This is a genomic window from Vibrio sp. PID23_8, from assembly GCF_003584965.1.
Classification (GTDB): domain Bacteria; phylum Pseudomonadota; class Gammaproteobacteria; order Enterobacterales; family Vibrionaceae; genus Vibrio.
The window spans coordinates 115343-173013 of record NZ_LIXE01000003.1 but is presented as its reverse complement, the minus strand read 5'-3'; the positions used below and the strand labels follow the sequence as shown (position 1 = coordinate 173013).

The 57671-nt window shown below is 45.1% G+C and carries 48 protein-coding genes and 2 pseudogenes (2 of these 50 running past the window's edge); 14 read left to right on the top strand and 36 right to left on the bottom strand.

The features are described 5' to 3' along the window. The 3 genes in view from AK966_RS07295 to AK966_RS07285 are tightly spaced (at most 56 nt apart) and all read right to left on the bottom strand, a layout consistent with a single transcriptional unit that may run on beyond the window. A protein-coding gene (locus AK966_RS07295) for a lipocalin family protein (RefSeq protein ID WP_119463838.1) crosses the window boundary here: on the bottom strand, positions 1 to 67 show its 5' portion. 470 nt of this gene lie to the left of the window's left edge; the window shows 67 of its 537 coding nt (coding positions 1–67); it begins with the start codon at positions 65 to 67; the stop codon falls past the left edge of the window. Positions 68 to 123: 56 nt separating this feature from the next. Further along, positions 124 to 651, bottom strand: coding sequence for a histidine phosphatase family protein (locus AK966_RS07290; RefSeq protein ID WP_119463837.1), 528 nt, complete (start codon positions 649 to 651; stop codon positions 124 to 126). Positions 652 to 678: 27 nt separating this feature from the next. Next, on the bottom strand, positions 679 to 873 hold the full coding sequence (locus tag AK966_RS07285) for a hypothetical protein (RefSeq protein WP_119463836.1): 195 nt from the start codon (positions 871 to 873) through the stop codon (positions 679 to 681). A gap of 608 nt (positions 874 to 1481) precedes the next feature. Here AK966_RS07285 and AK966_RS07280 point away from each other — a divergent pair. Next, positions 1482 to 1857: pseudogene (locus AK966_RS07280) on the top strand (cystatin domain-containing protein). Positions 1858 to 1937: 80 nt separating this feature from the next. On the opposite strand, the gene AK966_RS07275 reads toward AK966_RS07280, so the two are convergent. Both AK966_RS07275 and AK966_RS07270 read right to left on the bottom strand, forming a co-directional pair. Further along, positions 1938 to 4994, bottom strand: a complete 3057-nt coding sequence (locus tag AK966_RS07275; RefSeq protein WP_119463835.1) for an AAA family ATPase — start codon at positions 4992 to 4994, stop codon at positions 1938 to 1940. Between the two features lie 9 nt (positions 4995 to 5003). Then, a complete protein-coding gene (locus AK966_RS07270) occupies positions 5004 to 6143 on the bottom strand; it encodes an exonuclease SbcCD subunit D (RefSeq protein WP_119463834.1) in 1140 nt (379 codons plus the stop codon). A gap of 936 nt (positions 6144 to 7079) precedes the next feature. On the opposite strand from AK966_RS07270, the gene AK966_RS07260 reads away from it, so the two are divergent. Continuing rightward, entirely contained in the window at positions 7080 to 7799 is a 720-nt protein-coding gene (locus AK966_RS07260; protein WP_119463833.1) for an isoprenylcysteine carboxylmethyltransferase family protein, read from the top strand. A 38-nt stretch (positions 7800 to 7837) separates the two neighbouring features. On the opposite strand, the gene AK966_RS07255 is transcribed toward AK966_RS07260, so the two are convergent. Together AK966_RS07255 and AK966_RS07250 are read right to left on the bottom strand one after the other, a co-directional pair. Then, the gene (locus AK966_RS07255) at positions 7838 to 8113 is read right to left on the bottom strand and encodes a nitrogenase-stabilizing/protective protein NifW (protein WP_099077830.1); all 276 of its coding nucleotides are present in this window, start codon (positions 8111 to 8113) and stop codon (positions 7838 to 7840) included. Positions 8114 to 8272: 159 nt separating this feature from the next. After that, complete coding sequence (locus tag AK966_RS07250; RefSeq protein WP_119463832.1) at positions 8273 to 9811, bottom strand: glutamate synthase-related protein; 1539 nt, start codon at positions 9809 to 9811, stop codon at positions 8273 to 8275. Positions 9812 to 9940: 129 nt separating this feature from the next. Here AK966_RS07250 and AK966_RS07245 point away from each other — a divergent pair, with 129 nt between their 5' ends. Together AK966_RS07245 and AK966_RS07240 are read left to right on the top strand one after the other, a co-directional pair. Beyond that, positions 9941 to 10420: an aminoacyl-tRNA deacylase gene (locus AK966_RS07245; protein ID WP_099077832.1), complete on the top strand. Its 480-nt coding sequence runs from the start codon at positions 9941 to 9943 to the stop codon at positions 10418 to 10420. 633 nt (positions 10421 to 11053) lie between these two features. Next, positions 11054 to 11596, top strand: a complete 543-nt coding sequence (locus AK966_RS07240; RefSeq protein WP_259343745.1) for an outer membrane protein transport protein — start codon at positions 11054 to 11056, stop codon at positions 11594 to 11596. 164 nt (positions 11597 to 11760) lie between these two features. On the opposite strand, the gene AK966_RS07235 is transcribed toward AK966_RS07240, so the two are convergent. Further along, the gene (locus AK966_RS07235; RefSeq protein ID WP_119463831.1) at positions 11761 to 13173 is read right to left on the bottom strand and encodes a coniferyl aldehyde dehydrogenase; all 1413 of its coding nucleotides are present in this window, start codon (positions 13171 to 13173) and stop codon (positions 11761 to 11763) included. A 158-nt stretch (positions 13174 to 13331) separates the two neighbouring features. Continuing rightward, the gene (locus AK966_RS07230) at positions 13332 to 13784 is read right to left on the bottom strand and encodes an NUDIX pyrophosphatase (protein ID WP_119463830.1); all 453 of its coding nucleotides are present in this window, start codon (positions 13782 to 13784) and stop codon (positions 13332 to 13334) included. Between the two features lie 147 nt (positions 13785 to 13931). On the opposite strand from AK966_RS07230, the gene AK966_RS07225 reads away from it, so the two are divergent. After that, positions 13932 to 14831 (top strand): DMT family transporter, encoded by a 900-nt coding sequence (locus AK966_RS07225; RefSeq protein ID WP_119463829.1) that lies wholly within the window; start codon positions 13932 to 13934, stop codon positions 14829 to 14831. A 74-nt stretch (positions 14832 to 14905) separates the two neighbouring features. On the opposite strand, the gene AK966_RS07220 is transcribed toward AK966_RS07225, so the two are convergent. Next, entirely contained in the window at positions 14906 to 15220 is a 315-nt protein-coding gene (locus AK966_RS07220; protein ID WP_119463828.1) for a multidrug efflux SMR transporter, read from the bottom strand. 367 nt (positions 15221 to 15587) lie between these two features. Between AK966_RS07220 and AK966_RS07215 the strand changes: the two genes are divergently transcribed. Next, positions 15588 to 16952 carry an endonuclease/exonuclease/phosphatase family protein gene (locus AK966_RS07215; protein WP_119463827.1) on the top strand — a complete coding sequence of 455 codons (1365 nt, stop codon included), beginning with the start codon at positions 15588 to 15590 and terminating at the stop codon, positions 16950 to 16952. A 78-nt stretch (positions 16953 to 17030) separates the two neighbouring features. Here the strand turns inward: AK966_RS07215 and AK966_RS07210 are convergent, their stop codons facing one another. From AK966_RS07210 to AK966_RS07200, 3 genes are all read right to left on the bottom strand, one after another. Next, positions 17031 to 17570: a phosphatase PAP2 family protein gene (locus AK966_RS07210; RefSeq protein ID WP_182852616.1), complete on the bottom strand. Its 540-nt coding sequence runs from the start codon at positions 17568 to 17570 to the stop codon at positions 17031 to 17033. A gap of 275 nt (positions 17571 to 17845) precedes the next feature. Beyond that, positions 17846 to 18751, bottom strand: a complete 906-nt coding sequence (gene rarD, locus AK966_RS07205) for an EamA family transporter RarD (RefSeq protein ID WP_099077838.1) — start codon at positions 18749 to 18751, stop codon at positions 17846 to 17848. A gap of 82 nt (positions 18752 to 18833) precedes the next feature. Continuing rightward, a complete protein-coding gene (locus tag AK966_RS07200) occupies positions 18834 to 19556 on the bottom strand; it encodes a sulfite exporter TauE/SafE family protein (protein WP_099077839.1) in 723 nt (240 codons plus the stop codon). Positions 19557 to 19895: 339 nt separating this feature from the next. Between AK966_RS07200 and AK966_RS07195 the strand changes: the two genes are divergently transcribed. Beyond that, on the top strand, positions 19896 to 20426 hold the full coding sequence (locus AK966_RS07195; RefSeq protein ID WP_099077840.1) for a type II secretion system protein: 531 nt from the start codon (positions 19896 to 19898) through the stop codon (positions 20424 to 20426). 47 nt (positions 20427 to 20473) lie between these two features. Here AK966_RS07195 and AK966_RS07190 read toward each other — a convergent pair whose 3' ends face one another. Further along, entirely contained in the window at positions 20474 to 21454 is a 981-nt protein-coding gene (locus tag AK966_RS07190; RefSeq protein ID WP_099077841.1) for a chemotaxis protein, read from the bottom strand. 259 nt (positions 21455 to 21713) lie between these two features. Continuing rightward, positions 21714 to 22436: a nitroreductase family protein gene (locus AK966_RS07180; protein ID WP_099077842.1), complete on the bottom strand. Its 723-nt coding sequence runs from the start codon at positions 22434 to 22436 to the stop codon at positions 21714 to 21716. A gap of 223 nt (positions 22437 to 22659) precedes the next feature. Between AK966_RS07180 and acsA the strand changes: the two genes are divergently transcribed. Genes acsA through ppsA form a run of 5 tightly spaced genes read left to right on the top strand, consistent with a single transcriptional unit; the run spans position 22660 to position 30539 of the window. Next, entirely contained in the window at positions 22660 to 24390 is a 1731-nt protein-coding gene (gene acsA / locus AK966_RS07175) for an acetate--CoA ligase (protein ID WP_119463825.1), read from the top strand. Then, positions 24387 to 26414 (top strand): pyruvate dehydrogenase (acetyl-transferring) E1 component subunit alpha, encoded by a 2028-nt coding sequence (pdhA, locus tag AK966_RS07170; RefSeq protein ID WP_119463824.1) that lies wholly within the window; start codon positions 24387 to 24389, stop codon positions 26412 to 26414. Before acsA ends, pdhA begins: the two co-directional genes overlap by 4 nt. Next, the gene (locus AK966_RS07165; RefSeq protein ID WP_119463823.1) at positions 26407 to 27822 is read left to right on the top strand and encodes a dihydrolipoamide acetyltransferase family protein; all 1416 of its coding nucleotides are present in this window, start codon (positions 26407 to 26409) and stop codon (positions 27820 to 27822) included. The genes pdhA and AK966_RS07165 overlap by 8 nt, the downstream gene beginning before the upstream one ends. Continuing rightward, positions 27819 to 28064 carry an acyl carrier protein gene (locus AK966_RS07160; RefSeq protein WP_099077846.1) on the top strand — a complete coding sequence of 82 codons (246 nt, stop codon included), beginning with the start codon at positions 27819 to 27821 and terminating at the stop codon, positions 28062 to 28064. The genes AK966_RS07165 and AK966_RS07160 overlap by 4 nt, the downstream gene beginning before the upstream one ends. Positions 28065 to 28124: 60 nt before the next feature. Beyond that, on the top strand, positions 28125 to 30539 hold the full coding sequence (gene ppsA, locus AK966_RS07155; protein WP_119463822.1) for a phosphoenolpyruvate synthase: 2415 nt from the start codon (positions 28125 to 28127) through the stop codon (positions 30537 to 30539). 37 nt (positions 30540 to 30576) lie between these two features. Here the strand turns inward: ppsA and AK966_RS07150 are convergent, their stop codons facing one another. The 4 genes from AK966_RS07150 to AK966_RS07135 form a co-directional block, all read right to left on the bottom strand. Beyond that, on the bottom strand, positions 30577 to 31407 hold the full coding sequence (locus AK966_RS07150; RefSeq protein ID WP_253252639.1) for an FAD-binding oxidoreductase: 831 nt from the start codon (positions 31405 to 31407) through the stop codon (positions 30577 to 30579). Next, the gene (locus tag AK966_RS07145; RefSeq protein ID WP_119463821.1) at positions 31397 to 32431 is read right to left on the bottom strand and encodes a 4Fe-4S dicluster domain-containing protein; all 1035 of its coding nucleotides are present in this window, start codon (positions 32429 to 32431) and stop codon (positions 31397 to 31399) included. Before AK966_RS07145 ends, AK966_RS07150 begins: the two co-directional genes overlap by 11 nt. Next, entirely contained in the window at positions 32428 to 34548 is a 2121-nt protein-coding gene (gene fdhF, locus AK966_RS07140) for a formate dehydrogenase subunit alpha (protein WP_119463820.1), read from the bottom strand. Before fdhF ends, AK966_RS07145 begins: the two co-directional genes overlap by 4 nt. A 106-nt stretch (positions 34549 to 34654) precedes the next feature. Then, complete coding sequence (locus tag AK966_RS07135; protein ID WP_099077927.1) at positions 34655 to 35482, bottom strand: formate/nitrite transporter family protein; 828 nt, start codon at positions 35480 to 35482, stop codon at positions 34655 to 34657. Between the two features lie 106 nt (positions 35483 to 35588). On the opposite strand from AK966_RS07135, the gene AK966_RS07130 reads away from it, so the two are divergent. Further along, positions 35589 to 38306, top strand: coding sequence for a cation-transporting P-type ATPase (locus AK966_RS07130; protein WP_119463819.1), 2718 nt, complete (start codon positions 35589 to 35591; stop codon positions 38304 to 38306). 410 nt (positions 38307 to 38716) lie between these two features. On the opposite strand, the pseudogene AK966_RS07125 reads toward AK966_RS07130, so the two are convergent. Continuing rightward, positions 38717 to 38923, bottom strand: a pseudogene (locus AK966_RS07125) (IS5 family transposase); the annotation flags it as partial. On the opposite strand from AK966_RS07125, the gene AK966_RS07120 reads away from it, so the two are divergent. Then, complete coding sequence (locus tag AK966_RS07120; protein ID WP_259343744.1) at positions 38907 to 39917, top strand: tyrosine-type recombinase/integrase; 1011 nt, start codon at positions 38907 to 38909, stop codon at positions 39915 to 39917. The pseudogene AK966_RS07125 and the gene AK966_RS07120 sit on opposite strands and share 17 nt — an antisense overlap. Here AK966_RS07120 and rfaH read toward each other — a convergent pair. The 16 genes from rfaH to AK966_RS07035 all read right to left on the bottom strand — a co-directional run. Then, positions 39914 to 40399 carry a transcription/translation regulatory transformer protein RfaH gene (gene rfaH, locus AK966_RS07115; protein ID WP_119463818.1) on the bottom strand — a complete coding sequence of 162 codons (486 nt, stop codon included), beginning with the start codon at positions 40397 to 40399 and terminating at the stop codon, positions 39914 to 39916. The genes AK966_RS07120 and rfaH overlap by 4 nt on opposite strands. A 33-nt stretch (positions 40400 to 40432) precedes the next feature. Further along, positions 40433 to 41500, bottom strand: coding sequence for a UDP-N-acetylglucosamine--undecaprenyl-phosphate N-acetylglucosaminephosphotransferase (gene wecA, locus AK966_RS07110; RefSeq protein WP_119463817.1), 1068 nt, complete (start codon positions 41498 to 41500; stop codon positions 40433 to 40435). Between the two features lie 108 nt (positions 41501 to 41608). Next, complete coding sequence (cysN, locus tag AK966_RS07105) at positions 41609 to 43018, bottom strand: sulfate adenylyltransferase subunit CysN (protein WP_119463816.1); 1410 nt, start codon at positions 43016 to 43018, stop codon at positions 41609 to 41611. Positions 43019 to 43107: 89 nt separating this feature from the next. Continuing rightward, on the bottom strand, positions 43108 to 44070 hold the full coding sequence (locus tag AK966_RS07100) for a DHH family phosphoesterase (RefSeq protein WP_119463815.1): 963 nt from the start codon (positions 44068 to 44070) through the stop codon (positions 43108 to 43110). Between the two features lie 241 nt (positions 44071 to 44311). After that, complete coding sequence (gene cysC, locus AK966_RS07095) at positions 44312 to 44941, bottom strand: adenylyl-sulfate kinase (RefSeq protein WP_119463814.1); 630 nt, start codon at positions 44939 to 44941, stop codon at positions 44312 to 44314. 51 nt (positions 44942 to 44992) lie between these two features. Further along, complete coding sequence (locus AK966_RS07090; protein ID WP_119463813.1) at positions 44993 to 45346, bottom strand: four helix bundle protein; 354 nt, start codon at positions 45344 to 45346, stop codon at positions 44993 to 44995. Positions 45347 to 45534: 188 nt separating this feature from the next. Next, positions 45535 to 46449 carry a sulfate adenylyltransferase subunit CysD gene (gene cysD / locus AK966_RS07085; protein ID WP_119463812.1) on the bottom strand — a complete coding sequence of 305 codons (915 nt, stop codon included), beginning with the start codon at positions 46447 to 46449 and terminating at the stop codon, positions 45535 to 45537. A 308-nt stretch (positions 46450 to 46757) separates the two neighbouring features. Then, a complete protein-coding gene (locus tag AK966_RS07080; RefSeq protein WP_119463811.1) occupies positions 46758 to 48488 on the bottom strand; it encodes an SLC13 family permease in 1731 nt (576 codons plus the stop codon). Positions 48489 to 48541: 53 nt separating this feature from the next. Continuing rightward, positions 48542 to 49198, bottom strand: coding sequence for an ABC transporter ATP-binding protein (locus tag AK966_RS07075; RefSeq protein ID WP_119463810.1), 657 nt, complete (start codon positions 49196 to 49198; stop codon positions 48542 to 48544). A 26-nt stretch (positions 49199 to 49224) separates the two neighbouring features. Then, positions 49225 to 50241, bottom strand: coding sequence for a sulfotransferase family 2 domain-containing protein (locus tag AK966_RS07070; RefSeq protein ID WP_119463809.1), 1017 nt, complete (start codon positions 50239 to 50241; stop codon positions 49225 to 49227). Then, positions 50238 to 52013, bottom strand: a complete 1776-nt coding sequence (locus AK966_RS07065; RefSeq protein ID WP_119463808.1) for a glycosyltransferase — start codon at positions 52011 to 52013, stop codon at positions 50238 to 50240. The genes AK966_RS07070 and AK966_RS07065 overlap by 4 nt, the downstream gene beginning before the upstream one ends. Further along, positions 52010 to 52834: a UTP--glucose-1-phosphate uridylyltransferase GalU gene (gene galU, locus AK966_RS07060; RefSeq protein WP_119463807.1), complete on the bottom strand. Its 825-nt coding sequence runs from the start codon at positions 52832 to 52834 to the stop codon at positions 52010 to 52012. Before galU ends, AK966_RS07065 begins: the two co-directional genes overlap by 4 nt. Positions 52835 to 52842: 8 nt before the next feature. Beyond that, positions 52843 to 53559, bottom strand: a complete 717-nt coding sequence (locus tag AK966_RS20110) for a transposase (protein ID WP_119463806.1) — start codon at positions 53557 to 53559, stop codon at positions 52843 to 52845. A gap of 213 nt (positions 53560 to 53772) precedes the next feature. Beyond that, on the bottom strand, positions 53773 to 53928 hold the full coding sequence (locus tag AK966_RS20425; RefSeq protein ID WP_119463979.1) for a rhamnan synthesis F family protein: 156 nt from the start codon (positions 53926 to 53928) through the stop codon (positions 53773 to 53775). Positions 53929 to 54326: 398 nt separating this feature from the next. Continuing rightward, complete coding sequence (locus tag AK966_RS07040) at positions 54327 to 55418, bottom strand: polysaccharide pyruvyl transferase family protein (RefSeq protein ID WP_119463804.1); 1092 nt, start codon at positions 55416 to 55418, stop codon at positions 54327 to 54329. A 4-nt stretch (positions 55419 to 55422) separates the two neighbouring features. Beyond that, a protein-coding gene (locus tag AK966_RS07035; RefSeq protein WP_119463803.1) for a glycoside hydrolase family 99-like domain-containing protein crosses the window boundary here: on the bottom strand, positions 55423 to 57671 show its 3' portion. It continues 1564 nt past the right edge of the window; 2249 of the gene's 3813 nt are visible here — the last part of the coding sequence; its start codon lies beyond the right edge, outside the window; the stop codon is at positions 55423 to 55425.

Sequence of the window (57671 nt, the reverse complement as noted above, 5' to 3'; positions counted from 1 at the left end):
CCGGCTTTGAAGTACAGCCAAACAGCGTCGCAAGAGATAAAAGCAGAAGTAGTTTGAGAGATTTCATTTAGCAACCTGAAAGTGAATTAGTGACTGATTTTACTATAGAAGAGAAGAAATCGATCAAACACTAATGAGTCTAAATTCTCCGCAAGACAGTCCCACCTCTTGGAAACCTTGTAGTGCTTCAAACACATTAAAGTGGCTCACGACAACAACCTTTCGATATTGGAGGTAACGCTCCAGCACCGACTCCGCTCGTGCTTTTAGCTCGTCAACATGTTCGTAGCGGGTATCAGTCATTGGAATACAAGCTTTTAACAGCTCTCGGTATTCGTACCAGCGTCGGTCTCTTTCATTCAACGTAATGTAGCCGCCCTCTTTGTCAGCGCGCCACTCTCTCAAGTCATGCTCAACAAACAATGACAAACCGCGATGACGATTGAGAATTTCTGCAGTTTGAAGAGTACGCGTATAAGGTGAGCTTATGATGATTTCAGCTTCATCGAAGATTGGATGATTGAGTTTCTCTTGCAGCACCGGCAAATAATCTCGAGAGAGTGGCGCATAGTCCTTCTCCAGTTGGGTCATTTGCCTCTCATCCGCTAACGAAAAATCTGGCACACCATGTCTTACAAATACAATGTCCATATTGTGGTGCCCGTCCTTGTTAAATTGCTATTGATAAATTGGGGTAAGTTTTAGATAAGAGTGCACTTCACCGTTTTTGTATTCGATCGCAGAATGGATAGAGGGCTCCCGATTACCAACGACTGAAAGCTCATACGCATTTTCGCCCTTGTATATCGTGATATTGAGTTCACCGCCATCAAGCTCGCGTAAGCAAAGTTGAATCCAATGAGTTGATTGCATGGTATTACCTTATTATTTTTACCATATTATCTACACCCAACAGCAGGCGATTGAAAACTGAAAGCCGATTTTCGTTAGTTTGACCGTACATATTCACGTGACTACCAACTATTCTCCAAAATCCACTTTTGTCTTTTTATAAAATCCATTGAAGCGAAAAACTCATTTGCCATATTAGGGGATGCAATGACGTAGTATATGAATCCGCGCACATATATATTATAGTAAAAGTCCACGAACTCCCTTATCGTCAGTCGCGATCTCGAATCTATAGGCCTGCGTATTATCTTTCATTTTTTGTACCCAAAAATTGAGAGGCCAGACCGTAGAATTCAACATTTCAACTTTACTTGATTTAACCACGATCCGTATCCTTTACACTGTAAACTAAAACGTAAGTACAAGTATTACGCTACCATCTCTTTATTCAAAGTACTTGCCCTCCTGTCGCATAAGAACCGAATTCACGACACTCGTACTGCTTTAAGTACAGATTTTCGACTAAACCTCAGAATTTAACTTGATTCATATAAAAAGTTGGCACAACGTAGACATTAAGCAGGAATGCCACCCTATATAATGGGCGCTTGCAGAATAGAGGTTCTTGAATGAAATTAAAAACAGTGTCAGCTTTCGCAATCTTGGTTTTGCTCGTCGGATGCCAACAAAACACTCAGGATGAAACTACACAGCCAACAACCTCGTCAGATGTATGTGATAGACAAGGAAATATGCCAGGTGGGTGGAACGAGTTCGATGCTACCCCAGACGCTCAAAAGGCTATGGCCTTTGTCCTAAAAAAAAACTCTCGCTTCGTTTAAACAGATCTTGTCCGTTCATGCACAAATTGTCAGTGGTGTGAACTACGCGATAGAGTTTGAATTGAATGACGGCTCAGTTTGGAACACGGTTATCTACCGAAACCTAGATGGTGAATATGCAATTACGCAATCACCGAATGAAGGTCGCTTCTGCGAACAGTAAGAGCTTCCGAAACTGAGCACCCAAAATCCCCGCCATTTTATACGATAATTTAGCGGGATTTTTGGTATCTGCGACACCGATTAAGAATCAAACTCCATCTGAGACTTTACAGAAACCTTGGATCCTAGTCGTGATGGTTCAACGTCAATGCGCTGCGCCATTTGCTCTTTCAGTTCAGATACGTGAGAAATCACACCAATCATACGACCCGTTTGTTGCAAGTCAACCAACGTTTGAATCGCAAGATCCAAAGACTCCGGATCTAAGCTGCCAAAACCTTCATCAATAAATAGCGTATCTAAACGAATACCGCCACTGTATGACTGAACAACGTCAGACAGACCGAGTGCTAACGCTAACGCTGCCATGAAAGATTCGCCACCTGATAACGTCGCGACATCACGTGTTTTACCTGTGTAGCTATCTTCAACCACCAAATCCAATCCTCGTCCAGCGGCACCTTTAAAACCTTCCGTTTTACGAGCCAAGATATAACGGCCTTTACTCATCAGGTTTAAACGCTGTGACGCTTGTATCAACACATCGTCTAATAACACACCAAGGACAAATCGGTGCAGACTGATACGACTGCCCGTTTTACCGCTAGCAACGTCATACAGGGTACCAAACACTTTGTATTCATCTTCTAATTTAGTGTTCTTGTCATGTAACATCACGATGTCATTGCGGACTTTCTCTAGACGTTCAAACAAAGATCGCGTGCTATCAAGCTGATTGCGCGCTTCAACGTAACCTTGCTGAACACTGTTTAACTTAACGTTAAGCCCTTCTAGATCAGGCAACGCCAAGTCTTTCAACTCTGAACTCAAGTCTGCCAAAGTTTGTTCTAGCTTGATTTGAGTCTGTTTGAACGCATCAATTTCTTGCTGCCAAACCTGCATCTCGGCTTCATCAACTTTACTTACTAGGAATTGCGCTTCATCCTCGAATGCGCTCGCCTGCAACGCTTGCTCCCAATCAGCTTTGGCTGTGTTCAAACGCTCTAGTGCCTCATTCAACCACTGTTGATGGGTTGTCAGTTGGCTTTCAATATTGGTCTTTGTCAGCACCGCTTGTTGCAAATGATTTTGTGCAGTCTCTAAGGCTGAATTTAACGCCGCAATCTGTTTTTGAATCGCAACAATATCTTGTTCAAGCACTTCAAGTGACGAGTACTTAGCATCTAACGAAGCTGAGAGTTTAGCCAGTTGCTCTTGATTCACTTTTATCGTCGATTCATTCGCTGCCATCTGGTTTTGCAGATCATTGATCTTACTTTCACCAGTGATGCAACGCTGGTTTAACTCATTGACGCTTTGTTCCAAATGAACCAAGTTAATCGAAGACAGTTGCTGTAAACGTTCGTTGAACTGCTGCATGGACGCTTGTAACATGCCTAAATCCAATGCTGCGTTTTGACCGAGTTCATCAGATAGTTGCTCAATTTGCTGCTTGTATTGTCCGATTGCGATATTGTGCTGCTCCAACTGATTGTTCAATTGGTTCAGAGCAACTTGCCCTTCTCGCTCTGTGTTCCGAGCGTTTTGAACTTGCTCTTTTGTTACCTCTTCGCCAACAAATTGAGCGGGGTGAGGATGTTCTACACTACCGCACACCGGACACATTTCACCGGCTTGTAAGCGCTGAGCCAAAACCGCAGCTTGAGCATTGTGCCAGCTTAGCTCAAGGGTATCTGCTGAGCGTTGAAGTTCTATGTATCTTGCTTTTGCTTGGTCAACCGAAGCTTGTTTGCTCGGCGTCAGCGCATCCAGTTTCGCCAGGTCTTGGTTTAAGCCATTAAGCTTCTGTAGGTCTTGCATCAAACGTTGTTGCTGTTTTATCTCCGCCTCTACGCTGCCAATACTTGCAACATCGACTCGAGCTTGATCCAGTGACTTCTGACCTTGTTGCGCCTCTAGCGTTAACTGCTCTTTCAAAGTGATATATTTCTTCAGCGTTGCTTCAAACTCAGACTTTTGCGTCAAACCCGCATTTATGGCTTTTTCTAGCTCTGATTTTTCAACCAACTTCCCTTTCATGCTTTCAAGTTGGTATTGATGCTCAGTCAGGTTTGGCAATTGCGCCGCTTGTTCTTTCGCGGTTTGCAATGCGCCTTCTTTGGCTTTTACCGCTTCATCTGCGACAGTGAGATCTTGAGAAAGCTTAGCCACCTTTTGCTCAAGCTCATGCGTTTGTTTTGAGGCGTTTTGTAACGTGACATAAGGCAACTCAATCTTGCTTGCCTTCTTCGCATTGTCTAACTGCAATTGACGAAAGGAAATAGCATCACTCTGCTGCAAATGTTGCTTCAATGCAATTTCGGCTTGCTCGCGCTTTTTAAACTCATTGCTCAATGCTTCTGCTTTTTGCAGGTCAGTTTTTACCGTGTTTAATTGCGCCAGAGATTCTTGCTCTTGCTTTTGCACGGTTTCAAATTGAACAGATAACGCTTCACGCTGCTCTGTTAACTCCGCTTCAGAAGAAACACCAGCTACCTGCAGTGCGCCTCGAATTTGGTTATCAAACTCGTCTTTGGCTTTACTAATGGCACTCGCTTTGTCTTTCAGCGCATATTCAATCTTCTTGTAAATGTCCGTTTGGAATAGCTGTCCAAAGATCTCTTCACGTTCTTTGGACGTCGCAAGTAACAACTCTCGAAACTTACCTTGTGGCAGCACCATCACTTGGCGGAACTGAGTTTCGTTTAAGCCAATAATATTGGTCACTTCCGTCTTTACTTGCGTTGTTTTGCTAGTGATGAGCTTTTCTTCGTCCGTAATCTCATACAAAGCTGCGGTATGCTTACGTACTGTCATGCCCTCACCGCGTGCCTTTGGTGCTTCTTGTTCTGGTGAGCGAATCACTCGATAAGATTTACCGTGCAAAGAGAATTCTAGTGTCACTTCGGTCAGTAACGTAGGCGCTGCCATATCACAACGCATTTGAATGCCTTGCCGCTCATTACCCGTCGTTTCACCATAAAGAGCAAAACAAATGGCATCGAGAATCGAGGTTTTACCGGAACCAGTAGGACCATTGATCAGAAACAGAGGGTTAGTACCAAGCTTGTCGAACTCGATGGTCTCTGCTTGAGCAAACGGACCAAAAGCCTGCATTGTCAGTTTAATCGGTTTCATGTTTGGTCCTTACTGAGCTTGCTGAGAAAGTTGTTTGATGATGTCGCTGATCGCTTGATCTTGTTCTTGCGATAATTGGCTGTCTTGCGCTTCCGTAAAAAAGTCTCGGAACATATCTATCTCACTTCTCGCCAATTTCGCTTGCGCCATCTCTTGTTCAACACCAATCAACATCCCAGGCTTTTCTAGGTGCAAAACATTTGGGTAAACAGCACGTAGCTTTTCCATGGGATTTAAAATCGCATGCTTATCCATTAAGCGCACCAGCAAGTAGTCTTCGTTTTTCGGATCCGTTTTACCTTGCTCTATCACTTGTTCAAGTTCACCTTCAATGATTCGCATTTCATGAGGCGCAGTGAGTTCGACATGTTCTGCCGAGACAAAACCGTTTTGGTCGATTTCCACCAGCGTGAAACCTTTCTTTTGGTTCTGCTCACCAAAGCTGTATTTCATCAATGAACCAGAATAACGAATGTACTCTTCGCCTTTTTTCTGTGGCTGATGCAAGTGCCCCAACGCCACATAATCGAAGTTAAGGAAGTGCTCGTGACTGACGCGGTCGGAACCACCAATCGACAGTGGACGCTCAGAGTCTGACTCCATTGCGCCATCCACAAAACAGTGGCTTACTAACACGTTGCGTTGCTCTGGGTTGAATTGTTCTGTGATTTTCTCGGCGAGAAGTTTATGTGCTTGGTCGTGCGTCGAAATTGGTTCTTGGTAAGCAAAACGAACTTGCTCAGGATCGTTATAAGGCATGCCGTAAAAAGCTACCTTTCCAGCCGATTTCGTTTCGATAACGACTGGCGTCAGCATATCTTCAAAGTTACTAATGATATGCAACCCCGCTGTTTTCATTTGCTCTGAACCAAAGCCCAATCGCTCAGCACCATCATGGTTACCGGAGATCAAAATCATGGGCGTGTTTAACTCACCGCAGATTCGCTTCACCACGCGGTTTAGTAGCTCAATGGCAATAGTCGGTGGAACTGAGCGATCGTAGATATCGCCGGCAACCACCACCGTATCTACAGGATTGCTTTCGATATATTGGATTAACTGTTCAAGAGCCGCTTGCTGATCGTCAAGCAAAGAGACGTTATGAAACTGTCGGCCAAGGTGCCAATCTGAGGTATGGATAAACTTCATTCGAATTCACTTTCTGCCATCTACATGGCGCTGTCTTATTATCCCCCTAGGATATCGTGAGTTCGTAAGCTTTTCATGTGGTTTATGTTACTAATCGCACAAGTAAGGACGAGCAATGAAAAAGGTCAATGAACTGTTTAAGCGAGCAGAACAGGTGTCTAAACAAATTTAGCGACGGTTAACAAAGACGGTTAACAAATAAGGGGCATCTCGCCCCTATACTCAATATATGCAACGACAGACTTGCAATTATGCAATTTGATTACTATTTTTAATCTAAATTGTCCGAGCCTGCGTAGTTTGGATACTATTTCAGTTAAGGCTAATATCACAAACAATCCAAAACTTAGCCTTATTAATCAATAAAATAAATTAGCAACCAACACCTTTGCTTTCGCTTGTATAGGGATTTTACGATGAAGCCCAGTAGATTTAAAAACTTGCTCAGCACTCTGCAAGATTTAACGCCAACACAAAAGAGATACCTAATTAACCAAACGAAATTGGCGCTTGAGGATGAGCCTAACAACATGAGTCCTAATGAGATACTGACCAGAGAAGAGTTAGATGCATTGCTACAACCTCCCCCTGAGATCCATACAAAATAAGTTGTCCATCGCTACCTCATCTGACTAGGCAGAACATGATAGGCCGATCATTCAAATCGGCTATCTCCACTCCTCACTGACGACATCATCTTATACGTTGTATCAACACCGTCCTGCCTGCCGCAAATGTCTAGTCCCCCCTTACACTGACACTGTCTATGAAGTGCCTTAAGTCATCTAATGCTTCACTGTGTGTTTCGGTAATGAACGATCTAACCTGTTAGAAGGAGGAGGCTAGGATCAGATAAGCACCACTTCTTTCAGCCCCCCTGAACTGATAGTTAAGCGCGCACGCAAATCGATTTTATTTTAAGGAAGGGAATGTGGAATGTCATCAAAGACGGTTAATGAACAAGCAACCCAAACCGTTTCCCTGCGCCAGTGGCTCAGGTTAATTACGGTGTATCTCTTGATCCCACTGATCCTATTTATCTGTGGTGGCGACATCGGCTGGTTGCAGGCATGGTTATTTTTAATGCTGTTCTTAGCTGAGGGAGTTGCTAGTCGTATGTGGGCAGAGCAACGACATCCCGGATTAACAGCTGAAAGACAGAATATTGAAAACATCCAAAATGCAAAAGCTTGGGACAAAGTACTTGCACCGCTGATGGCGGTGAGTATCACATTTCCTATGACCATTGTGGCAGGGCTAGACCACCGTTATAACTGGTCTTCTGAATTTCCACTATGGCTCATCGCGACTGGCTTCACTCTGATCTCGCTCGGTTATACTTTCTCCGCATGGGCATTGGCAGAGAATCGCTTTTTCTCCAGCGTGGTACGTATCCAGACTGATCGAGGGCATACGGTGTGTGACAGCGGCCCATACCGCTTTGTGCGGCATCCGGGTTATGCAGGGAATCTCGTTGCACTGTTCGGTATTGTTCTTGCCCTAAGTTCTGTATGGACTCTGATTCCAGCAATAGTGGCATCCATCATCACTGTGATCAGAACCACACTTGAAGATCAAACTCTACAAGAAGAGTTGCCGGGGTATCGTGACTATGTACAACGTGTGCGCTATCGGTTAGTCCCATGGGTATACTAAGAAGCTTCACTACGTTAAACGGTGTTCTGCATCTTAGGTTAGCGTCTCTGACACGAGGTACAGCCCCGGCAGGCAGAGCGAGTAATTTTATCTAATTGATTTCGCTGCACTTTACAGTAGGCATTTTTCAACGCACGCCGCGCTGAAAACCAATCATCCGGCTTAGTCAAAATCAAATAGCCATTAAAGCGCTTAACAAGTTCAACACGATGCGTGTTAATAAAGCGGCTATCAAAACTCATGTCGAAATAATCTAAAGCTTCCTCTATGCAAGAAAAACTCGCAATTTTGGCTTGGATATCATTGGTGGTCATATAAAAACAACAGCGACAAATTTTCAGTCATTTTAATATCAATGCGCCCTACCTTCTTTGACATCGCACCTATCAAAGCGAGTTACTTGTATACCAGTTACTGGGTGAGCAATTCGAACACAAATGTCATATCGATCTCGTAAAGGGTCTGCGCGCGCATCACTCGTTTACCCCCGAATATTTAACGCCCGATAGCTTCGCCATATCCCGATTCCAGGTAGATAAATCATTCAGGTTAAATTGACTCAATGAGTGATGACCACACGCTCTTGCCATCACTTGCATCATCTCAACGGATGCAGCAAAGAAGTTGTTTAGCTGATGAGAAGCTTTATCGACGTTTAAACGCTGCCTTAAATCGGCTTTCTGCGTGGCAATACCGGCAGGACAATTGTTGGTATTACAAATCCTAGCAGCGACACACCCTATGGATTGCATCGCGCTGTTAGAAATCGCCACACCGTCAGCTCCTAATGCCATGGCTTTGACAAAATCCATCGGCACACGTAAGCCCCCAGTGACAATTAACGTGACACTGTCACCTACACCTTGTGCATCGAGATACCGTCTCGCTCTTGCAAGTGCCGGTATCGTTGGAACACTAATATGATCACGGAACATTGCAGGAGCCGCTCCCGTACCACCGCCTCTGCCATCAAGAATGATGTAATCCGCACTCGCGTCAAGCGCAAACTGAATGTCTTCTTCAATATGGTTCGCACTCAATTTAAAACCGATGGGAATACCGCCCGTGATTTCACGTACTCGGTCAGCAAACTTTTTGAAATCTTGCGCGGTGTGGAGATCTTTAAATGTCGGGGGAGAGATGGCGGACTGCCCTTCAGGTATACCCCGTACCTGAGAAATTCTCCCTACGTTTTTGTTGCCTGGAAGATGGCCACCTGTCCCTGTTTTCGCCCCTTGCCCACCTTTGAAGTGGAACGCTTGCACATTGACGAGCTTGGATTCATCGTAGCCAAACTGAGCACTCGCAAGTTCATAGAAATAACGCGAATTGGCTTGTTGCTCTTCAGGTAACATCCCTCCTTCACCGGAACAAATACCCGTTCCGGCTAATTCCGCGCCTTTTGCGAGTGACACTTTCGCTTCTTCGGAGAGTGAGCCAAAGCTCATATCAGACACAAATAAAGGAATGTTCAGTACCAATGGCTTTTTCGCTTTTGGGCCAATAACAAGCTCCGTCGCTACAGGTACCTCTTCCATCAAGGGTTTTGTCGCCATTTGAGCGACCATGACTTGTAAGTCATCCCAATGTGGTAATAAATGTCTTGGAACGCCCATTGACGTCATTGGGCCATGATGCCCCAATTTAGACAACCCTTCTCTTGCTAATTGGTGGATAAACTCAACAGTGGGTTCTTCTTGAGTCGCGATTGCAATTGGGCTCGAATGGTCACCTGATTTTATTTCAGGCCCTTCCTGACCAACTTGATCCGTCGAAAATTGCTTGTGGCTACCATCACAAAATGGAGCGTCGGCCGTATATTTACACTGACACAGCCACGCTTCTTCGTCTTTTTCGGCAATAAAGTCCATGGGTTTAAATCCGGTTCCAACATGAGACCCGTCACAGAAAGGCTGTGTTTTTGATTTTCCACATCGGCAGTAGGAATACTCCTCACCTTGTTTTAACTCAACTTTTATCGGTTTGTTATCCGCAATCACTGGTTTACGCATATTGGTTTCCTCTTATCACATCCTGTTCTTCACGAGCTTTCAGTAATCGTAGAACAGTATCTTTGTTACGCCAGTATTCCTTAGAGTCACCTATACTATGTTATGGGGCTCAAACCGATGGAGGCGACTATGCCTATTTCTAACCGACTCGACCACTATTTGACTGAACACCATATTCATTTTCAGACCGTTAATCACAGCCACAGTCACAGTTCACTGCAAAGTGGCGTTGCTGCAGGTGTCCCACTTAACAATTTGGCCAAAGGGGTGATTTTAGAAGATCATCAAGGTCGTCATGTAATGGCAGTATTGCCTGCCAACAATAAAATCAGTTTATCTCGACTCAATGATGAATTTAATGCGACATTTCATCTCGTGAAGGAGCGCGAGGTTTACCGTATGTTCACTGATTGCGAAAACGGAGCCATTCCGCCTGTGGGTAGCGCTTATCATATATTAACGGTTTGTGATGAGGTATTAGGCAACTTAGATTATGTTTACCTCGAAGCGGGTGACCACGAAACCTTAATCAAACTCGATAAAGAGGCCTTTAAAGAGTTGATGGGGGAAAGCCGTTATTTACGCTTTAGTAGTGAAGTGTTCCATTAATCAAGCTTAGGCTCTTGTTTATCCACTCAAGTCACCTTGAGATGCTTGGGTATGACAACAAAACAAGAGCCTTTATCCTTCCTCAAGTTCAAGCCTCGTCATTCAGCCCACACCGCATATTGCGCAGTTGTAACATCATTGTTGGACAACCATTCAATATATCGCCGTAGATACAATTAATCTTAAGTAAAAACTCTAATTGAAAAATTATTTTAGCGCGGTTTCACCTAGGGTAAGCACATTTCAACACACTAGCGAACGATCAACGCGAAAAATTATTAAACATCCGTTTTAAACATACGTACTAACTTCTAGCTTCCTCAAAGTCACGTTCTATTAACATGCAGCCACCAACCCAACCTTCTCCCTCAAACAGCCACTAAGGTTCCTCGACCTATTCCGAACACAAGAAAACATCATATTCATAATCATTACATATACTTAGCAGCATTAATATTAGTCATGCTGTATATGAGACTGGTGTGACAATTTCAAAAAATCAACATTACACAATTGTTAAATGGATTTATGTTTTAGGTGGTGCCCTTTCCTAAATCATTTGAGTTCGATCTAGTTTTGTGAGCACTTTAATAAAGAACGCATCCTAAAAAAACACATGGAGTTTAGAGTGATATGAAGACAAGGAATGCAAAAATCGTTCTTGCGATATCTATAGTACTAAGCTCACCTAACTTATATGCCGCAGGATTTCAGTTATCTGAACACTCCGCAGCTGGTTTAGGTCGAGCCAACGCAGGTGAAGCCGCTATTGCCGATGGAGCGTCAGTGGTTGCTCATAACGCTGCTGCCATCACGATGTTTCAATCTTATGAGTTATCTGTTGGCGCATCCTATATCATGCCGGAAGTACGAGTGACGGGTAATGGTGAGTCAGATTCGTTTAATAACCTACTCACTAACAACGACGTAGTCGATAACGTCATCGTCCCTTCGTTTTATATTGCTGCACCAATTAATGATTCTTGGTCATGGGGCTTAGGCATATTTACCGATTTTGGATTAGCGACCGAATACCCGGATGATTACCTTGCAGGGCCGATTGGTGGGGAAACCAGTTTAGAGAACGTCATTTTTAATCCTGCCATTGCCTACCGTATCAATGACAACTTCAGCGTAGGTGGTGGTGGCAGAGCTTGGACGCCACGTGGTGCATGATGAAGGGGTTCAGCTCATCGCTGACTGGATTAACTCCATCGATACCACTGGCTGGAGCTGTGTAGAATAAGTCAATCGACGGTCACTCGCGTAGATGGTGACCGTTCGCTCGACTAAAAAAACCGCCTGATTAGGCGGTTTCCTTTTTTGAAATAGTGCGTTATCTAACGAATGAAAAACTTTTGTAACGCTTTAATCGCTATACCGCGACGTTCCATAAGCAAGCTAACACGTGGTAGCCAAGTTGGCGTATGAAACACCGTCTTTGCATGACTAAAGGTTCTAAAGCCCTCTTCACCATGATAATGCCCCAGTCCCGATTCACCAATACCACCAAATGGTGCATCTTCGGCACCAACATGCAAAATCGTGTCATTAATACCAACGCCCCCACTGTGGGTGTTATGTACAATATGCTCAATCGTACCTTTGTCCTCTGTCATAATGTAGAGCGCCAGAGGGCGTTGATTCCGATTGATGTATTCAAGCACCTCAGCCATGTCGTTATAAGGCTTAATTGGCATCAGTGGACCAAAAATCTCCTCTTGCATCACGACCATGTCTGACGACACATTGGTTAACAAATGAGGATACAGACAACGGCCTTGCACCGTTGGCTCCGCCACGGAATGAACATCGGCCCCTTTTGCTTTCGCATCTTCTAATACCGCTTTCAGGCGATCGTATTGACGCTGATTAATGATATGAGAGAAGCCCTGCTCTTGCTCACCATTGATGTACAACGCTTCAAAACGCTTAAGAAACAACGACACAAACTCATCCACTTTGTGTTGTGGCACAAAGGCGTAATCTGGCGCGACACATATTTGCCCTGCGTTAATGCACTTACCAAATAAAATTGCATCGACGGCTTTATTCAAGTTTGCATCATCCGCCACAATAACTGGGGACTTGCCGCCAAGTTCTAACGTCACAGGGGTTAAGTTTTCAGCGGCGGCTTTGGCGACCGCTCGACCCACGTTCGTCGAACCAGTAAACAATAAATGATCAAACGGCAATTTACTGAACGCTTGAGCCACGTCGGCTTCACCTTCCACCACCTCGACATCTTCAGGCAATGCACGGCAAATCTCTGCGATAACCTTATTGGTCTCTGGCGTGAACTCACTTAACTTCATCATCACACGGTTACCCGCAGCAAGTGCCGTGACTAATGGCGATAAGCTCAAAATAACCGGGAAGTTCCACGGTGAAATAATACCAACTACCCCCACTGGCTGATACTCAACCGAGACTTTGGACGGCGCCATGAGTAAACCGGCATGGCGACGGCTTGGCTTACACCATCTGTTTAGGCGTTTTAAGGTGTAGTTGATTTGAGAAATCGTTGGTAGAACATCGGTCATTGCCGTATCAAATTCTGAGCGATAACCAAAATCAGCGCTCAATGCATCGACGAGCACTTGCTGATTATCCAGGATAGTTTGCTTGAGGAGAGCAAGCTTTTGCTTTCTCACGTCAATACTTGGGTAAGGCTCAACATTGTAGGCTGCCTTAAGCTTATCCAGTGTCTTACGTAATGAGTAGCCAACTTCGATGTCTACTATCGCATTCATGATCATTCTCCTCATGCACCTGAATACCGTTAATGCCGTGCTTTCGCCTTAACGTTAACATAAATGCAACACGCTTACTATTATCGTATCGATGAAGTTAGAGTTGCAGCTCGGATCTTATTCCATTAATGCATGAACCTAACAGCAACCGAGTAAAATTATATCTGACTGATAAGCGTAAATTGTGTCGGAACGCTTTCAACATAATATTTCCATACATGTTCATAGAGATGATGTTGGTTTGCAAAAGGCGTAAGCTGTTTGGCTTCTGCTAGCGTACACCATCGGTAATCAGTGTGTTCGTGATTAAGCGTAACATGTTGTTCTGGTTTACAAAAAATGACAAAGCAAGGAATAACCATGATTCGATTTTTGTGCGCCTCATAAAACTGCTCCAAAAAATCAGCACTATGAAGCTCTACCCCTTCGATTTTCGTTTCCTCTTTCAATTCTCGAATGAGTGTTTGCCAACCCGTTTCCCCTTTTTCAATACCACCAGCAACATGACACCAATACCCTCCTTTGACACGCTTAAGTAACAGCATCTTTTTTACACCATCAAATTCGGAAATTACGACGCCAGACACGTGCGTGGCTTGTATAGGTATCATACACTTCTCCTTATGCAATTCTTTATCCCTAGGACGTTGTCAGTGTATCTTGTATAAATTAGAGAAATAACCATATTTACAACATGCTGATCTATTTGACCATTTTGTATGCTAAAGTCCGATCTTCCGCAATAAACGAACTGTACGATGCCTAATTCACTGAACTCTATGATTCCCATTGGCGTACGCTTTATGGTGCTATCAGCCTTTGGCTTTGCGCTTATGTCTGCGACTGTCAAACACGTTAGTTTACACGGTATCCCCGTTTTTGAAATTGTTGCAGCTAGGGCGCTGGTTTCATTAGTCATCAGCTACCTAGATGTAAAGAGAAAACGCATTTCAGTGTGGGGGAACAACAAAGCACTATTGTTTGCTCGTGGTGCGGTTGGCACTATGGCCCTGATGTGTGTCTATTACTCTGTAACGACCTTACCTTTGGCAGAAGCAACCATTTTTCAATATATCCACCCTGTTTTTACCGCTGTGCTTGCGATGTTCTTTCTTAAAGAGCGCATCCAGTTTTCTACACTAGTATGCATCGTCCTTTGTGTGTTAGGGGTATATGTGATCGTGAAACCTGAAACAAGTGCCGGCACTGAACATGTGCTCCCTATGTTTAGCGTAATGATCGCGCTATTAGGTGCGTTTGGTAGCTCAATCGCGTACGTTATTGTCCGAAAGTTGAGTCAAACTGAAGACAGTTCGGTGATTATTTTCTATTTCCCGCTGGTAGCATTGCCTGCGTCCATTGTTTTAATGGGTGGTCAATTTGTCATTCCGAATCTGTATCTTACTATGATGCTTGTGCTCGTTGGCGTGTTCACTCAAATTGGTCAACTTGGGTTAACCAAAGCAATGCAGACTCAAGAAGCCGGCAAAGCATCTGCTTACTCGTATGTCCAAATCATATTCTCTGTACTGCTAGGGATCCTATTCTTTGGTGAGTTACCGTCCGCTTGGACTTACTTAGGGGGAGCACTGATTGTTACAGGCGCGCTTGTCAACGTATTTGGACAGCACTTAAAGTTGCCATTTATCAAACGCTAACAAGGCAAGCTCCTACATTGAAATGCGAAAAGCCAGAGTCAGACTCTGGCTTTTATTTATCGGTGATTGAGACCTTAAGCCGCATACTTTAAGCCCGCAATACCGGCAACAATCAGCAACAAACTGATAAGCTTGATTAACGTTGCTGGCTCATTAAATAAATAGATACTGGCAATAGCAGTTCCTATCGCACCAATACCAACCCAAACTCCATAAGCAACACCTAGCGGTAACGTTCTAAGCGCTATACCCAGTAACCAGAAGCTTAAACACATAAATCCAATAGTGAATGCTGATGGTGCTAGCTTAGTAAAACCTTCCGTGTATTTGAGCCCAACTGCCCATGCGACTTCACATAGTCCAGCAAGAAAAAGAATTGCCCAAGCCATTGAGAGATTCCAAATGATTGGGGTCGTCCCCAATTGTGATAAGAGCGGTGAGGTCGTCCTCACTTCTATTGGTGTTTTAGTATAAAGAAAATCTCCGACTACTAAAACTCGGATTGATAATGAACAAAATCCGTCCACATCGGACCATACAAAATATAAATCTAAAACAATTAAATAAAATAGACATCATTATTTAACAGTTTAATTATAACCTTCTGGTGTTGAAAATGATGCGTTTATTGCACAAATCACACAAAATCTGTGCATTTGTGTAAGCAGGCAATCGTTTGTGTGATAGGGATCACTTACAAAAATTACTGATAACTTTAGTATTTTCGCGAACCCAATTATAAGGTATTGCATACTAATGAAATACATCAAAACCCCTCTTGCTCTTCTAATCGGCGCTGCGCTACTGACTGGCTGTAACGACGACACTGAATACGTAGATGTTCAACCTAAAGAAGTAAAGATCGCCACTTATAACCTCTCTTTTGATCGCAGTACTTTTGAAGATCTTGTTGCAGAAATGCAAGTTGAACCAGCCAAACAAACTGAACTTGTCACCGCTTACCTTGACGGCACAATCGCGGACGCAGACAAAACAATGGCTGAAAAAGTCATTCAAATTCGTAACGTTGCAGCCATCATTCAAAAAAACCGTCCAGATGTTCTTATGATGGCGGAATTCAACAATGATGGTACTGGAGAAGATAAAGTCGCACTGGAAGGTTTCCAGAAAAACTACCTATCTATAGCACAAAGCCTTGAAGGTGCAGGTGGCGAAGCGAATCTAGACCCAATCGAATATCCTTACACCGAGTCTTACTCAACAAACACGGGCTTAAACAGCGGTCTTGATCTAGACAACAACGGTACTGCAGGTCAGCTACCGGGTGATGCTTGGGGCTTTGGTTTCTACCACGGTCAATACGCGTTCGCATTGATGTCTAAGTACAAAATTGACACAGAAAACACACGTACTTTCCAAGAATTCAAATGGAAAGACATGGAAGGCGCAAAAATCCCAACCATTACGATCTGTGACGGTTCACAAACCATTCCTAAGGACATGCAGTGTGGTGATGAATGGTACACCGCTGAAGAGTGGGATCTTGTTCGTCTGTCTTCTAAAAACCACGTAGATGCCCCAATTATCATCCCTACTGAGAAAGGTGATGAAGTAGTTCATCTGTTGATGTCTCACCCTACTCCACCAGTATTCGATCCAGGCAAAAACAAAGCACAAAATGGTGCTGAAGTTGCGTTTTGGCATCACTACGTTCAAGGTAAAGAGTACTTCTACGATGACGCAGGCAACAAAGGTGGCTTAGCTGAAGGTGCGAAGTTTGTGATGATGGGTGACCAGAACCTTGATCCACTGGATGGCGATGGCTTCAGTGAAATCATGCAAGACTTCCACAATGACCCCTTGGTAAACCAAGATGTGATGAATGGTGAGCTTTATCCAACGAGCTATGGTGCAGCCGAGCATGCTGTGGACAAAAACTCAACACATCCAATTCCAAACCGCATTACGTCTACATTCGGCCTTGGTGTTGACTATGCGATGCCATCAGCAAACCTAAACGTGGCTGATTCTGGTGTTTACTGGGCAGCGTCATATGAAGAAGGTCGTAAGCTGTTTAACGACGATCGCATCGGTAAGTACGGCAATGGCAAAGATGTCTCTTCAGACCACCGTATGATTTGGATTAAAGCTCAGTTCTAAAGACTGCGCATAGAAAAGAAAATGATAAAACAGGAGCCTCGGGTATGCCGAGGCTCTTTTGATCGTGGTCGCAGAAGTTTACCAATGATAAGTCAGCAATACACCCACATCTTCACTGCTTACCCACGGTAAAAGCTGAACATTTTCATCATAAGCATCGGTGAGGACATAGGCGCTCAGCGTACCTAAAGCTGCACCAGCAAGAACGTCACGCCAATAGTGTTTTTTCGCTTCCACACGCCCTACACCCACCAGTGCTGCAACGCCATAAGCTGGCAAGCCCGCCTCCCAACCATAGCGTAAGTATAAATTTGTTGCCGAAGCGAAAGCATTGGCTGTATGGTTAGAAGGAAAACTGTCGTTACCACTTTTGTCAGGTCGCTCCGCATCAATTGACACCTTACCGATTAAGCCTATTCCCGATGCAGTACCGATACTAAATCCCGCTTGCCAAAAGCCTTCCCAATCACCTTTATATGCAGGTACCGCGGCCGCCGTTGCAACCAAGCCATAAGCTCCGATATCGGTAAGTACGTCCCAATCTTTTTCACTCATCGCATGCACGGAATGAGAACCAAACAAAGATATCACACCAACCAAACGTACAATTTTCTTCATTAATACAACCAACTAGATGACAAATGCGCATGAAAGCTATCACAGCTATCGCGTTTGTTCGAATGAGAACTGTAACAATTTAAGTGTGAAGCGACTGTGAATAGACGTGAGTTAATGCAGAAATACATATAAACAGCAGTGAGTGATGAAGAGTTGAGATGACTGGTTAAGCACAACGATTTACTATGGTTTGCTCGCTAAATCACGCGCTAGGTTCAGCGAGAATGACTTGGTTTGAAGGCGAGGCAACAATTTGAAGATCTAGTGGTTCTAAATCAAATTGGCTGAGAAGTGAGTTTTTTACGCTTGGCTCGTATCGCAACACCTTCGACAACGGTGAATAGCAGACCAACCCAGATGAAAGCAAAGGTCACAGCTTTCACACCATCAAACAGCTCACCAAAGAAAACAACCGCCAATACAAACTGCAGGCTTGGTTCAATGTATTGCATTAAACCTACCGTCGATAAGCTGGTGATACGAATTGCAATGGAGTAAAAAATCAGCGGCAAAATGGTCACCGGAGCACTACCCAAATACAACATAAAGGTAGCAGCATCGACCGTTGAAGCGAGCTCTCCAACCGTCCATTGCTTAACAAATAGATAACCACAAGCGAATGGCATTAATACGAACGCCTCAATAAACAGCGTCGTGCTCCAGCTATAGTTAATCTTCTTTTTAAAAAGCCCATATAGAGAAAAAAACAAACCCATGGTCAACGCAACCATTGGTAGCTCACCATAGTGGATCACTTGGTACAAGACGCCGATGGCTGCCAATAGAATCCCAAGAAACTTGCCTTTCGATAGCTTATCACCAAGAACGAAAACACCTAACGCAACAGAAATCAAAGGGCCAATGAAAAAACCTAAGCTTGCATCGATCACTCTGTGATTTGTCAGCGCCCATGTAAATGCGACCCAAGAGATACACATCAAGCTACTTGCCACGAAAGCATACCCAAGTGACTTTTTGTCTTGCCAAATTTCAGCCCAGTTTGGCCAATGTCGAGTCATCATCAACACTAGAAGAAGGCCTACAGGCACAGAGCCAATAATTCTTAACGCTAACAGCTCATCCATTGCCGCATTCGGTAAATAACGATAATAAATCGGCAGTAATCCCCAAATAACGAAAGATAGCGCCGCCATAAAATTGCCGTAACGACTGTTGTTCATAACTAACTCAGCACATAAAAAGTGACGCGATTCTATAGGGCGCATTTGTTTTGTAAAGTGCTTTTACAACGCAACCTTACAACTACACAGCAAACCCCTGAATGACCGCCGTCAAGCCACTAACAAAACACAGAGTAAGCGCGCCAAAACGAATTTTCTCCTTCGGTAAAGACTGTGTCGTTTTTATCGCCAGCCAATACCCGAACGCTGCACTTGGCAACAACGGAAGAGTGATAAGCAAATGGTGCAGATTGAAAAAACCTGCCGGTATTTGAATCACCAAGGAGATGATAGAGCTGAATACAAAAAACGCCGAAAGGTTACCACGTAACTGATTGGCTTCTTGATGCTGAAGAAGCAGCGCCATCGGAGGCCCGCCTATCGCAGAGCTCGTACCGAACAATCCTGAAAAAAAGCCCGCAACCGTCATCCGTCCGGGTGTCGGCTCAATACGAAACGGCAGCACACTTACCGTAACTGCGAACAATACAAGAAAACCGATCCATAACGTCAACGCTTCTGTAGAAACAAAAAACAGCAGTACCCCACCCGCAATTGAGCCTGGAACCCGGCCTATCAATGCCATTTTCAAACCGCCAATCTCGACACTGCTTCGATGTTTCATCGCATTCATTAAAGAGATAAACAGCGCCACCAAACAGATCGGAGCTGGGACGTACTCAGGCGCCCAAAGTATCAGTAAAGGAGCAGCAACGATCGCTAGCCCAAAGCCAATGGCCGTTTGTACATAAGACCCAAGAAATATCAGCCCCATCGCGAGCAATTGTGTCGAATCGAATTCCATCAATATGATTCTTATCGTTAGTGTAGAAGTAAGAAAATTATATAGGTAGGACGCATCATTTATGGCCCCGCGTAGGATTGACCAATGCGGTGAAAAACACAATCAAAATATGCCAAGAATTAAGCTTCTCGGGTTCATTCTCTGCTACTTTTAAATTTATACAGAACTGAAACCATGCATTAACAATCTTTACACTATCTCAATGAGATATGCTGCAGTATAAATCCATGTATGTATCGCAAGGTATCATTCCTCGCCCTTTTGTAAGCTAGATCAATCTGTCGAACCAAAAATCGCAACGATGACAGACTAATATAGCAACCACCGTGTAGGAAATATATGAACAGAAAATCAGGTTTCACCTTAATAGAGCTTGTTGTGGTTATTGTCATACTCGGCATTTTGGCTATCGTGGCTGCACCACGTTTTCTAAATATTCAAGATGATGTTCGTGAAGCGCGTTTGGAAGGAATGAAGGGAGCAATTGAGTCTGGCTTAGCAATGGGGTATGGGAAAATGGCAATTGCTAGGTTAGAAGATAGAAGTTATGTAGCAAATTTTAAGACGGATTACCCTGAAGCTGACCTACCATTTGATGGTTGTCAGATCGACGGCCCAAAAAAGTGTGTTTTTCTGTATGGCTACCCAGATTCAGATAGCGAATCAATGAAACTTGTTGTGCAAGGACTGAATGAAAATGGTTCAGATTGGAAAACAATCTACCACCCTGAGGGTTCTACAACCCGAGAAATGGTCATCGCCGCTGCGGACGAAACAAGAGCAAGTCTAACGCAATGCGGTATCCTTTATGGACCACCTCAAAACGCGAATGAGAGTTACACGTTAGAAATCCTTCCTTGCCCAGAATAAACAAGAAGGCTGCCGATCGGCAGCCTTCTTCAATGCTATGAAATCTATTACGCAAATTTAAACACGTACTTATCCATCATGTTCACCATACGGCCAATCTCCGGCTTGGTGATGGTATCATTCGCGCCAAGCGACAGTGCTTTTTCTCGGTTGTCTTCACTCATCAGTGAGGAGAACATCACAATCGGTGTCTGTTTGTATGCTTCTGTATCGCGGAGTCTTTTCACTAGGTGCATACCATCCATACGCGGCATTTCCACATCCGTTACGACCGCATCAAGCAACTCATGAACAGGCAAGTTTTCGTCTTTCGCCACTTCAATCAGATTCATCAGTTTCTCGTAAGCTTCACCACCATCTTTACAGGTGATCACGTTATAACCTGCCGAAGCCAGAGTATCCTGAATCAAAGAGCGAATGAAAGCAGAGTCATCCACGACCATTATCGTCTTCGCATTACGCTTTCCAACCATACGTTGGTTCAAATCAACCGACTTATCACCTGTGACGTCGTATTTTTCCATACTCAGTTCAGGGTTAATGTCAGCAATGATTTTTTCAAAGTCGAGAATCATGATCAAATTGCCATCTTTACGAACCACGGCAACCACACAGTCTTGCTCACCTGCCTCTAGGAATTGGCTTGGTGATTCAACATCATTCCACGAGATACGGTGAATACGCGAAATACTGTCAATTAAGAAACCATTAGTCATCTTATTAAAGTCAGTAACGATAACAAATTTCCGCTCTAAATCGCGGCGTGTCGGCACACCTAACCAACCCGCAAGATCCACTAACGGCGTCAGTACTTCACGAGAAGAAAAAACACCAACCATATGAGGCTGTGCATTCGGATAATCAGTGGTTTCTGGTACACGAATCACTTCGCGCACTTTCGCGACGTTAATCCCGTAATAACATGTTTTAGTGCTGCCATCTGGCAAGTGTTTTTCTAGGTGAAACTCAATGATTTCAAGCTCATTGGTGCCACTTTCAGTCAAAATACTGCTGGTTACGTTACTCATAAACCCAATTATCCAAAATACGCATCAAGATTTAACTCAATGCAATGCCACAGAGAATCACTTCACAGGCAAAAAATCCAAGAGTCCTTTTGTAGTCACTGAGACATAATTTGTAAATAATCAAAAGGATACTAACCACACATTTCTATATCAAATGCTGAAACTCAGTCTAACATTTGAACAAAATATGCTCGAACACTCAGCGTGTAAGCTAGCTCAGTACTTTTAACGGCAACAAAGGCAAATAGTTTAGCCGCAATTAGTGTTTTTTTATTATGGTTTCATTATCGACACGGTTACGCTTACCATAGACCCCTTCTTCACCTCTTATACCACAACTGATCACCATGGTAATCTGGTCACTATCACGCAATCCTAATAACGTTTTAACGCGTTTTGAGTCAAAACCTTCCATTGGACACGTGTCATAACCTTTATCACGCATGGCATACATGAAAGTCATGGCTGCCAAAGAGACGCTTTTATGTAAACAGACTCGAACATCCGTTTTACTGACTTCTCTCACCATGGGTTTGGCCCGGCCCAACCACCAGCTGTAGATCTTACGCACCACGCCACGTAAACCCAACCTGTCGTTGTTATAAACCATTGGGATCAATTTTTCGTAGTATTTAAGAGCGCGCTTAGCCGCAGCGTCGTTACGGCCAGTGAAAGCCTGACGTACAATCTCTGCGTTGCGCTGGGCTCGCTCTTCCCAGTTATGAGTCGTCACAACAAATACAACCAGTTCATTTGCTGTTGTTGCGGCATTCTGTCCCATACAGTACTTCGCAAGTTTGGTTCGCTTTTCAGGTGAAATAACACGATGAAATTCCCACATCTGCATGTTACTGCTGTTTGGGCTCAACGTTGCAAGCTCAAGCGCAGCGGCAACGTCGTCGTGATTAAACTCAGCATTCGCATCGTACTTTCTTACTGAACGACGAGTATGCACAATGGACTCAAAAGAAGAAAAACTCATGATAGGCCTAATACAATAAAAAAGGTGATCTTCACTTATTGGCCACCTCCCTGCAAGAAATTCCCACCTTAGAACAAGCAAAGCGTGAGTAACTCGCCGATACCAAGGGCTAAATATGCTCACTAACTTAATTCCACTATGGAAAAGTCACGCCTATAAACCATACTTTGACCAAGGGTATGCCCCTTTCTGGGTATTCATTACTTTGGGCAGGACGCCACATATGGTCAAGACAATCTTTCATCAAGAGCTCGCCGACAATGCGAACTTCCACATTGATTCGCCAGTGCTCCCTCCCCCTTCGCCAAAAGGGTTGATAGAAGGGGGGTTGAACATGGGTTATGAATCATTAGATAGCCACCTTGGGCACTCAATACAAAACAAATTGGCGCTTCGCTGGATCAGCAAAGATGATCGTATCATTGATTTCAGTTATCTCGAACTGTGCCAACAAACCAATTGCTTTTCAGACGTGCTTGCGCAATTGGGTTTACCTCGCGGAAGCCGAGTGTTCACTCTCGCGGGTCGCCGGCCAGAGCTTTACATTGCCGCACTCGGTACGCTCAAAGCCGGTTGTATTTTTACGCCGCTCTTTTCTGCTTTTGGCCCTGAGCCTATCCGTTCTCGTATGGAAATTGGTAGCGCAAATCTGATCGTCACCACCTGCAGTTTATACCGAAAAAAACTCAAAAGTTGGTGGCGTGACCTACCCCATCTCAAAGCAGTATTACTCATTGATGGAAATCCTGACGATGAGCCCGGTTGCTACGATTACCAAACATTGATGGCAAGTGCTAGCGTTGAGAAACACTGTGAATCCACCCAAGCGGAAGAGATGGCACTGCTGCATTTCACCAGCGGCACAACAGGCAAACCTAAAGGCGTCATTCATGTTCATGAAGCGGTAAAACATCACATTTCCTCAGCGTATTACGCATTAGATCTTAAACCTAATGACATCTATTGGTGTACAGCCGATCCGGGATGGGTAACTGGCACAACTTACGGCATTATCGCCCCATTGTGCCTTGGTGTGACAATGATCGTTGATGAAGCCGAATTTGATGCACAGCGCTGGTATCAGATCTTACAAGACCAGCACGTAACGGTATGGTACACCGCCCCAACCGCTATCCGCATGCTGATGAAGGTTGGTGATAAATTGCCCAAGCAATTCGATCTTTCTCGCTTACGCTTTATGGCAAGTGTCGGTGAGCCATTGAATCCTGAAGCGGTCGAATGGGGAGAAAACGTTTTTGGCATGCCGTTTCATGACAATTGGTGGCAAACCGAAACTGGCGGCATCATGATCGCGAACCTTCCAAGTCAACCAATCAAACCCGGTTCAATGGGCAAACCGCTCCCCGGCATTGAGGCGGCAATCATTAACTCAAGCAGCAGTGGAGAGTTCCAAATCGAAACACAGCCGATGCAGGTGGGTGAACTGGCACTAAAAACGGGATGGCCTTCAATGTTTCGAGGCTACCTCAATCAAGAAGAAAAATATCAATCTTGCTTTACCGGACAATGGTATCTCAGCGGTGATTTAGCCATGCAAGATGAAGATGGTTATGTGTGGTTCGTCGGCCGCAAAGATGACCTGATCAAATCCTCCGGTCATTTGATCGGTCCTTTCGAAGTAGAAAGCGTGTTAATGGAGCACCCTTGTGTGGCTGAGGCTGGCGTCATCGGAGTACCTGACCCAGTAGCCGGACAAATCGTCAAAGCGTTTGTTGCTCTCAAACCCGATATCACTGCAGATGAAGCACTACAACAGTCATTGCTTGGTTTGGCAAGAAAACGACTTGGCGCAGCCGTCGCACCAAAAGAAATCGAATTTCGTCGCAACTTACCCAAAACCCGCAGTGGAAAAATCATGCGCCGGTTATTAAAAGCCCGCGAGCTTGGTCTTCCCGAAGGAGATATTTCGACCTTGGAGAGCGATGAACAATGAATAAGAGACTGCATATCAATCGTCAGCATTTGCTCGAACAGCTTGAGAAAATGCTTCGTATTCGCCGCTTTGAAGAAAAATGTGCCGAGCTCTACGCGCAAGAGAAAATTCGCGGCTTTCTTCATCTTTACATCGGTGAAGAAGCCATCGCCGTCGGCGTTATGTCTGCTCTGACTCAAAACGATCAAATTGTCGCAACCTATCGCGAGCATGGTCATGCGCTCGCACGAGGCATGGATATGGGGAGCATATTGGCAGAGATGTATGGCCGAAGTAACGGTTGCAGTCGTGGTCGTGGTGGCTCAATGCATTTATTTGATAAGAATCTGCACTTCTACGGTGGGAATGCCATTGTGGGAGGCGGACTACCGTTGGCGACAGGGCTCGCAATGGCCAATAAAAAAATGCAACGGGATGCTATCGCGGTTTGCTTTTTTGGTGAGGGTGCCGTTGCCGAAGGTGAATTCCATGAAAGCCTTAATTTAGCTGCGCTGTGGCAACTTCCTGTACTATTTATCTGTGAAAATAATCGCTATGCGATGGGCACTGCACTCGCCTTATCAGAGTCGGAAACCAACATCGCTCAGAAAGCCAGTGGTTATGGTATAGAGGCTTGTCAGGTCGATGGCATGAATGTGGTTGATGTAGAAGCGGCCGCCTCTACCGCCGTTGATTTTATCCGTCAGCAACAGCGCCCATATTTCATCGAATGCCAGACCTACCGCTTTCGTGGCCATTCCAGTTTTGATAACCAGTTGTATCGAGATAAAAGTGAAATTTTACTTTGGGAAGAAAAAGGCCCAGTCAAACAATTGATCCAATGGTTACAAGAAAACAGTCACTTCCAGAACCAAGAGCTCTCAGATATTGAAGCGAAAATTGCTCAAGAGATCAGCGATGCTATCGCCTTCGCCGAAGACGGAGAGTTGGAACCAATAGCGCAGCTTACTCGTTTTGTACATAGCCCGCTAAGCCAACCGCCACCGACACCCATACCGTCGAGCCAAACACCGACTACGCTCACCTATCGAGAGGCCTTACGCGAAGGCATGAAAGATGCGCTAATGCATGATTCACGCACCTTCCTAATGGGGGAAGATGTCGGGCGTTATGGCGGTTGCTACGCGGTCAGCAAAGGCTTACTTGAGCAATTTGGCTCTGAACGGATCATTGATACGCCCCTTTGCGAATCGGGCTTTGTTGGTGTAGGGATTGGCGCGGCTCTTGGAGGAATGCGCCCTATCGTCGAAGTTATGACGGTCAATTTTAGTCTACTCGCGATGGATCAAATTATTAATACCGCCGCCACCTTATTACATATGTCCGGTGGTCAATTCAATGTTCCTATTGTGATTCGTATGGCTTGTGGCGCGGGCAAGCAACTGGCGGCCCAGCACTCACACAGTTGGGAAAACTTCTACGCTCATGTTCCGGGGCTAAAGGTACTCAGCCCAGCCACACAGAATGATGCTCGCTACATGCTCAGTCAGGCCATGATTGACCCGGATCCGGTGTTAATTTTCGAGCATGTCATGCTGCTAAATGAAGAAGGGATGGTCAGTGACAAACCCGATGCACCGATGAACCAAGCGCTTGTTCGCCGAGCCGGTAACGATGTCACTCTTATTACCTATGGGGGTAGCTTAGGTAAAACGTTACAGGCCGCGAAACAGCTTGAGGCAGAAAGCATTGATGCCGAGGTGGTGGATCTTCGCACACTGAGACCACTCGATATCGACACCATAATTGCCAGCGTAAATAAAACTCACCGAGCGGTCATCATTGATGAAGGTTGGTTTACCGGGAGCCATGCCGGAGAAATCAGCGCAATCATTATGGAAAAAGCGTTTTGGCAACTTGATGCTCCCGTCGAGCGAGTGTGTACCGAAGAAGTGCCGATTCCTTATCCTCACCATCTAGAACAAGCCGCAATTCCGCAAAGCGACAACATCATCGCCGCGGCCAAGGCTACGTTGATAGCGCCGGACTGGCAAACCGATGGAGGGAAATCCGACAATGGATAACCATGCCCCGAGCCCTTCTTTGATTGACATCACCATGCCTGCATTAGGTGCCGATATGCGGGACGGCACTCTGCTTGAATGGCTCATCAAGCCCGGTGACAATGTAGAAAAGGGCGATATTATTGCGGTCATCGAAACCAGCAAAGGCGCGATTGATATGGAGACCTACCACAATGGTACGATCTCTGAATTATTGGTAGAGCCAGAAATCAAGCTGCCCGTCGGTAGTGTCATGGCACGTATGGAAAGCGACAGTCCCACAAGTGAAGCATTAAACGAACACGCACTGAGAACACCCACTCAAGAAGACAAGGTATCCGATTCCTCATTTACCTATGAAGAGCCAGCACATGAGGCGCTGCCAATACAAGAGCGCGTATCGAACACTACCAACAACACTCTAAATTCTCCAGAAATAGAACCCGATGAGACACCATTCCCCCCTTACATTCCCCCGAGAAAACTTCGCGCGACTCACAGCAATTTAGATAGTCTAGTTCCCACAACGAACGAACAAGAGCGAAGTAGACCTGAACCTCAACCTCACCAAAAGCAAAAGCAAAAGCAAAGAGTGTTCGCTTCCCCCATTGTTCGAAAAACGGCTTTTCGCTTAGGGATCGCTCTCTCTTCCTTAACGGGAAGTGGACCAAAAGGCGCTATTGTGCTTCGAGACCTACTCTCTCATTTAGACTCAAGTGATGCAAAAACTCTGCGTAAATCCGAAACGAAAAACGCAGCGTCAGCCGCTTCAACCATGCGCCAAGCGATCAGCGACGCAATGACACGTTCGAAACAAGAGATCCCTCACTATTACCTTGCGCAGGAAATCAACCTCACTCACGCACAGAAATGGCTCACGCAACAGAATCAACAACGCGAACCTGAACAACGTTTATTGCTCCCTGCCTTATTGCTCACCGCGATAGCGCGTCAACTGGTCCGTTTTCCTCAACTCAACGGGTTTTATCATGACGGGTGCTTTACTCCCTCCACCAATATCAACATCGCAAACACCATCAGCCTTCGTGAAGGTGGTCTTGTCACTCCTGCCATTCTTAAAGCCGATCAACTCAGCATCCAGCAAGTCATGGATTCACTACGGGATATCACTGAGCGCGGTAGGCATGGCCGATTACGCAGTTCCGAAATCAGCCAAGGCAGCATTACCGTCACCAGTATTGGTGAGCGCGGTGCCGATATGCTAACTGGTGTGATTTACCCACCTCAAGTCGCAATCATCGGTTTAGGCCGGCTAAGAAAAGCCCCAATTATAAACAACGATAAACTTGAAATTGGTGAAGTGATGACCGTTACTCTTGCAGCGGATCATCGTGTAAGTGATGGGATCAGTGGAGCTCGTTTTCTGCACGCACTCGCCAAACAACTCCAACATCCAGAGGCATTATGAATAACGACACTATCACAGCCAGCATTGCACAAGCGCTTTCCCGCATCGCGCCAGAAATAGAAATTGATGACATCGACATTAATGAAGATCTGCGTGAGGAGTGTGATCTCGACTCCATGGACTTTCTAAACCTGCTTACTTCAATTAAGCAAAGCACGGGGGTGAGCATCCCGGAAAGCGATTACGCCAAGGTACGCAGTTACAACCAATTACAACAATATTTGCAGATGCATATTCAGTAAAACAGAACTCACTCTTAAATACCCATCCTAATTTAGTCAGCCAAGATAAGGAGATTCGCCATGCAAGCAGACACCACACAACCGTTGATTTATCACTATTGCCAGCTCCGTGCTAGTGATGTTGCTCTTGTTGGTGGCAAGAATGCGAGCCTAGGTGAAATGTTCAATCAGCTCGGTCAGTCAGGTATCCGTGTGCCAGACGGGTTTGCCACTAGCGCACAACTCTACCGTGACTTTCTTCATCAAAATGAACTCGATTTACCAATAGCGACCCTCTTAAATGCAATGGATAGCGGAGAGTTAAGCCTTGCTGATGCAGGACAAGAAATCCGCACCCTAATTTTCCAAGGTAGCTTTACCCAAGCACAAGAACAACGCATTCTCGAGGCTTACCATCTGTTAAGTGAGCACATCGGTGTACCCTTGGCTTCCGTAGCGGTACGCAGTTCGGCCACCGCCGAGGACTTACCTGAGGCCAGTTTCGCAGGCCAACAAGAAAGCTACCTCAACATTTGTGGTGATGAGGCCGTACTCACCGCCTGCAAACAGTGTTTTGCTTCACTGTATACTGATCGTGCAATTGTTTATCGCCAGGAGCAAGGGTTTGAACATCAGCAAGTCGCGTTGTCCGTGGGTATACAGCAAATGGTCGAATCGCAATGCGCCGGTGTTATGTTCAGCCTTGATACGGAAAGCGGCTTCCCAGATGTGGTGTTGATTAATGGCAGTTGGGGGTTGGGCGAAACGATAGTCAAAGGCTCCGTCACGCCAGATCGATTCATGGTCTTCAAACCTCTACTCAAACAGGAAAACAAACGACCGATTATTGAAAAACAGCTCGGTAATAAACGAGAAAAAATGGTGTTCAGTGAACCAGGAAACACCGAACAACCCACGATGACTCTACCGACCGATGAAGTGGAACGTAACCAGTTAGTGCTCAATGATGATGAGGTTTTAAAGCTTAGCCATTGGGCGATGATTATCGAACAACATTATGGCTGCGCCATGGATATGGAGTGGGCCAAAGACAGCCATAGCCAACAATTGTTTATGCTTCAAGCTCGGCCAGAAACCGTGGAAACCCATAAAAACCGAGCCGTGATCGTCAATTATCAACTGGAGAAAACCACCGCACCTATTCTTCTTGAAGGAGCCAGTGTGGGTGGCGCTGTTGCCGTAGGAGAAACGTATACCATCATGTCACCAGACGATATTGACGCCTTCCCTGAGGGCGCGATTCTTGTGACCGAGCGAACCGACCCTGATTGGGTTCCTCTTATGCGAAAAGCGGCGGGGATCATTACCGACTCTGGGGGACCAACAAGCCATGCCGCCATTGTCAGCCGTGAGCTTAAAGTTCCGGCGATCGTGGGGACGGAACACGCGACACAAAAGCTCACCACAGGGCAGACCGTAACATTAAGCTGTGCCAAGGGGGCCACTGGTCAAGTTTATGACGGTGTCGTCAACTACCATACTCAACAAATTGACCTGACTTCTTTACCGTCGACCCAAACTCAAATCATGATTAACGCAGCAATGCCGGATGGCATTTTTCATTGGTGGCAACTGCCCACGGCTGGGATCGGGTTAACTCGCATTGAGTTCATAATCTCAAGCCAAATTGGATTGCACCCTATGGCGCTGCTTTATCCAGAGCAGGTTACCGACCCAGAAGTGAATAACGACATTAAACAACGATGCCAAGGGTTTACCACTCTGGCGGATTATTTCACTGACAACCTCGCGCTCGGAGTCAGTAAAATTGCCGCCAGCCAATATCCAAAACCTGTCATCGTCCGCATGTCCGATTTCAAATCAAACGAATATCGAGGTCTGTTAGGTGGCCAATATTTTGAGCTTAATGAAGAAAACCCAATGCTCGGGCTAAGAGGGGCATCACGCTATTACCACCCTCGCTATCGTGAAGCATTCCAACTTGAATGTAAGGCAATCAAGAAAGCCAGAGAAGAAATGGGCTTTGATAATATCATCGTCATGATCCCATTTTGTCGAACCGTCAGTGAAGCGGATAAAGTCCTGGATGTTATGGCGCAAGCCGGACTCAAACGAGGAGAAAACGGGCTTGAAGTCTACGTCATGTGTGAGATCCCTTCCAATGTCATTCTCGCCGACCGTTTTTCCGAAAGGTTTGACGGTTTTTCAATTGGGAGTAACGATTTAACTCAGTTAGTGTTAGGCATTGACCGTGACTCTGCGGAGCTAAAACCGATGTTTGATGCCCGAGACGATGCAGTTAAAAGTCTCATTGAACAGGTCATTCAGGTCGCTCACCGCAAAGGCAGAAAGGTCGGAATTTGTGGCCAAGCACCATCGGATCATCCTGAATTTGCTGAGTTTCTCGTTTCATGTGGTATCGACTCAATCTCACTCAATCCGGACTCATTTGCCAAAGGGTGTGAGGTGATTGCGAAAGCAGAAGGATCGCTAACAAATGATACCAAGCCATAACCTCCCACTGAGTAGTTCTTGAGTTAACTCTGTTTCTTTATTCTAACGGGGATAGGAGCGCTCTTGCATCGGTCCAGCTGAACGTTGGGCCGCGAGTGCACACATATTGGTTTTTCACATAACAATGCCCGCACAAACCCACCGCACAATGCATCCGACGCTCCAATGACAAATAAATCGAGTGGGTATCAATGCCACAAGCGACTAAATACTCGATGACCGCACACATCATCAATTCTGGCCCAGAAATCAACACGCGTTCCGGCAATTCAGCAAAGGTCTCTAATACCTTGGGCAAAATGCTCACCGCAGTCCCTGGGTAATAGTCAAGCGGTTCTAAATCAGAAGCATCTTCAACCACATTAAAGATAGGTATAAGGTGCTGCCAGCGATCCCGTTCAGGCGTTAGCATCAAGGTGTTTTTACTGCGAGTCGCATACACCACCGCTAACTGATCAAAATTACCCTGCTCAATAAGCTGCTCTGTGATGCTCACCAAAGGAGCCATTCCGCAGCCTCCTCCAATGATAAGAACCTTTTTATCTGCCAGTTCATTAACAGGCCACCCCTGACCAAACGGGCCTCGTGCGCCTAACACATCACCGATTTTTTGCTCAAACAGTGCTTGTGTCACACCCCCCATCATACGGACAAGTGCGCGAAAGTTTCCCTTTTCATCGGGTAACGCCGTGAAGGTAAATGGCGCTTCACCAACGCCGGGCACACACAGCATAAAAAACTGCCCGCTTTGCGCTTTCAGCCACGTAGATGTCACCTCAAGTAATCGAAAATGATAATGGCGGGTATTTTCCCCATCGTCATAAAAATCAATAATTTCAATACGAACTGGTGTTAGGCTATACATCATCAGCCATCCTTTTCATTAATGAATGTACTCCAATGACGCCTGGGCACGTCTGTTCACACCGACCGCAACCCACGCAGCCATAACGACCAAATTCAGGCACAAAGTCCAGACTAAACTTGTGATACCAAAATCGCTCAACCCTTGTCCCTGCTTCTTTAGACGGATTGTGGAAACTTGCTTCACGTTGAAAGCCTTCATACAAACAGGAATCCCAGAACCTCACTTGAGAAGTGCTAACCTGAGCCGCAGTATCCGAGGTCGTTATTGAGCGAGTACCAAAGCAAGAACAGGTCGGGCAAAGCGTTGTACACCCAGAGCAGCCAAGGCACTGTATGCCAATCTGCTGCCAAAACTCCGGTGATATTCTGCCCTCCGTCACTTTGCTGATGCCATCCAGTAAGTACTGATCATCAGGAAAAGCCTGCTCGCAGTGTGCTATATTTTCCCAGCGCAGACTCATATCGTGGGGCGTAGCGAGCTCCAGCTCTAGTCCCTGCAATGACAGTTCCCCTCGCTCAGACAGCACCACTAATAACCAACGATCACCATCAAGTGGATGCAGTACTAAGTCTGCGGTCTCATCTCGCACGCTTGGGCCAGCATTTACCGTTGGGCAAAAACCATGTTCACACGGCTGAATACAATCAACACCAATCAATAATGCTTGTTGACGGCGAGCCTGGTAATAAGGATCGTTTTCAAAAAACAGATCTTGGTAGTGAATCGCCATCAAATCACAACTTTGCACACCAAACAAAACAAAGGGCTCTACGTCGGGTAGCGTTTCCTTAAAAAACTGCCCATCAAACACATACAGAGGTTCTTGCTCTGCGAAGAAAAATGCTTTGGCAGAATGCGTCGGTTTACTGTCCACCAGCGGGGGTAAATCACTGCTGTCTACTTGTTGCCAGTAGCTATCCCCTTGCTTTTTTTCACTGTGCTCGACAACCTGATACAATGCTCGCTGACGCAATAGGTGTGTTCTCATCGCGTCTAATGAATCTAACAGATACGTCTTATTCATTTTGTCCCCTCCTGTCGTTGCCAAACCGCACTAGGCTGATGATCTACAGCTAGAGGTTCGACCGCCACTGCACACGCTTTCAGCTCCGGCATTTTAGTAATTGGATCTTGCGCGGTATTGGTTAACTGATTTGAAGGTGCTTCTTTAAAATGATAAGGCATACTCACCAAACCAGGTGGTACATCGTCCGTAATCATTGCACGAGTTTCTATGTATCCGCGACGAGAGCGAACACCAACAGGACTATATAGTGAAATACCTAACCCACTGGCGTCCTGGGGATTAATAAATAATATTCCGGGCGGAATTTCTCGTTCAAGCAGCGGGGATTTACGGGTCATGGAGCCACAACCATAATGGAAATGAAGACGATTGGTGGTCAATAACAGTGGATACTGTTCATCTGCGGGTTCTGCAATAGGTACATAGTGCACCGGCGTTAAGCGTGCTCGCCCAATAGGAAATGTATTTTGATGAAGCACCGTCGTTCCCTCAGGCGCGTCATCATTGCAAGGCCATTGTAAGCCATGGTTCTCCGCTAGCTTTGCGTAACTCATGCCTTGATAAGATGGTGTCACAGAGGCCATTTCATCAAAGACCTCTTCACTATCACGCCAATTGAGTGCCTGACTGCCCATCCTTTGTGCGAGGGCTTGTAACCACTGCCAGTCCCCCATCGATTCTCCAATCGGTGACATCGCAGGGTTAATACGTTGAACGCGGCGCTCACAATTGGTAAATGTGCCCGCTTTTTCGGCAAAAGAAGCCGCAGGAAGAATATAGTCAGCCAATTTAGCCGTTTCTGTCATGGTCAATTCCGCTACCACCAGCAGCTCTAACGACTTATACGCTTCACGAACGTGGTTTTGATCTGGGTCCGTAACAACAGGATCTTCACCAAATAAGATTTGCGCGCGAAACTCTCCTTCCAACGCCGCTTTTGTCATCCCTAATGAAGTCAGCCCTGGCGTTGCTGCCACTTCACAGCCCCAATACTCAGTAAATCGCTGTTGGGTATCTGCATCATCAACGGATTGATAGCCGGGATAGACATTCGGCAGACAACCCATGTCGCAGGCACCCTGGACATTATTTTGCCCACGTAACGGATTGATTCCCGTTCCGGGCCTACCAATGTGCCCGCAAACCAATGCCAGATCCGCTAAAGCAATCACATTTGAAGTACCACTAACAAATTGTGTGATTCCCATTCCGTATAAAATCATCGCACGATCAGCTTGGCTATAATACTCCGCCGCTTCACGGATCGAATGGGCATTAAGGCCTGTGATTTGCTCTACCGACTCCGGCGTGACCTCTTCGACCTGTTTCGCCAACGCATCAAACCCTTCACAGCGATCGTTAATAAACGTCTTATCATGCCATTGGTTACTTAAAATTACCTGAATCATGGCGTTAATTAACGCGATGTTCGTGCCCGGATTTAACTGTAAATGTAGATCGGCCAACTTAGCTAAACGCGTTGTCCTTGGATCAATGACAATCAACTTCGCCCCTGACTGTTGGGCGCGTATCACCTGCCCACCAAGCACGCTATGGTTCTCGGTTGGGTCAGCGCCGATAACCACAATGACCTCCGCTTCAAACAAATCTTTGGTGCTGTTGGTCATCGCGCCAGATCCGAGTACCTGTTTCAGCCCGGCTACCGTCGGGCTGTGGCAAATACGCGCGCAATGATCAATATTATTCGTGCCTAATACGGCTCGGGCAAATTTCTGCGCCGCGTAATTGTCTTCATTGGTTGCACGGGCGCTACTGATCACCCCTGTCGCGTTAGGCCCAAACTCGTTAATGATATCGTTCAGCGTGGTGCTGATACCATCGAGCGCTTCCTCCCAACTCACTGGGATAAACTGATCACGGATGCGTTTTAAAGGCTGAGTAATTCGATTGTCAGGAGAAATAGCATAAACACTACTCCAACCCTTATCACACAACTGGCCTTGGCTAATAGGATGGTGACGCAAGGGGCTTGCACTGCGTACTTGCCCACCGTCGTCACAAGAAAGAAGCATTCCGCACCCAACACCACAAAATGGGCAGACGGTCTGAGTGGGTCGTGGGGTTTTAGACGGCCTATGTTTGTTTTTTCGCATCGCTATAACCTTGCCACTTGAAACTAGCTAGATTATAGCAGTCGCCTACCCCCTTCGCCCGAAGGCCTATTAGCCTTTCTTTTGGGCGTGATGGCCGATGAATAAACTATTCGCGATGATGTGTTGGCCCGCGTAAGTAGATAACGTGATAAACCAACCCGACGAACACGCTGCCACCAACTAAGTTACCTAGAATCACAGGTAACAGATTACCAAGAAACCCCAAAGTGCTGACCGAATCAGCGACTTCAACGGTACCTGAGCTTTGCAGCATCATCGCCAGTGGAATAAAGTACATATTGGCGATACTGTGTTCAAAGCCTGCCGCCACAAAAGCGGAGATAGGAAAAACGATCGCGGCCACTTTATCTACCACACTGCGTCCCGCAAGTGCCATCCATACCGCCATACACACCAGTACATTACACAACACACCACGAAAGAAAGCCGTCCAGAACGGCATCTCACATTTCGCTGCGGCTATCTTGGCGTAGGTTAGCGCAATCGCCCCCTGATTCATCTCTGGGTGCCCAGAAAGAAAGACCAAGAGCGCGACCCCAACCGCGCCGACAAAGTTCGCCAAACAGACGACCAACCAGTTTCGCAAAAGTTCAGCGGTGGTGATTTTTCTGTCGGCCCATGCCATAGCCAATAAGTTATTGCCAGTAAATAATTCTGCGCCCGCAACAATCACCAGAATCAATCCCAAGGAGAATGTGAACCCTCCCAACACTTGCTGCGTGGCAAAACCCAATGAGGCATCCGACTTAACGATGGTGAAATACAATCCCCCAAGACCAATAAAAGCACCCGCCAAAATCCCGAGCATCACCATCGACAACAATGGTAAGCGAGCTTTCGTCACACCAATCGAATCGACTTTCTCGGCAATTTGCTTGGGTGAAAACGCATCAAAACCATAAATGTCAGCCATGCGAACCTCCAGTTTCGCCCACGCCATACCCATAACCTAGTTCATATCGTATAATTATCAATCAATAAAGATGTTCTCCAGCGTGCAAAAAGCAGGAGGCTTTCGTATGGAAGAAATCACTAACGGCTGGCACCACAAGTCAACCGAAGATACCTTTTCTGAGCTCTCTACCCAGCCACAAGGGCTGAGTTCACGCGAAGCTGGACTACGTCTTGCTAAATTCGGTGCCAATAAACTACCAACCTCTCAACGTCGTTCCGTAATCAAGCGTTTGCTTGCCCAGTTTCACAATGTGCTCATTCATGTACTGCTGATCGTCATCCTGATCACGGCACTTATTGGTCATTGGATCGATGCCGGCGTGATTGCTGGCGTTGTCTTTATCAATGCCATCATTGGTTTTGTACAAGAAGGTCGAGCCGAAAGCGCACTAAATGCGATTCAAGCAATGCTCGCGCCAACAGCATTAGTATTACGAGGCGGTCATCAAGAAACTATCAAAGCCGAACAATTAGTGATTGGTGATGTGGTTATCCTACAATCAGGGGATCGCGTACCCGCCGATCTTCGTTTGTTTCGTACCAAAGGCTTCCAGATTGCCGAAGCGGTATTAACGGGCGAATCCGTGACGATTGAAAAGGCCACGACTCCCGTCAGCGCTGACAGTGAACTGGCAGAGCGGCGCTGCATGGCGTATTCAGGGACCATCGTTACCCACGGTCAAGGGTCAGGAGTGGTTGTGGCCACAGGGATAAATACTGAGCTAGGAAAAATAAGCGCATTGGTTTCTCAGGTTGAACCTGCTACGACACCATTACTAAAACAAATCGCTCAATTTAGTCGATGGCTGACCGCATTCATCTTGATCATTGCCATCGCCACTTTTGCCTTTGGTTTACTGGTTCGCGGTTACCCAATCACTGATATGCTGCTAGCGGCCATCAGCTTGGCCGTTGCTGCGATTCCAGAAGGTTTACCTGCCATTATGACCATCACGCTCGCGATAGGGGTCGAGCGAATGGCCAAGCGGAACACCATCATTCGCAAGCTTCCCGCAGTAGAGACACTAGGGGCAGTAACGGTTATATGCACCGATAAAACTGGGACTCTGACGCGAAATGAAATGACCGTGCGAAATATCATCACCAGTGATCATCAATTTGAGCTCAGCGGTACCGGCTACGATCCTCATGGCGTGGTGAGTATTAATCAGCAAGCGACCTACCCCGAACAACAACCTCTACTTAACCAGACCATTCGTGCCGCAGTATTGTGTAACGATGCGACACTCATTCAGCATGGACAACAGTGGCAAGTTCAAGGCGATCCAATGGAAGGAGCACTGCTTATTGCTGGAATCAAAACCGGGTTTGATGCTGAGATTGAAAACAAGCTTTGTCCAAGAACCGACCTGATTCCATTTGAATCAGAGCACCGTTTCATGGCCACACTACACCACAGCCACGAAGGAGAGGCTTTTATTTTTCTTAAAGGCGCACCAGAGCGGGTTCTGGACATGTGTAACCAGCAACTAATCTATGACAATAGTAATAATGATAGTAATGACCGTACCGTAACGGCCGCCATAGACCGCGCTTATTGGCAGCAACAAATCAATACAATGGCTCAACGAGGTATGCGGGTTTTAGCACTTGCCTATCGACCTACCGAACTCAACCATCTCGAACTGACGTTTGATGATGTCAAAGACAATCTCATCATGCTAGGGCTCTTTGGCCTTATCGACCCACCGAGAAAAGAAGCCATTCAAGCGGTGAGTGAGTGCAACAATGCCGGCATCCGTGTAAAAATCATGACCGGCGACCATGTGCTGACTGCACAAGCGATCGGCCAACAGATTGGGCTTATCAATAGCCAAGATACCCTCACTGGCCAGCAAATCGATTCGTTTACTGATGACGAACTATTCGCCCTTGCTGCACAAGTCGATATCTATGCTCGAGTTAGCCCCGAGCACAAAATGCGACTGGTCAACACGCTACAAAAACATAACCAAATCGTGGCGATGACCGGAGATGGCGTCAATGACGCCCCCGCATTAAAGCGATCAGATATCGGCACCGCAATGGGAGTCAATGGCACCGACTCAGCCAAAGAAGCCGCAGAAATGGTACTGACTGATGATAATTTTGCGTCCATTACGGCAGCAATTGAAGAAGGACGAGCGGTATATGACAATCTAAAGAAAGCCATTTTATTTATTCTGCCAACCAATGGCGGTGAAGCACTGATCATCTTGGCAGCTGTGATGTTTGGTTTTCAAGAACTCCCCCTCACACCGATTCAAATTCTCTGGGTCAATATGGTCACCGCCGTCACGCTTGCGTTATCGCTAGCTTTCGAGCCCAAAGAACCCAAGCTGATGCAACGTCCACCACGACCACCCGGATCCCCACTTTTAACCTCCCACCTTATTTGGCGAGTTATCTTTGTTTCTCTCATTCTTATGTTAGGAACACTAGGGATGTTTGTTTGGGAAATGGGTCAACAAGACAACATTGCCAGAGCAAGGACGATTGCTGTCAATACGTTGGTAATGTTCGAGGTATTTTACCTATTCAACGCACGATTTATCCTCAGTTCCGTTTTCTGCCGCCAAGGTTTATTGGGCAATGTTTACGTACTCGTCGCGATAGGCTTTCTCACGGTTTTTCAGGCATGTTTCACCTATTTGCCAACGATGCAGAGACTATTTGGTACCAGTGGACTCGAATTAGAGGTATGGCTACGAATATGCCTCGTCGCATCTTCGGTACTGTTCTTAGTCGAATTGGAGAAGTATTATTTGAGAAATAGGCAGTAATGTGAGAATTGACAATATACCTCAAGGTGCTTAGGTATAAATGCATTACCTCCATCTCAATCACCGCAGCAGCAAAAAGCTCTCTAGCACTTCTCATCGTCAATGCCTCTTTACAACTAACTCTATACCCAAGTGACTTCAAGATACAGGATTCAGAGCGTTGTCACTGATTCCCTGATTACCGAAAATAAGCAAGGAAAACAACGAAGCGTAATAGGCAGCTTTTTCCAAGCTGTTTGACGATGCTATTTATTCAACAAAGAACGTACTTCCGTGACACGCTCTCAAAGGGCCCTATTTGCTGATAATAAGGGCCTTGGTTCACATGCTTTGTTAACAATTTTCAATTTAGAACCACGTTGTTGATCAAATCAGCTTGAGGGTCAACGACGCCATAATTTGACTAATCGTTAGTTTCTAATAGGCATACCTGGTCCTATGACTTTATTTATAGCTTTGACATTTGCCATGATTTCTCCCACTTGATCGTTGTAACATCTCAAGCTCAATTTACCGCTGGTTAGTCCTTTATATCGAGACATTGCGGTCTCAGATATTGAGCGATAGTGGTAACCAGACTCAGGTTTCCACTCCGTTATTGTGCCGTTTTTAGAAGCAGCCGAATACCGAAAACAAATAGCAGAAGGTATCGATCCAAAACGTTCCAGAGAAAATAAAAAAACCGAAGAATTACGAAAGCACAACGATAATTTTCTCACAGTCGCAACGATGTGGTTTGAGAGGAAACGTAAGTCAGTCAGCCCTGATCACGCTAAGCGAATCTGGAGAGCACTTGAGAACTACGTTTTTGATCACTTAGGAGCTCTTCCAGTAAGTGCTATTAGTCGACGTGATGCCATTGAAATTCTTCGCCCTCTAGAAAATGATGGGAAACTGTCCACTATCATAAGAATTTGTCAGAGCCTTGACCAAATAATGGAGTATGCTGTGGCAAGTGATGTGATTCGCGCTAACCCACTAACCAAGATGATCGATTCATTTGAGAAACATAAAGTTAAAAATATGCCGACTATACACCCCGAACTACTAGGTGCGCTAATGACTCGATTGTTTCAGAATGAAAACCTCCAAGATAAGACCAAACTGCTCATACTATGGCAGTTGCACACGATTTGTCGCCCAAAAGAAGCGGTGAGAACACGCTGGAAAGACATTAGTGAAAAACATCAATGCTGGACTATACCTGCCGAAGAGATGAAAGGAAGACGGAAACACAGGGTTCCTCTGACCAAACAGGCAACGAATATTCTTGAGCAGATCAAGGCACAAAGCGAAGGCAAAGAATTTGTTTTTCCAAATCAACGAGATCCTGATGGCCATATGTGTTCATCCACTGCTAATGCTGCTTTAAAACGGAGTTTAGGCTATAAAGGCGTACTCGTTTCACATGGTTTAAGAGCGATAGCTTCCACCGCATTGCATGAGCAAGGGTTCGATACACTGCACATAGAAGCTTGTTTAGCACATAAGGATCAAAATATGACAAGAGCAAGCTACAATCGTTCAGACTTTTTCGAGCAAAGAAAAGAAATCATGTGCTGGTGGAGTGAGTATATTGAAAAAGCCTCTAAAGGTCTGTCTATTTCTTAAGCCAGAATAGGCATTGATGTGACGGATGGAGACTTGTATTGAGATAACATTTGTAAAAAGAGGTGCTCTCGCCGCTCTCCACATTTTTCTTTAAACACGGCGTCAATCCCACCATGGCTATTCATTTCCACGTCTTTATCTAATGGTGCAAATTTTTTTCTATGCAGATCGCTAAGAGAGTCATAACACTTGAGTGTTGCCACTAGCTCTGCTGGCACCTCTTTTGGGTTGGTGCCGAAGCGCACAAAATCCACCACCCCACGCGTTGACCTTATTGCACTAAACAGCAAACTTTGCTGATCATTAAAACTGACAAACATATAAGATGGGTACAAAGGCTCATCAGCTTGCTGTATTTTACTCTTAGAGGTTTTCATCACTTTTATTTTTGGATAAAAGCATTCTACATTTTGATTTGTTAGATGTTGAAAGGCACGCTGCTGTTCATATCGTTTACAGTAGACTAAATACCATCGTTTCATCAGTTGACCGTCACTCTTTTTTTAATTGAAACTTTAAACATGAATATTCTTGAATTTTCGAGCTTTTATCCATATTCCAAGGCGATTCATGCCGTTTATATAAGCACCAAAAAGCAGCAAAAATCCAAGCAGCATATAGCGTTCATGAATCTGACTCATTTCTGCCCACACACCAACGGCGGCAAACAGCAAAGAAGCCATTGACAACAATATCAGCGTTTGTGAAGCGCTGAGGCCTACCCGCATACAGATATGATGCAGATGCAGTCGATCGGCTTTAAATGGAGAGCCGCGCTTTTTACAGCGGCGTATTATCACCATACTCATATCCATTACAGGAAGAGCAACAAGCCATAGAGCGTTAACTGGGCTTATAACAATTTCATCGACATCAGATGCCATAGGTTGAGAAGCGTGGAGGAATAACCAAATAACCGTAAACCCAAGCAAAACACTGCCCGCATCCCCCATAAAGACTTTCATTTTATGACCAAATAATTCAGACAAGTTGCAAATCATATAAGGCACAAGCGCTGTGATAAAAACAAGACAAAAAATACCTACGCTGTTTTCGCCTTGATGGAAGAACAAAAACGACAACGCAAGCAGAGTCACTGATGACAAAGCCCCGAGTAAGCCGTCAAGCCCATCAATCATATTAAATGCGGTCATTGCACCAATGATCGCCACCATGGTAAACCACCAAGATGATGACCCAAGTGAGACATTCCCTAAACCAAACAGGTTCCCCAGCGAAACAAAAGCGATTTTTTGCGAATAGATTAACCACAAGGAAAGAGCGATTAAGGCCACTAAGCGAACACTGGCTCTAATATCAAATTTATCATCTAATGCGCCAATTACGACAAGTAACGTACAACATAATAAATACACACTCTGGTTCGGGATCAGCTCAGGTTTCCAAAGACACACAACACATAAGGTCACATAGATAGCAATGCCACCGACCAAAGGAATGTCACCGTGATGGCGCTTTCTGCTGTTCGGTTTATCCACTAAGCCTATAACACGGGCCCATTTACCAAGTAGCAATAAGCTGATGCTCGCTATCACGAGCGTAAATACAAACAAAAACAACATGAAAGGCGTCCATCTGGATTAAATGTAAAGGCATTCTCAATGCGCACTCCAACAAAAAAGAGCAAGCGTTGGTCGCCTGCTCTTTTTCAATTTCGATTCGCGTTAGAATTAAATCTCTGCACAGCCCCATTCTGGGTAATGTTTACGAATATATGCGTTAAGCTCTTTCTCTGCGCTTGAATACTGGCGAATTGCGTCGTCACCACCCACAGCGACAACACTCACCATGCCAGCACCCACCGTCACATTAGATAGGCGATCAATAATAATAAAAGAACCCGTTTGTGGTAATGACTGATACTCATCAATCGCTACTTTATCGGTTAACTTAACGTTTGCCAGTGCAATTTCATTCAAAGCGAGCGTGTCAGCATTTTCTGCATGCTTATCTAGCGTATTTACATCCACTTTATGCATCAACTGACTGATTTTGCCGAAGCAAGATTTGGTCGCAAACTTAAACGCGTATTCTTTATGTGTACGTAATGGCGTTTCATCCATCCACACGACGTGAGCTTCCAGTTGGTTTACTACTGCTGGCTCATGCCCTTCATGTACCAACATGTCACCACGAGAAACATCAATTTCATCTTCTAAGGTGATAGTGATCGCTTGCCCCGGTTGCGCTTGCGCTAACTCACCATCGTAAGTGAAGATAGACTTCACACGCGAACGCTTACCCGATGGCAGTGCAATAACTTCGTCGCCAATACGTACAACACCAGATGCCAATGTGCCGCAGAAGCCTCGGAAATCGAGGTTAGGACGGTTCACATATTGCACCGGGAAGCGCATCTGCTCTAAGTTTTTGTCTTGAGACACTTTTACCGTTTCAAGTAACTTCATCAACGTCGCGCCTGGGTACCAATCCATATGCTCACTTGGTGTGACCACGTTATCGCCTTTCAAAGCAGAAATCGGCACAAAACGAATATCGTCAATCGCAAAGCCTTTCGCCATTTCACGATAATCGGCTTTGATTTTTTGGTACACCTCTTGGCTGTAATCCATCAAATCCATTTTGTTGATTGCAACAATAATGTGCTTAATGCCAAGTAGACTACAAATGTAGCTATGACGACGCGTCTGAGTTTGAATGCCATGACGAGCATCCACCATCACAATCGCCAAATCACAGGTAGAAGCACCCGTTACCATGTTACGAGTGTATTGCTCGTGCCCTGGGGTATCTGCAATGATAAATTTACGCTTATCTGTCGAGAAGTAACGGTAGGCAACATCAATCGTGATCCCTTGCTCACGCTCAGATTGCAAACCATCAACAAGCAACGCTAGGTCAAACGCTTCGTCGGTGGTATTGAACTTTTGCGAGTCCTTTTCAATCGCCGCCATTTGATCTTCGTAAATCAGTTTGCTGTCAAAAAGCAAACGACCAATCAACGTTGATTTGCCGTCATCGACGTTACCACACGTCAAAAAACGAAGAAGATCTTTATTTTCGTGAACGTTTAAATACGCTTCGATGTCCGTTGCGATTAAATCAGAAGAGTGTGACATGTTTAAATCCGTAAATTAGGTTGCGAGGTACAAGGTATTTGATTTAAGGGAAACGCCTCTTGAATCTTGATCCTTGCACCTCAAATTAACTAAGCATAAAAGCCAGTTAATGCCTGAATAAATTTCGCTTTATCTGCTAGGGGTAACTGATTGATGCCCGCAGCGGCTTTTCGTCCACCGCCCGTCGGAAATGCAGAGCAGACTTCATCTGCGCCAATACGATTATTTAATGGCGCTCGGACGCTGACAGTATAATCGGAGCCTGACTCGTTCATTGTCAGCACCGCATGTGCTTTGCTTGGGGTGGTGTTGGCTAAATCATTGCTAAATACGCCACTAATGCGCCTTGCCCATGCTTCATTGGGCAACTCATACACACAGCTCACATCCGTGTTTTCTAGCGGAGCAAGGTCAACGATGTAGCGATAATCTGATGCATAACCACTTTTAAGCTGGTAGTAAGGAGAAGCCATGTCATCGCGCAACATCAGTGGGCATGGGTATGCCAAGAGTTTGCGATACAACTCGGCAGGCTCAATATGTAAATCGCTCAAGCTGGCACCATAACCGTTGTAGTTAATGAGTGTACCGAGCTCGAGTAAAAATTCGGTGTCTTCTTCACTGAGTGATAGTGTTGCTGCCAATTGGCGAGCTTGAGCAAACAAGTTGTCACCAAAAGCCCCCACTACCGCCCACTTAGCAAATTGTCCTTGTAAGTGCTCATTGACCAAAAGGCTCGTACACACCTCTGGTGCCAAGTCAATTAGGGCCGTTAATCTTTCAGAGACCGGAACATCACCCGTTCGGTGATGATCGCAATAAAACACCGAAACACCTCGATCCAATAAAGCCATCAGCGGCTCGAAATTTTTCTCCATCGAGATATCAAGCACCGTCACTGAATCGACATCCGCCTGTGCCGATACTTGGCGAAGCAGTTTGATATCTCGCTTTACGCCGGTAATCAACTGACTTGATTTAGGCTGCGCGAAGCGTAATTGCAGCAACGAGATAATACCGTCAGCATCACCATTAAAGACATCATAATGCATAAATATTCCAATTCTCGGGAAGGGCAAGTAGCAAGTAGCAAGTAGCAAGTAGCAAGTAGCAAGTAGCAAGTGGGTTTTCACCTAACAAACCAGTCAACAGTTAATTTTGACTGCTTTTCCTGCTATTTCTTTCGTTTTCTCTTCAGCTCTTACTTTTCCCTTTGGCGCAAAGCGCACCTTTATCCATTTTCTTTTGCTCTTGCTTTACTTTGGTGCGAACGCACCACTTTTACCTTTTACCTTAAATATATTTCAACTCTTGCAGTTGCTTAACGACATACTCTGCACATTCTTCAACTGATTTTTCGGCTGTTTTCACGTGAATATCTGGTGCCGTTGGCGCATCGTACGCAGAATCAATCCCAGTAAAGTGCTTGATCTCCCCTGCGCGTGCTTTTTTGTACAGCCCTTTCGGATCGCGGCTCTCACACACCTCTAATGGCGTATCAATAAACACCTCTAAAAACTGTCCATCTTCAAGCAGTGCCCTCGCCTGATCGCGATCGGCTATAAATGGAGAAATAAACGCCGTAAGAACAATACAACCAGAATCAACAAACAATTTGGCCACTTCACCAATGCGGCGAATGTTTTCGACTCTGTCGCTATCACTAAAACCGAGGTCTTTATTCAGTCCATGGCGCACGTTATCACCATCGAGCAGATAACTGTGTTTACCTAGGCTTAGCAGTTTGCTTTCTACTGCGTTCGCAACCGTCGATTTACCCGAACCACTTAAGCCGGTAAACCATAGTACCACGGGCTTTTGCTGCTTAAGTTGAATACGGTCTTGGTGCGTCACTGTCGTGTTGTGCCAAACCACGTCGTCACTTACTGACTCATTCGCTTTAAATTCGTAAGGAGATAACATTTCTCTACCTATATTGATAGGGGGTTAAAGTTGAAAGTTGAAAGTTGAAAGTTAGGATGTCTTAATTGATTTCATCAGACCAGACAACATTTTTGATATTTCCTCCACTTCCAGTAACCAGTCTTTGCCGGTTTGGGTGGGAATATATCCAATCTCAATACCAATGTAGATTTGGGTTCGTAGCTCGCCACTCGATCCTTTTGAATAAGAGAGAAAGAGCTTAAATTCCTTGCTAGATCTTCGTTCAAACCCTTCTGCAATATTGCTCGGAATAGACAACGCTGAACGTGTAATTTGATCTTTAAACCCAAAATCTTTCGATTCGACAAAGTGCTTATAAATATCAACTGTTAATCTTGATGCTTTCTGCCAAACCTTCAACTCCTCAAATCGGTTTACCCTCATCTCATAACCTCTAGTATATAGAATCAATTATGAAATCAAGAAAATCAAAAACTTGCCGATTAGTCGATCTTATGTACAAACCATCCGACCCATTGCACAATAATGACCCGATTCAACTTTCTACTTTCATTGCAAAGCAATAAACTTTCCTCTTTACGCCGAAGGCGTACTTTTTTCTTAGGCTTCGCCTAAAAATAACCTTCGCGTTTTTTCTTTTCCATTGAGCCAGAACTGTCGTGGTCAATCGCTCGGCCTTGGCGCTCAGACGTGGTGGTTAGCAACATCTCTTGGATGATTTCAGGTAGCGTCGTGGCTTCTGATTCCACCGCACCAGTCAGTGGGTAGCAACCCAGAGTACGGAAGCGAACCATTTTCTCTTCTGCGACTTCGCCTTCTTTCAATTCCATACGCTCGTCATCCACCATGATCAACATACCATCACGTTCAACCACAGGGCGAAGTTTCGACAGGTACAAACCTGGGATTTCGATGTTCTCTAGGTAAATGTATTGCCAGATGTCCAGTTCCGTCCAGTTAGAGAGTGGGAACACGCGAATACTTTCACCTTTGTGTACTTTACCGTTGTAAATGTTCCACAACTCAGGACGTTGGTTTTTTGGGTCCCAGCGGTGATGCTCATCTCGGAAAGAGTAAACACGCTCTTTTGCTCGCGATTTTTCTTCATCACGGCGTGCGCCACCAAATGCCGCATCAAAACCGTACTTATCCAACGCCTGCTTAAGCCCTTGCGTTTTCATGATATCGGTGTGCATTGAACTACCATGCACAAATGGGTTGATATCCATCGCTAACCCTTCAGGGTTTTGGTGAACAATCAGCTTCATACCTAACTTGTTTGCCATGTAGTCACGAAACTCGATCATCTCTTTGAACTTCCATGTCGTGTCCACATGCATCAAAGGAAACGGAGGAACACCTGGTGCAAAGGCCTTTTTCGCCAAGTGCAACATCACTGAAGAATCTTTACCCACCGAGTACAGCATCACTGGGTTATCAAACTCAGCGACGACTTCACGCATGATATGGATAGACTCAGCTTCAAGCTGTTTCAAATGTGTCATACGTTCTGGAGATATTCTCATTCAAATTGTTCCAATACTAAAAGATGTAAACTAAATTCGTTGTACGAACTGGTTATGTCAAGTGGAAAGTGGAAAGTGGAAAGTGGAAAGTGGAAAGTGGAAAGTGGAAAGTGGAAAGTGGAAAGTGGATTCTTTATCTAGCCCTCCAACCAGTCAACGTTAATTTTGACTGCTTCTCCCATTCTTTCACTTTTTCTTCGCGTTTACTTGTCACTTTGGTGCGAATGCACCACTTGTACCTTTCTGACTTTGGCGCAAAGCGCCACTTTAGCCTTGCTACTTGTGCCTTTAACCTTTTTGCCTTCTCTTTAAACCCCATAAAAATAGACAATGGCAGAGATAACAATGCTGCCGTAAAGCAAACTCATCGGAAGCCCGACCTTGATAAAATCGGACAAGGTGTAGTGCCCGGCACTGTACACCATCAAATTGGTCTGATAGCCATAAGGACTAATAAAACTGGCACTCGCACCAAACGCGACCGCCAAGATAAAACTGTGCAAATTACTGTCTAGGCTAATTGCCATCCCATACGCAATCGGGAACATGAGCGCCGCTGCCGCATTGTTCGTCACCAGCTCGGTAATAAGCCAAGTGAACACATAAACCAATACCAAGCCCCAAAATGGGCTAAGCGCGTGCTGATGTTGTGAGATAAACCCGCTGAACATCGCTAATGCTTGCGTATTAGACAGTGCTTGGGAGAGCAACAGTGCCGAAGCGATGATCAGCCAAATTTGCCGAGGTAACCTCGCAATCATCTCATTGGCAGACAAACATTGGCTTAGTAGTAGCATACCTAGCAACAGCAGCATGCCTTGAAAAAGCGGCACGAGTTCTAATGCCGCTAACGCGATCGCGGTAAAAAAACCAAAAGTGGCCAAATGCGCTTTAGGCCCCGTTAGCAGGTGCTCTGTCTCTACCCCACTAATAAAGTAAAAGTTTTTGCTCAAGTTGTGTCGTGAGTGAAAGTCTTTACCGACCGCCAGCATAAGATAATCACCAGGGTTTAGTCGAATATCCCCCAACTTACCCGAGAGTGCTTTGCCGTCACGCTTTATGGCAACCACCGCCGCATCAAACAAGGCTCGGAACCCGACATCTTTCAGCGTTTTTCCCGCCAATAAACTCTCTGGGCGAACCACCACTTCGGTTAAATTTTGAAGCGGTAATCCATTCTCATCAGCAAACAAACTTAACCCGTCAAACTGGTTGAGTAAGGTCACTTTTTTAATGTCGCCACTAAACAATAACCGATCATTTTCTTCGATGACTTCTTTAGGCGAGACAGGAGAGATCAACCGGCCATCACGCAAGATCTCGACCAAAAACAAGGATTCCAGATTACGAAGACCGTTCTCTTCGATGGTACGTCCAATCAAGGAGGAAGAGGCCAAAACTTTCGCATCCGTAAAGTAATCGGCAGCGACTGTTTTTACATTGGCATGGTTTGGTAAAAACCGAGACAACCCGAACAACAACACGCCACAGCCCAATACCAACACACTGCCCACTAACGTAAAATCAAAAAATCTAAGAGGCGCTAAACCAACATCTAGCACCATGCTGTTTACGATAAGGTTGGTAGAGGTGCCGATCAGCGTGAGCGTCCCTCCCAAAATTGCCGCATAAGAGAGTGGTAACAGCAACTTACTCGCCGCATGGTGCGGATTATTTCTAATTGGGGCCAGCATGGTAGAGACCACAGCGGTATTATTCAGCAGCGCCGAAGAAAACACTGTCACGCTGTAAAGGCGGAACCAAGTTTGCGCATAATTGGGTTTAACCACAAACGCCGCTACTTGGCGCAATAACGTAGTCTTCTCCAAAGCGATGGAGCAGACCATAAGCAAAACTAACGTTAACAAGCCTTTATTCGCGAAGCTGTTAATCACTTGCTCAGTGGTGACCATGTTGGTGCAATACAAGGTAAGCAGTAGCACACCAAAAACCCGTTCCGGTTGCGCCTGATAACGCACTAAACCAACGATGGTTAAAATAAATAAAACGATAACAAAAAATGCAGAAAACTGATCCATGATGGATTTCTCGATATGGAAGTACCTAGGTCCTAGGTCCTAGGTCCTAAATTCTATTTCCCTAAGCCGTTGTAGACCGTTATCGCTTGATCCAAATCCTCGTAGAAGGTTAACTCACCTTGATGCAAAATCACCGCACTGTCACAAAACTCGCGGATCTCTTTCATATCATGGCTGACCATGATCAAGCTGGCATCTCGGCTTTTATCTAACAGCGCTCGCTTGGCCTTTTGGCGAAACTTAGCATCACCGACCGAGGTGGCCTCATCAATCAGATAGACATCAAAATCAATCGAGATACAGCAACCAAACGTTAACCGAGCCCGCATACCGCTAGAATACGTTTTTACCGGTAAATCGTATTTCACGCCGAGCTCAGCGAAGGCTTTTACTTTTTCCTCAAACGCATCCAGATCCGCCACACCATTCACACGGCCAATAAAGCGAGTGTTCTCTCGCCCCGTCATTTGTGGGTGGATCCCTGTTGCCAATGCGACCGGCCAAGAAATGGCGTTATCAGAAATTACCTTTCCTTTATTTGGGTATTCACTCCCTGCGAGGATACGAAATAACGTGGATTTACCTGCACCATTGGAGCCTAACAGGGCGATGTTATGCCCTGCAGGAAAAGTAAAACTGAGATCTTGAAAGATGTATTGCTTACCCAAATCTGACGGGTAATACTTGGTTAAGTGAGATAGGGTAATCATGGTTATTTACTACGTTAAATATTGAATTAAAACTGCTCAGGTAAGTCTACACGGTACGTTTGCCCTGTCGCACTCACCATCAATTCTAACTCGCGGATCCCAGCCTCGCGCCATTTAGCCAATGGCAAACTGAACCCAATATAGCGCTGGCGCGGAAAAATAAACTTAGGAAACATACCACAATACTCTTGTGCGGTTAGCATCGCCTGCTCTTCACCGTTTATTTTAACCACGACCGTCACAGGCTCGTCACCTGAGGCAAAATAAGCGCAACCATGCAACACATCATTTGGATTAACATGCGCATACAAATGGGCCCAGGGCTTACCTTGCTCAAACAGTGCCATGCGCTGATGGTGCAACTCGAGGGCTTGTTGATACAAACGGATATCTTGTTGGTTAAGTTTGACTAACTCATCAGAAACCGCTTGGGGCAACCCCTCTTTCTTTTGATGTGTTTTCGCCGCAATATTTTGCTTGAGCGGGGCCAACTCAAGTTCTAAACCATGGTTAATCAGCGCTAGCGAATCATTATAGTGTTCAGTGAGGCCGGTAAAACCGAGCAACGTAATAGGAAACCCATTGAGATACCTCGCCTGCACGTTGCGAAACTGCGCCGAACGGTAGAATTTAGCAAAATCACCGCTAAATCCATTATGAGTCACAAAATGATTGTAGTGAGACACTATTTGTCCAATCGGCTCTCGGACGAAAGTGACGATGTTACGTACATCAAAAAAATCAGCGTATTTTTGAATATGAACATGGCCGGTTAACGCGAAAGGGCTTGCCATCATCACTTGTTTCAGCGCATAAGGATTCACCTCCTCATGCATGTGCGCGCGCACTAGAGGTGACGTTTCACACGCTGTTGCGCCGTAATCCTTTTCCATTGGCTGCATCGCCTCTAGCGCCTTGCGGTAACTAGTACCCGCCGTTTTAGGAATGTGGACAAAGAATAACGACTTAATACTCGGCTGCGCAACTTCAACTGGGTTACAAGAGGGCTGCTCTGATTGTTTTTTTAAAAATTGACGGATCATACTCGGTAACTAAAATCTTCTCGGTCTAGGGTTAACCATTGGCTGTAATGCGGATCATCAAGTAAGCGATCCCCCCAAGTCTGCTTCATGTATTCTATTTCTTTGGCAAAACGCGCTTGCTTGGCTGGCGTGTCTTCATGGCCTCGGCTAATGGACTCGTGATGCACCATTTCGATGTAGGGTGACCAGATGTTCCGGTAACCAGCCTGATCGACCTTTAAGCAAAAATCAACATCATTAAACGCCACGGTTAGATCGCGCTCGTTTAAGCCACCGACCTGTTCAAACACCGCTTTGCGCACACCTAAACACGCCGCTGTGACGGCAGAAAGATCTTGCGTCAGTTGTAAGCGTTTAAAGTAACCCGGATGCTCTCCTGGGAAATGCTTATGAGAGTGACCAGCCACGCCACCCAAACCAGTGATCACTCCAGCATGTTGTAAGGTGCCATTAGGGTAATAAAGCTTAGCCCCCACGCAGCCAACATTTGGCCTTGCTAAATGCCCCACCATTTCTCTTAACCAGTTAGGAGAAAGGATTTCGATGTCGTTATTCATCAACACCAAATGCTCTCCCTTCGCTTGCGTCACAGCAAAGTTATTAATGGCGGAATAATTAAACGGGTGTGGGTAATTAAGCAGACGCACCTTACCTTGCTCAGCTAACTGAGCAAAATAGGCCAACGCGTTTGCATCATCCGAGCCGTTATCGACCAACAGCACCTCAAAGTGAGGATACGTCGTCAAACGATATAAAGAGTCGATGCATTGTTTCACCAACTCAGTACCATTTTTGGTCGGGATGATGATCGACACCAACGGCATTGGCTCTGGCACTGGCCACGTGATTTTGTAGGTATTGGCCAATTTGCCTTCACTGACTGTCGCGCCAGTATCGGCAAGATGATCCCTCAACGCCGCGAGACCAGCGTGTTGTGCGTAGCTTTTTTCGCTCTCAGCCAACGCCGTTGAGCCAGCAATCGCTCGCCAATGGTAAAGCACATACGGCACATGCACAATGTGCTCAGGTTCAGAGTGCGTGACACAGCGCAATAGCAAGTCGTAATCTTGACTGCCCTCTAACCCCTCACGAAAACCGCCAATCTGTTCTAACAAACTGCGGCGATACACACCAAGGTGTGATACGTAGTTATGCGAATAAAGCAAATCACGGTTAAAGCGCGGCTTAAAGTGCGGCTCACTGCGATTACCCTGTGCATCGATTTTGTCTTCATCGCTGTAAAGCACATTAGCATTAGGGTGCATCGAAACATAATGCGCCATGCATTTTAACGCCTCTGGGTGAAGCAAGTCATCTTGATCCAGCAGAACAACAAAATCACCAGAGGCCTGTTGCAAGCCGGAGTTAGACGCCGCTGAGATGTGGCCGTTTTGATGCCGAACCACCACTTGGATCTTGTTTGATTTTAACTGGTTGAGCAGCTCGGTCAGTGGTTCAGATGCACTGCCATCATCGACCAAAATCAACTGCCAGTGATGGTAAGTTTGCGCTTGCACCGATTGCACCATCTCGCGCAGCAAAGCAAGATCGGGTTTATAAACGGGCACCACAATGGAAAATGCAGTCGTTGAATCAACTGACGGCAAACCCACCAATAAATTCGATTGCTGAGCGCAAATCAACTCGTAATGGTGCAAACCATGAATTGGGGCTTGTTTCAAGCCCCAACGTTGATAAGCCCGAATCGCCCAGTCCTGCCGTTTGAGTGCATTAATCACAGAGGTCGGCAATAACGATTTCAGCTTGTTCATTTTTTGTAGAGATTTTCAAAACAGTAATTGGTGGCGTCTATATAACCCTCTACACTGCCGCAATCAAAACGTTTTCCTTTGAATTTATACGCTAATACGCAACCGTTGTGAGCTTGCTTCAATAATGCATCGGTAATTTGGATTTCTCCGCCTTTGCCCGGCTCGGTTTGTTCGATCAATTCAAAAATGTCTGGCGTTAAGATGTAACGACCAATAATGGCTAAGTTGCTAGGCGCCGTACCTGCTTCTGGTTTTTCAACCATGTTATCCACGCGGTACAAATCCTCTTTGATCATCTCACCCGAGATCACGCCGTATTTATGCGTTTCTGACTCTGGCACTTCTTGTACGGCGACAATCGAGCATCGGAACTGTTTATACAGCGCCACCATTTGTGCCAGCACACCGTCACCCTCATTGACACACAGATCGTCCGCCAGTACCACTGCAAACGGCTCATCCCCCACCAACTCACGCCCTGTTAAAATGGCGTGACCTAAACCTTTCATTTCACGTTGGCGAATGTAGGTATAATGGGCTGAATCAATTAAGCGACGTATGTCCGTTAACAGCGCCTCTTTATCTGTGCCATTGATCTGATGTTCCAATTCGTAGTTTTTATCGAAGTGATCCATCAGCGTGTGCTTGCCACGACCAGTAACAATACACATGCCATCCATGCCCGCCTGAATCGCCTCTTCTACGCCGTATTCAATTAACGGTTTGTTGACGACGGGCATCATCTCTTTTGGCATGGATTTAGTGGCAGGCAAAAAACGGGTGCCGTAGCCAGCTGCCGGGAATAAGCATTTTTTAATCATAATAATTTCTAATTTATTTTATTATTAGCGTATTGATACACGCGTTTAGTTGGTCTTCCTTGCCTTCGAGGGCGAAAGGCTTGTCCGGATAACGATTCAATTTGTGCGACAAACTTTTCACTGCCTATCGCTAAGCTAGAGTCTGTTGCAACTTTGATGATTTGGTTAACTGAGTTCGGTAAAGAAGATGCAAACATTGCTGTATATGCGCTTAGCCTACTATGGGCATCTCCCCCTAGAGCAAGATAATCGCAATGTGGCTTAATAAGCTGAGAAGCTCGACCTAAGGCATTCGAATGGTAGCTAGACCATTGATATTCAGCCGGATGAGAGACCATGTTAGCCGCTACCGGATTCATCTCAATATAGCGATAAAGTGAAAACAGATAATTATCGGAATCTACCAATGCCGACTTAAAGCGCCCTTCCCAAAGAGTTCCTGAACGACCATAACGTTTATTAAAGTAATAAACATAGGAGCGCCCTATAGATTGCATCATCTTAGATACGCCGTGTTCACTATAAGGTGTACACAGCAAATGAACATGGTTGGTCATTAATACCCAAGCATGAATATGAACATCAAATTTATCAGCGTATTGTTTTAGCCACTCAAGATACGCCAGCATATCTTCATCATTGCAAAAGCAAACTTGTCGGTTGTTACCACGTTGAATAACATGTTGTGCAACCCCAACGGGCGCAAATCTTGGCTTTCTTGGCATCAATACCTCTCAAATAGGGTCAGAGTGAATTCCGACCACTATCTAAGAAACAACATCAGCATGTTAGAAAACAGACAACGCTTTGAGGGCTAAAAGCAATAAAATCATCCTTGATAAACATTTAGAATCAAACTATGAACTAAGCCGTTAATTGACTCTGACCCCATTTATCTCTTAGAGCCAAGCTAAGCCGTTAATTCACTCTGACCCCTTTTATTCCACAAAACGCTCAATAATGCTATTAACTTGTTCTTTACTACCTAAAAGTCGGTCGAATAAAAAACCGCGCCAGTTATTAATCCCACCAGCATGTAAGCTCTTCTTCGAATGGATCTTGCAAATGTAGTCATAACGATAGTAGCTTTCGATGTGATTACATAATCAAATAGGGTCAGAGTGAATTCCGACCACTATCTAAGAAACTACATCAGCATGTTAGAAAACAGACAACACTTTGAGGGCCAAAAGCAATAAAATCATCCTTGATAAACATTTAGAATCAAACTATGAACTAAGCCGTTAATTGACTCTGACCCCTTTTATTCATGTTGCATTCCCCGATGGAATAATGCCTCCTCCCTTACCAAAGTCTGGGTACTCAAAGCCATGTTTTAAAAGGTATTTAGATTCATTTTCCAAATGATATTGAATAGCAGAAGTACCAGTCTTGGGTGCACCAATATGCAAGTAAATCGTCTTATTTTTCGAGTCTTCCTTTCTAAAAGATCCCATCAAGCTTCGATTAAAAAACATAGTAAACAAACTCTTCAAAATTTCGTTTTCAAACTATTTGCAGAATAAAACTGTTTTAATTTTTTGAAATTCATTTCAGTTCTTCTTAGGTATTTTTTGAAATCCATTTCATTTATCAAACTTTCTACATCATATAACCTAGCAACATTAAATTCTTCAATTCCAATATTAGGCACGGCCATTGTTTCTGCCAATTCTTTAGTTCGGTTGTCATGTGTAATTAGTATTGGAGGAGTTCCGGCCAATGTCGCAGCAATTGCACCATGAATGCGTGTACCGATATAAAGGTCATCTTTTTTTACATCTGCAAGCCAACTTGATAGACTTGTATGATATTTACCTTTTTCAAGTAGTGCATTTCTAAGTGTCTGTCTATTATTGATACCATAGTAGCTTTGCGCTAATTGATGTTGAGTTTCATTTTGTTGTTCTCTTGATAGCTCTTTAATTTCATACTGTTCTGACTGGTAATAAATTGAAGACGCTTCTCGAATCGCAAACTGATACAGCTGTCTTTGTTTGTCAAAGCGATTACTGTCATTGGTAGCATTCAATACATAGCGTGTTGGACCGACACCAATACGCGTCATTTCACCTGGTGTAATATCTCTTAATTTTGGCGCGCATCCAAAAGTGAAAATAGAAGGACAGCCCAAAACCTCAACATTTTTTATTCCACAATGATTAATTACTTCGGCAGTAAAGTCCCCCCTAACTCCGACTCCGGAACTTCTTTCTGAAATTACCGCGAGCAGTTTTTTAGTACCTTCTGGTATTGATTTTACATCAGAAATATTATCAACTTGTGAGCCCAAACCCACAACAACACAAGGTAGGTCTGTTTTTTCAATGAGTTCAGCCAACCACCCCCAATCTTGATTTTTGTTAATCCAATTAGCTGCTGGAATAAAAATTGATGAGTATTCATCTTTTACTTTCCTAGGCTCCCAGTTAAACCCGATATGGCGAGCTCCTGCAAGTTGTTGATAGGCAGCGTTAGTGAACAACATATTGCCAAAATTATTACCACTTGCATCTAAAGCTTGTTTGCCACTTAAACTTGGCAATTGTTTTAAATCAATACCAACGATTCCGACTTTATTCATGATCTTAACCTATTTTTAATTTGTTTTTTAAGTTATTCAAGTATGTATGTTGTTGTTCTATGATGGACTTGGTAACAATACGCTGATTGGCTATGACTTGAATGTTTTCAATTTCATTGATTTGTATTTTTAAGTTCTGATGCGTAACACTTCTTGAGTGACGCCGATGTGTATTTAGCGAATCTGGTATCAACTTGCAACGAGCAGTTTTTTTTGACAATAATTTCACATAAACAAACCAGTCACCTGCAACTTTAAATTCAAGCAGTTCATGAATATTCTCATCAAAACAACTTACTAAGGCTTGTCTGTTAAATACCACCGAACTTACATTCATAAACTGGTTTTTTATCGCGAGACAAGACTCAATAATATCACTGCCTTCATAAACTCCCGGTTTATCCAAGCAAGCTTGCATATCAGCATCATAATAATAGCGGTAGTTATCTGCGAGATGAACATTATTTTCGTCGATTTGCTTGGAATCGGTATATGCCAAGTCGAACTCAGTATCACCACTGAGTATGGTTGACAAAAACTCTGGCGCCGCAGAATCATCAGCCTCAGCTATCCACAAGTAGTCACCACGAGCTAAATCAGCACCTTTCTTCCACTGTTTGAAGACTGAGCCTGAGTTTTCCTCATTCACAATCAACTTGATCTGACGTTGATACGCTTCTGCCGTAGCATTGATGACTTCAATACTGTTGTCTGGCGAGCGGTCATCCAAGACCACAACTTCAAACACTGGGTAGTGCTGAGCAAAAACAGAACGGAGTCGTTCGCCGATATGTTTTTCATAATTGTAGTTCGGTATGGATACTGTCACTTTTTCCAAATTGGGATCTAGGTATTGAAGTAATGAAAATACATAATCATCCCAGCTGAAACGTTCGGCTGCCGCCTTTCTACGCAGTGAACGCTTCTCTTCGTTGTCCTCGACAACTTGAGCTGTAATTTCGTTCGCCATTGACTGAATATCAGCCATTGGAACCGCGGCACCATTGACAGGCTCTTCCAGCAATTCAGTAAAACCACCGCCACCGATGAAACCAACAACAGGCGTACCAATAGCCAGAGCTTCCATGACAACTGAAGGGAATGGATCTTCCCGGGATGTCATGGCGAAGACATCAGAAGCTGACAGGTAACGTGAAATCTCATTGGTGAAAGGGATATTATGGAAGTTGCCTTTAAGCAATTCGCTTTCCAAGTCGGACTTTAACCAATGCTTCAACGAACCTTCTATATCACCAATCCACAGGAAGTGGAACGAAGGATCGCGCTCTACTAGCACCTTTGCTGTGTTAACAAAGATGTCAAAGCCTTTACGTAAGTCTGCATAGCCAACGTTAACGACTAGTTTGGCACTATCCGGTATTCCCAACTCTTCACGAATGCTTAGGTACGCTTCTTCTTGATAGCTAACCGCCTGATAGATTCCCTGAGGGTGAATAATCAACTTACTATCATCAGCACTCTCCGCCACTTTCACGAACGAGTCTTTTACTGCTTTTGCCGCGAAAATAACCTGCTTCGCATAAGCTGAAATATCATTTACGGCACCTTCGAGGCTATATTCACGAATAAGGTTCTCCAGTTCGTGCACCAAGGATACAAATTCATAGCCTTGTTCGTGCAGAATGGTTGCTGTTTTTCCAGATACAGTGGTGTTGCATATTGCACGTTTTACGCCTATCTCTTGCTGCAATTGTGCAGAGTACTCTCTGAATTTTTCCAAGTCATTGTGACACACATAAGTTGGTCCAATTTTCTCGTACTCTTCAACCAAAGGTCCTTCACCCAGAATTATCAGACGGGCATCTACGCCGAATTGCTGACGAAGCGTCTTGAAAATATTGAGAGTCAGTAACTGTGCGCCATGTTTATAGGCATCATGGCCCACTAAAACAACCGGATATTTACCTTCAAGCGTTTCAATTCCATAAGCTGCACGATAGGTCGCATTAAGGTACGCAGAACCATAGTACTGATCGGGCTCGAGGTACGCACCTTCCGCCCATTCGTTCCAGGCGTTGATAGCGACAAATTTATGCCCACCTTGAACCGGATTACGACGGGCATAATCTATCACTGAACTCAACCAGCGCTGGTACTTTTGTGGGGTAGCTCCAACAAAGCCCATACCACGGTTAGGTTTGCGGGCTTCGTTGTCCCACATAGGAGTCACGGCCTTGATGACATCATATTCGAATTCTACGTCTGATAGACTATTCTCAGCCATTGCGTCAT

Excerpts from the sequence above, each read along its gene's own strand:
- AK966_RS07100 (WP_119463815.1), bottom strand. The coding sequence starts at position 44,070 with ATGCATTATGATGTCTTTAATGGTGATGCTGACGGTATTATCTCGTTG.
- AK966_RS07250 (WP_119463832.1), bottom strand. The coding sequence starts at position 9,811 with ATGCGTAAACCAGTGATTGCGGATAACAAACCGATAAAAGTTGAGTTA.
- AK966_RS07090 (WP_119463813.1), bottom strand. The coding sequence starts at position 45,346 with ATGAGGGTAAACCGATTTGAGGAGTTGAAGGTTTGGCAGAAAGCATCA.
- wecA (WP_119463817.1), bottom strand. The coding sequence starts at position 41,500 with ATGTTGTTTTTGTTTGTATTTACGCTCGTGATAGCGAGCATCAGCTTA.
- AK966_RS07290 (WP_119463837.1), bottom strand. The coding sequence starts at position 651 with ATGGACATTGTATTTGTAAGACATGGTGTGCCAGATTTTTCGTTAGCG.
- ppsA (WP_119463822.1), top strand. The coding sequence starts at position 28,125 with ATGCAAGCAGACACCACACAACCGTTGATTTATCACTATTGCCAGCTC.
- AK966_RS07230 (WP_119463830.1), bottom strand. The coding sequence starts at position 13,784 with ATGATACCTATACAAGCCACGCACGTGTCTGGCGTCGTAATTTCCGAA.
- AK966_RS07215 (WP_119463827.1), top strand. The coding sequence starts at position 15,588 with ATGAAATACATCAAAACCCCTCTTGCTCTTCTAATCGGCGCTGCGCTA.
- AK966_RS07150 (WP_253252639.1), bottom strand. The coding sequence starts at position 31,407 with ATGATGTATAGCCTAACACCAGTTCGTATTGAAATTATTGATTTTTAT.
- AK966_RS20110 (WP_119463806.1), bottom strand. The coding sequence starts at position 53,559 with ATGCCAAGAAAGCCAAGATTTGCGCCCGTTGGGGTTGCACAACATGTT.
- AK966_RS07220 (WP_119463828.1), bottom strand. The coding sequence starts at position 15,220 with ATGGCTTGGGCAATTCTTTTTCTTGCTGGACTATGTGAAGTCGCATGG.
- AK966_RS07285 (WP_119463836.1), bottom strand. The coding sequence starts at position 873 with ATGCAATCAACTCATTGGATTCAACTTTGCTTACGCGAGCTTGATGGC.
- rfaH (WP_119463818.1), bottom strand. The coding sequence starts at position 40,399 with ATGAAACGATGGTATTTAGTCTACTGTAAACGATATGAACAGCAGCGT.
- AK966_RS07210 (WP_182852616.1), bottom strand. The coding sequence starts at position 17,570 with ATGAAGAAAATTGTACGTTTGGTTGGTGTGATATCTTTGTTTGGTTCT.
- AK966_RS07040 (WP_119463804.1), bottom strand. The coding sequence starts at position 55,418 with ATGAATAAAGTCGGAATCGTTGGTATTGATTTAAAACAATTGCCAAGT.
- AK966_RS07180 (WP_099077842.1), bottom strand. The coding sequence starts at position 22,436 with ATGAGTTTTTCTTCTTTTGAGTCCATTGTGCATACTCGTCGTTCAGTA.
- AK966_RS07270 (WP_119463834.1), bottom strand. The coding sequence starts at position 6,143 with ATGAAGTTTATCCATACCTCAGATTGGCACCTTGGCCGACAGTTTCAT.
- AK966_RS07075 (WP_119463810.1), bottom strand. The coding sequence starts at position 49,198 with ATGATTACCCTATCTCACTTAACCAAGTATTACCCGTCAGATTTGGGT.
- cysC (WP_119463814.1), bottom strand. The coding sequence starts at position 44,941 with ATGTTATCTCCTTACGAATTTAAAGCGAATGAGTCAGTAAGTGACGAC.
- AK966_RS07275 (WP_119463835.1), bottom strand. The coding sequence starts at position 4,994 with ATGAAACCGATTAAACTGACAATGCAGGCTTTTGGTCCGTTTGCTCAA.
- AK966_RS07160 (WP_099077846.1), top strand. The coding sequence starts at position 27,819 with ATGAATAACGACACTATCACAGCCAGCATTGCACAAGCGCTTTCCCGC.
- AK966_RS07240 (WP_259343745.1), top strand. The coding sequence starts at position 11,054 with ATGAAGACAAGGAATGCAAAAATCGTTCTTGCGATATCTATAGTACTA.
- rarD (WP_099077838.1), bottom strand. The coding sequence starts at position 18,751 with ATGAACAACAGTCGTTACGGCAATTTTATGGCGGCGCTATCTTTCGTT.
- AK966_RS07135 (WP_099077927.1), bottom strand. The coding sequence starts at position 35,482 with ATGGCTGACATTTATGGTTTTGATGCGTTTTCACCCAAGCAAATTGCC.
- AK966_RS07225 (WP_119463829.1), top strand. The coding sequence starts at position 13,932 with ATGCCTAATTCACTGAACTCTATGATTCCCATTGGCGTACGCTTTATG.
- pdhA (WP_119463824.1), top strand. The coding sequence starts at position 24,387 with ATGAATAAGAGACTGCATATCAATCGTCAGCATTTGCTCGAACAGCTT.
- AK966_RS07145 (WP_119463821.1), bottom strand. The coding sequence starts at position 32,431 with ATGAATAAGACGTATCTGTTAGATTCATTAGACGCGATGAGAACACAC.
- AK966_RS07065 (WP_119463808.1), bottom strand. The coding sequence starts at position 52,013 with ATGAACAAGCTGAAATCGTTATTGCCGACCTCTGTGATTAATGCACTC.
- AK966_RS07255 (WP_099077830.1), bottom strand. The coding sequence starts at position 8,113 with ATGACCACCAATGATATCCAAGCCAAAATTGCGAGTTTTTCTTGCATA.
- AK966_RS07245 (WP_099077832.1), top strand. The coding sequence starts at position 9,941 with ATGCCTATTTCTAACCGACTCGACCACTATTTGACTGAACACCATATT.
- AK966_RS07080 (WP_119463811.1), bottom strand. The coding sequence starts at position 48,488 with ATGGATCAGTTTTCTGCATTTTTTGTTATCGTTTTATTTATTTTAACC.
- AK966_RS07195 (WP_099077840.1), top strand. The coding sequence starts at position 19,896 with ATGAACAGAAAATCAGGTTTCACCTTAATAGAGCTTGTTGTGGTTATT.
- AK966_RS07165 (WP_119463823.1), top strand. The coding sequence starts at position 26,407 with ATGGATAACCATGCCCCGAGCCCTTCTTTGATTGACATCACCATGCCT.
- fdhF (WP_119463820.1), bottom strand. The coding sequence starts at position 34,548 with ATGCGAAAAAACAAACATAGGCCGTCTAAAACCCCACGACCCACTCAG.
- cysN (WP_119463816.1), bottom strand. The coding sequence starts at position 43,018 with ATGTCACACTCTTCTGATTTAATCGCAACGGACATCGAAGCGTATTTA.
- AK966_RS07200 (WP_099077839.1), bottom strand. The coding sequence starts at position 19,556 with ATGGAATTCGATTCGACACAATTGCTCGCGATGGGGCTGATATTTCTT.
- AK966_RS07130 (WP_119463819.1), top strand. The coding sequence starts at position 35,589 with ATGGAAGAAATCACTAACGGCTGGCACCACAAGTCAACCGAAGATACC.
- galU (WP_119463807.1), bottom strand. The coding sequence starts at position 52,834 with ATGATTAAAAAATGCTTATTCCCGGCAGCTGGCTACGGCACCCGTTTT.
- AK966_RS07260 (WP_119463833.1), top strand. The coding sequence starts at position 7,080 with ATGTCATCAAAGACGGTTAATGAACAAGCAACCCAAACCGTTTCCCTG.
- AK966_RS07190 (WP_099077841.1), bottom strand. The coding sequence starts at position 21,454 with ATGAGTAACGTAACCAGCAGTATTTTGACTGAAAGTGGCACCAATGAG.
- acsA (WP_119463825.1), top strand. The coding sequence starts at position 22,660 with ATGGTCAAGACAATCTTTCATCAAGAGCTCGCCGACAATGCGAACTTC.
- cysD (WP_119463812.1), bottom strand. The coding sequence starts at position 46,449 with ATGAGAATATCTCCAGAACGTATGACACATTTGAAACAGCTTGAAGCT.
- AK966_RS07235 (WP_119463831.1), bottom strand. The coding sequence starts at position 13,173 with ATGAATGCGATAGTAGACATCGAAGTTGGCTACTCATTACGTAAGACA.
- AK966_RS07070 (WP_119463809.1), bottom strand. The coding sequence starts at position 50,241 with ATGATCCGTCAATTTTTAAAAAAACAATCAGAGCAGCCCTCTTGTAAC.